General features: G+C 72.8%; 57 protein-coding genes (1 of these 57 running past the window's edge). 18 read left to right on the top strand and 39 right to left on the bottom strand.

Translation table 11 applies throughout. The features are described from left to right. Positions 1–575 (bottom strand): hypothetical protein (locus E4P38_RS19535; protein WP_209309210.1); only part of this gene is annotated, 575 nt, incomplete at its 3' end. Between the two features lie 62 nt (positions 576–637). Between E4P38_RS19535 and E4P38_RS19540 the strand changes: the two genes are divergently transcribed. Next, positions 638–1,912, top strand: a complete 1,275-nt coding sequence (locus E4P38_RS19540) for a polysaccharide biosynthesis protein (RefSeq protein ID WP_135133663.1) — start codon at positions 638–640, stop codon at positions 1,910–1,912. Here the strand turns inward: E4P38_RS19540 and E4P38_RS19545 are convergent. Further along, a complete protein-coding gene (locus tag E4P38_RS19545) occupies positions 1,860–3,185 on the bottom strand; it encodes an MFS transporter (RefSeq protein WP_167760638.1) in 1,326 nt (441 codons plus the stop codon). The genes E4P38_RS19540 and E4P38_RS19545 overlap by 53 nt on opposite strands. A 300-nt stretch (positions 3,186–3,485) precedes the next feature. Here E4P38_RS19545 and E4P38_RS19550 point away from each other — a divergent pair, with 300 nt between their 5' ends. Beyond that, positions 3,486–3,887 (top strand): cupin domain-containing protein, encoded by a 402-nt coding sequence (locus tag E4P38_RS19550; RefSeq protein WP_135133665.1) that lies wholly within the window; start codon positions 3,486–3,488, stop codon positions 3,885–3,887. Between the two features lie 40 nt (positions 3,888–3,927). Here E4P38_RS19550 and E4P38_RS19555 read toward each other — a convergent pair whose 3' ends face one another. Then, complete coding sequence (locus E4P38_RS19555) at positions 3,928–4,569, bottom strand: hypothetical protein (RefSeq protein WP_135133666.1); 642 nt, start codon at positions 4,567–4,569, stop codon at positions 3,928–3,930. After that, positions 4,553–5,470: a universal stress protein gene (locus E4P38_RS19560; protein WP_167760639.1), complete on the bottom strand. Its 918-nt coding sequence runs from the start codon at positions 5,468–5,470 to the stop codon at positions 4,553–4,555. The genes E4P38_RS19555 and E4P38_RS19560 overlap by 17 nt, the downstream gene beginning before the upstream one ends. Positions 5,471–5,602: 132 nt before the next feature. Between E4P38_RS19560 and E4P38_RS19565 the strand changes: the two genes are divergently transcribed. Next, a complete protein-coding gene (locus E4P38_RS19565; RefSeq protein ID WP_135133668.1) occupies positions 5,603–6,148 on the top strand; it encodes a flavodoxin domain-containing protein in 546 nt (181 codons plus the stop codon). On the opposite strand, the gene E4P38_RS19570 is transcribed toward E4P38_RS19565, so the two are convergent. Together E4P38_RS19570 and E4P38_RS19575 are read right to left on the bottom strand one after the other, a co-directional pair. Continuing rightward, positions 6,145–7,239, bottom strand: coding sequence for an acetate/propionate family kinase (locus E4P38_RS19570; RefSeq protein WP_135133669.1), 1,095 nt, complete (start codon positions 7,237–7,239; stop codon positions 6,145–6,147). The genes E4P38_RS19565 and E4P38_RS19570 overlap by 4 nt on opposite strands. Then, on the bottom strand, positions 7,236–9,680 hold the full coding sequence (locus E4P38_RS19575; RefSeq protein WP_135133670.1) for a phosphoketolase family protein: 2,445 nt from the start codon (positions 9,678–9,680) through the stop codon (positions 7,236–7,238). Before E4P38_RS19575 ends, E4P38_RS19570 begins: the two co-directional genes overlap by 4 nt. A gap of 105 nt (positions 9,681–9,785) precedes the next feature. On the opposite strand from E4P38_RS19575, the gene E4P38_RS19580 reads away from it, so the two are divergent. Next, positions 9,786–11,075 carry a hydroxyacid-oxoacid transhydrogenase gene (locus E4P38_RS19580; protein WP_135133671.1) on the top strand — a complete coding sequence of 430 codons (1,290 nt, stop codon included), beginning with the start codon at positions 9,786–9,788 and terminating at the stop codon, positions 11,073–11,075. Continuing rightward, positions 11,072–13,894, top strand: coding sequence for an FAD-binding and (Fe-S)-binding domain-containing protein (locus E4P38_RS19585; protein ID WP_135133672.1), 2,823 nt, complete (start codon positions 11,072–11,074; stop codon positions 13,892–13,894). The genes E4P38_RS19580 and E4P38_RS19585 overlap by 4 nt, the downstream gene beginning before the upstream one ends. A gap of 1 nt (position 13,895) precedes the next feature. Here the strand turns inward: E4P38_RS19585 and E4P38_RS19590 are convergent, their stop codons facing one another. From E4P38_RS19590 to E4P38_RS19645, 11 genes are all read right to left on the bottom strand, one after another. Further along, entirely contained in the window at positions 13,896–14,522 is a 627-nt protein-coding gene (locus E4P38_RS19590) for a GDSL-type esterase/lipase family protein (protein ID WP_135133673.1), read from the bottom strand. Positions 14,523–15,666: 1,144 nt separating this feature from the next. Continuing rightward, positions 15,667–16,431 (bottom strand): 3-oxoacyl-ACP reductase FabG, encoded by a 765-nt coding sequence (gene fabG / locus E4P38_RS19600; RefSeq protein WP_135133674.1) that lies wholly within the window; start codon positions 16,429–16,431, stop codon positions 15,667–15,669. Positions 16,432–16,537: 106 nt separating this feature from the next. Next, positions 16,538–16,957: a DUF350 domain-containing protein gene (locus tag E4P38_RS19605; protein WP_135133675.1), complete on the bottom strand. Its 420-nt coding sequence runs from the start codon at positions 16,955–16,957 to the stop codon at positions 16,538–16,540. 82 nt (positions 16,958–17,039) lie between these two features. After that, a complete protein-coding gene (locus E4P38_RS19610) occupies positions 17,040–18,371 on the bottom strand; it encodes an AI-2E family transporter (protein WP_135133676.1) in 1,332 nt (443 codons plus the stop codon). Positions 18,372–18,432: 61 nt separating this feature from the next. Continuing rightward, on the bottom strand, positions 18,433–18,831 hold the full coding sequence (locus tag E4P38_RS19615) for an ankyrin repeat domain-containing protein (RefSeq protein ID WP_135133677.1): 399 nt from the start codon (positions 18,829–18,831) through the stop codon (positions 18,433–18,435). Positions 18,832–18,840: 9 nt separating this feature from the next. Continuing rightward, entirely contained in the window at positions 18,841–19,341 is a 501-nt protein-coding gene (locus E4P38_RS19620) for a GNAT family N-acetyltransferase (RefSeq protein ID WP_135133678.1), read from the bottom strand. 20 nt (positions 19,342–19,361) lie between these two features. Then, positions 19,362–20,111 (bottom strand): dienelactone hydrolase family protein, encoded by a 750-nt coding sequence (locus tag E4P38_RS19625; protein WP_135133679.1) that lies wholly within the window; start codon positions 20,109–20,111, stop codon positions 19,362–19,364. Positions 20,112–20,160: 49 nt separating this feature from the next. Continuing rightward, on the bottom strand, positions 20,161–20,706 hold the full coding sequence (locus tag E4P38_RS19630) for a hypothetical protein (protein ID WP_135133680.1): 546 nt from the start codon (positions 20,704–20,706) through the stop codon (positions 20,161–20,163). Between the two features lie 65 nt (positions 20,707–20,771). After that, positions 20,772–21,293, bottom strand: coding sequence for a hypothetical protein (locus tag E4P38_RS19635; RefSeq protein ID WP_135133681.1), 522 nt, complete (start codon positions 21,291–21,293; stop codon positions 20,772–20,774). 7 nt (positions 21,294–21,300) lie between these two features. Beyond that, positions 21,301–21,879, bottom strand: a complete 579-nt coding sequence (locus tag E4P38_RS19640) for a SatD family protein (protein ID WP_245161169.1) — start codon at positions 21,877–21,879, stop codon at positions 21,301–21,303. Between the two features lie 47 nt (positions 21,880–21,926). Then, positions 21,927–22,394: a PPOX class F420-dependent oxidoreductase gene (locus E4P38_RS19645; RefSeq protein ID WP_135133683.1), complete on the bottom strand. Its 468-nt coding sequence runs from the start codon at positions 22,392–22,394 to the stop codon at positions 21,927–21,929. A 77-nt stretch (positions 22,395–22,471) separates the two neighbouring features. On the opposite strand from E4P38_RS19645, the gene E4P38_RS19650 reads away from it, so the two are divergent. Further along, the gene (locus E4P38_RS19650; protein ID WP_135133684.1) at positions 22,472–23,746 is read left to right on the top strand and encodes an AI-2E family transporter; all 1,275 of its coding nucleotides are present in this window, start codon (positions 22,472–22,474) and stop codon (positions 23,744–23,746) included. 101 nt (positions 23,747–23,847) lie between these two features. Next, positions 23,848–24,801: a PAC2 family protein gene (locus tag E4P38_RS19655; RefSeq protein WP_209309211.1), complete on the top strand. Its 954-nt coding sequence runs from the start codon at positions 23,848–23,850 to the stop codon at positions 24,799–24,801. A 66-nt stretch (positions 24,802–24,867) separates the two neighbouring features. Here E4P38_RS19655 and E4P38_RS19660 read toward each other — a convergent pair whose 3' ends face one another. The 8 genes from E4P38_RS19660 to E4P38_RS19695 form a co-directional block, all read right to left on the bottom strand. After that, entirely contained in the window at positions 24,868–26,535 is a 1,668-nt protein-coding gene (locus E4P38_RS19660; protein ID WP_135133686.1) for a catalase, read from the bottom strand. Then, complete coding sequence (locus E4P38_RS19665; RefSeq protein WP_135133687.1) at positions 26,532–26,993, bottom strand: Fur family transcriptional regulator; 462 nt, start codon at positions 26,991–26,993, stop codon at positions 26,532–26,534. The genes E4P38_RS19660 and E4P38_RS19665 overlap by 4 nt, the downstream gene beginning before the upstream one ends. Before the next feature lie 176 nt (positions 26,994–27,169). Then, entirely contained in the window at positions 27,170–28,045 is an 876-nt protein-coding gene (purU, locus tag E4P38_RS19670) for a formyltetrahydrofolate deformylase (RefSeq protein ID WP_135133688.1), read from the bottom strand. A gap of 36 nt (positions 28,046–28,081) precedes the next feature. Next, positions 28,082–28,465, bottom strand: a complete 384-nt coding sequence (locus E4P38_RS19675; protein ID WP_245161170.1) for a VOC family protein — start codon at positions 28,463–28,465, stop codon at positions 28,082–28,084. A 12-nt stretch (positions 28,466–28,477) separates the two neighbouring features. Next, the gene (gene ligD, locus E4P38_RS19680; protein ID WP_135133689.1) at positions 28,478–29,404 is read right to left on the bottom strand and encodes a non-homologous end-joining DNA ligase; all 927 of its coding nucleotides are present in this window, start codon (positions 29,402–29,404) and stop codon (positions 28,478–28,480) included. Continuing rightward, positions 29,401–30,873 (bottom strand): non-homologous end-joining DNA ligase, encoded by a 1,473-nt coding sequence (ligD, locus tag E4P38_RS19685; RefSeq protein ID WP_135133690.1) that lies wholly within the window; start codon positions 30,871–30,873, stop codon positions 29,401–29,403. Before ligD (E4P38_RS19685) ends, ligD (E4P38_RS19680) begins: the two co-directional genes overlap by 4 nt. Before the next feature lies 1 nt (position 30,874). After that, positions 30,875–31,897 (bottom strand): Ku protein, encoded by a 1,023-nt coding sequence (locus tag E4P38_RS19690; protein ID WP_135133691.1) that lies wholly within the window; start codon positions 31,895–31,897, stop codon positions 30,875–30,877. Between the two features lie 185 nt (positions 31,898–32,082). Then, a complete protein-coding gene (locus E4P38_RS19695) occupies positions 32,083–32,658 on the bottom strand; it encodes a DUF1360 domain-containing protein (protein WP_135133692.1) in 576 nt (191 codons plus the stop codon). Between the two features lie 185 nt (positions 32,659–32,843). Between E4P38_RS19695 and E4P38_RS19700 the strand changes: the two genes are divergently transcribed. Both E4P38_RS19700 and E4P38_RS19705 read left to right on the top strand, forming a co-directional pair. After that, positions 32,844–33,257, top strand: a complete 414-nt coding sequence (locus tag E4P38_RS19700; RefSeq protein ID WP_135133693.1) for a hypothetical protein — start codon at positions 32,844–32,846, stop codon at positions 33,255–33,257. Between the two features lie 240 nt (positions 33,258–33,497). After that, positions 33,498–33,896 carry an STAS domain-containing protein gene (locus E4P38_RS19705; RefSeq protein ID WP_135133694.1) on the top strand — a complete coding sequence of 133 codons (399 nt, stop codon included), beginning with the start codon at positions 33,498–33,500 and terminating at the stop codon, positions 33,894–33,896. Between the two features lie 77 nt (positions 33,897–33,973). On the opposite strand, the gene E4P38_RS19710 is transcribed toward E4P38_RS19705, so the two are convergent. Further along, positions 33,974–34,996: a DNA topoisomerase IB gene (locus E4P38_RS19710; protein WP_245161171.1), complete on the bottom strand. Its 1,023-nt coding sequence runs from the start codon at positions 34,994–34,996 to the stop codon at positions 33,974–33,976. Between the two features lie 69 nt (positions 34,997–35,065). Continuing rightward, entirely contained in the window at positions 35,066–36,922 is a 1,857-nt protein-coding gene (locus E4P38_RS19715; protein ID WP_135133695.1) for a SpoIIE family protein phosphatase, read from the bottom strand. A gap of 231 nt (positions 36,923–37,153) precedes the next feature. Between E4P38_RS19715 and E4P38_RS19720 the strand changes: the two genes are divergently transcribed. Next, positions 37,154–37,651: an ATP-binding protein gene (locus tag E4P38_RS19720; RefSeq protein ID WP_135133696.1), complete on the top strand. Its 498-nt coding sequence runs from the start codon at positions 37,154–37,156 to the stop codon at positions 37,649–37,651. 44 nt (positions 37,652–37,695) lie between these two features. Next, positions 37,696–38,739 carry an RNA polymerase sigma factor SigF gene (locus E4P38_RS19725; protein WP_245161172.1) on the top strand — a complete coding sequence of 348 codons (1,044 nt, stop codon included), beginning with the start codon at positions 37,696–37,698 and terminating at the stop codon, positions 38,737–38,739. A gap of 111 nt (positions 38,740–38,850) precedes the next feature. On the opposite strand, the gene E4P38_RS19730 is transcribed toward E4P38_RS19725, so the two are convergent. Continuing rightward, positions 38,851–40,020 (bottom strand): SPFH domain-containing protein, encoded by a 1,170-nt coding sequence (locus E4P38_RS19730; protein WP_135133697.1) that lies wholly within the window; start codon positions 40,018–40,020, stop codon positions 38,851–38,853. Between the two features lie 76 nt (positions 40,021–40,096). Further along, positions 40,097–40,534, bottom strand: coding sequence for an NfeD family protein (locus tag E4P38_RS19735; RefSeq protein ID WP_135133698.1), 438 nt, complete (start codon positions 40,532–40,534; stop codon positions 40,097–40,099). Positions 40,535–40,631: 97 nt separating this feature from the next. On the opposite strand from E4P38_RS19735, the gene E4P38_RS19740 reads away from it, so the two are divergent. Together E4P38_RS19740 and E4P38_RS19745 are read left to right on the top strand one after the other, a co-directional pair. Continuing rightward, on the top strand, positions 40,632–41,384 hold the full coding sequence (locus tag E4P38_RS19740; RefSeq protein ID WP_135133699.1) for a hypothetical protein: 753 nt from the start codon (positions 40,632–40,634) through the stop codon (positions 41,382–41,384). A gap of 11 nt (positions 41,385–41,395) precedes the next feature. After that, positions 41,396–42,034: a hemerythrin domain-containing protein gene (locus tag E4P38_RS19745; RefSeq protein ID WP_135133700.1), complete on the top strand. Its 639-nt coding sequence runs from the start codon at positions 41,396–41,398 to the stop codon at positions 42,032–42,034. Here E4P38_RS19745 and E4P38_RS19750 read toward each other — a convergent pair. The 3 genes from E4P38_RS19750 to fabG (E4P38_RS19760) all read right to left on the bottom strand — a co-directional run bounded on the left by E4P38_RS19750 (position 42,031) and on the right by fabG (E4P38_RS19760) (position 44,745). Next, entirely contained in the window at positions 42,031–43,149 is a 1,119-nt protein-coding gene (locus tag E4P38_RS19750) for a ferrochelatase (protein ID WP_135133701.1), read from the bottom strand. The two genes, E4P38_RS19745 and E4P38_RS19750, sit on opposite strands and share 4 nt — an antisense overlap. A 124-nt stretch (positions 43,150–43,273) precedes the next feature. Further along, positions 43,274–44,041 (bottom strand): enoyl-ACP reductase FabI, encoded by a 768-nt coding sequence (gene fabI / locus E4P38_RS19755; RefSeq protein WP_245161173.1) that lies wholly within the window; start codon positions 44,039–44,041, stop codon positions 43,274–43,276. After that, positions 44,041–44,745, bottom strand: a complete 705-nt coding sequence (fabG, locus tag E4P38_RS19760) for a 3-oxoacyl-[acyl-carrier-protein] reductase (RefSeq protein ID WP_135133702.1) — start codon at positions 44,743–44,745, stop codon at positions 44,041–44,043. Before fabG (E4P38_RS19760) ends, fabI begins: the two co-directional genes overlap by 1 nt. A 196-nt stretch (positions 44,746–44,941) precedes the next feature. Here fabG (E4P38_RS19760) and E4P38_RS19765 point away from each other — a divergent pair, with 196 nt between their 5' ends. The 3 genes from E4P38_RS19765 (at position 44,942) to E4P38_RS23925 (ending at position 47,269) form a co-directional block, all read left to right on the top strand. Beyond that, positions 44,942–45,145 (top strand): zinc-ribbon domain-containing protein, encoded by a 204-nt coding sequence (locus E4P38_RS19765; protein WP_135133703.1) that lies wholly within the window; start codon positions 44,942–44,944, stop codon positions 45,143–45,145. Between the two features lie 188 nt (positions 45,146–45,333). Continuing rightward, positions 45,334–47,007: a SpoIIE family protein phosphatase gene (locus E4P38_RS19770; RefSeq protein WP_135133704.1), complete on the top strand. Its 1,674-nt coding sequence runs from the start codon at positions 45,334–45,336 to the stop codon at positions 47,005–47,007. 139 nt (positions 47,008–47,146) lie between these two features. Next, positions 47,147–47,269: a hypothetical protein gene (locus E4P38_RS23925; RefSeq protein WP_280791097.1), complete on the top strand. Its 123-nt coding sequence runs from the start codon at positions 47,147–47,149 to the stop codon at positions 47,267–47,269. A gap of 56 nt (positions 47,270–47,325) precedes the next feature. On the opposite strand, the gene E4P38_RS19780 is transcribed toward E4P38_RS23925, so the two are convergent. After that, entirely contained in the window at positions 47,326–47,907 is a 582-nt protein-coding gene (locus E4P38_RS19780; RefSeq protein WP_135133706.1) for a TetR/AcrR family transcriptional regulator, read from the bottom strand. 252 nt (positions 47,908–48,159) lie between these two features. Then, positions 48,160–49,122 carry an alpha/beta hydrolase gene (locus E4P38_RS19785; RefSeq protein WP_135133707.1) on the bottom strand — a complete coding sequence of 321 codons (963 nt, stop codon included), beginning with the start codon at positions 49,120–49,122 and terminating at the stop codon, positions 48,160–48,162. Between the two features lie 207 nt (positions 49,123–49,329). Between E4P38_RS19785 and E4P38_RS23620 the strand changes: the two genes are divergently transcribed. Continuing rightward, positions 49,330–49,758: a GyrI-like domain-containing protein gene (locus E4P38_RS23620; RefSeq protein ID WP_245161174.1), complete on the top strand. Its 429-nt coding sequence runs from the start codon at positions 49,330–49,332 to the stop codon at positions 49,756–49,758. Positions 49,759–49,917: 159 nt separating this feature from the next. Continuing rightward, positions 49,918–50,889: an NADPH:quinone oxidoreductase family protein gene (locus tag E4P38_RS19800; protein WP_135133708.1), complete on the top strand. Its 972-nt coding sequence runs from the start codon at positions 49,918–49,920 to the stop codon at positions 50,887–50,889. Here E4P38_RS19800 and E4P38_RS19805 read toward each other — a convergent pair whose 3' ends face one another. From E4P38_RS19805 to E4P38_RS19825, 5 genes are all read right to left on the bottom strand, one after another. Next, a complete protein-coding gene (locus E4P38_RS19805; RefSeq protein ID WP_135133709.1) occupies positions 50,890–51,846 on the bottom strand; it encodes a VWA domain-containing protein in 957 nt (318 codons plus the stop codon). Next, positions 51,843–52,832, bottom strand: coding sequence for a DUF58 domain-containing protein (locus E4P38_RS19810; protein ID WP_209309212.1), 990 nt, complete (start codon positions 52,830–52,832; stop codon positions 51,843–51,845). Before E4P38_RS19810 ends, E4P38_RS19805 begins: the two co-directional genes overlap by 4 nt. A 50-nt stretch (positions 52,833–52,882) precedes the next feature. Next, on the bottom strand, positions 52,883–53,971 hold the full coding sequence (locus E4P38_RS19815) for a MoxR family ATPase (RefSeq protein ID WP_348633799.1): 1,089 nt from the start codon (positions 53,969–53,971) through the stop codon (positions 52,883–52,885). A 399-nt stretch (positions 53,972–54,370) separates the two neighbouring features. Next, positions 54,371–55,666 carry an NlpC/P60 family protein gene (locus E4P38_RS19820; protein ID WP_245161175.1) on the bottom strand — a complete coding sequence of 432 codons (1,296 nt, stop codon included), beginning with the start codon at positions 55,664–55,666 and terminating at the stop codon, positions 54,371–54,373. Between the two features lie 120 nt (positions 55,667–55,786). Continuing rightward, positions 55,787–56,567, bottom strand: partial view of an AMP-binding protein gene (locus tag E4P38_RS19825; protein ID WP_135133710.1) — the 3' portion only. 755 nt of this gene lie beyond the right edge of the window; the window shows 781 of its 1,536 coding nt (coding positions 756–1,536); the start codon falls outside the window, past its right edge — the gene reads right to left on this strand; the stop codon is at positions 55,787–55,789.

A 56,567-nucleotide genomic window follows, 5' to 3' on the forward strand; every position in this document is an offset into this window, starting at 1 on the left:
CCGGCGACCGCCAGCACGACCCCCGCGGCGAGCAGCGCGCCCGTCGGGGTCAGCGCCGCCGGCGCGCAGGTCAGGACCAGAGCCGGCACGGCACGTGGCGCACCCTCGCGCACCCGCGACGCCGCACGGGCGATCCAGGGCAGCGCCGCCCAGGCGAGGAGCAGCGTCCACTGACCGATGAGCAGGCGTTCGGCGAGGTAGGGGCTCCAGCCGTAGACCAGCCCGGCGACCGCTGCGGCGAGCCCCCGGCGACCGTCGGCGTCGGGGGGCACCAGCCGCGCCGCTCCCAGCACGGCCGCGTAGACCAGCCCGAGCAGGACCGCCTTCTGCACGAGGTCACCCGGGACGACCGCGGTCAGCAGGCCCATCACCGCGTCGACGGGCACGGCCCGGGGCAGCCCGCCGCTGAGGCCGAGGGCATCGAGGTCGAGGTCCTGCCGGGGCACGAACACCATGTCGCGCAGCAGCACGAAGCCGGGGGCGAGGGCCGGTGCGGTCACGAGCAGCGCGACGCCGAGGGCCAGCAGCCGGGCCGGCCACGGCGAGCGGTCGCGGTGTGCCCACTGCGCGTCCACGACGTCCTCTCCCCGGTCGGAGCGGTCACCGTACCGGCCGGTAACTCCGCGGGAGGGCCGACATGGCGGAACTGACGACCCTGGGGCCGCCGGTCCCGACCAGTGCCACCCCGGCGGTCCGGGCGGTCCCCGCCGCGCTGGTGTCCGCCGCGCTGATGGGCGTGAGCGCGCTCGCCTACGTCTTCACCGTGCTCGCCGCCCGCGCGCTTGTCCCGCACGCCTACGGCGAGCTGGCCGCGCTCCTGGGCGTGGCGCTGGTCGGCATCGTGCCGGCGACCGGGCTGCAGACGGCCGCGGCCCTCTACCTCGGCGGGCACCGCGGCGACGCGGCGCCGGTCGTGCGACGGCTGCACGCGACCGCGCTGGTCGCGGCCGTCTGCGTGGCGATCGTCGGCGCCGCCGCCACCGCACCGATCGTCGCGCTGCTGCACCTGCCCGACCCGGCCGCGGTCGGCTGGTTGCTGCTGCTGCTCGTCGCGCACACCGTGGTCGGCGGCTACGAGGGCATGCTGCAGGGCACCCGGCGCTACGCGCGGATGGCCGTCGTGACGACGTGCTTCGGGGTGGCGAAGCTCGTCGGCGGCACCGCCGGGCTCCTGCTCGGCGGCACGCCCACCACCGCGCTCGCGGGGATGGCACTGGGGGCGTTCCTCGGCGCCCTCGCCGGCTGGCTGGGCGCGGGGCGCCCCGGCCTCGCGCGCGGCATCGGCGCACCGGGCCGGGCAGCCCTCCGGGCCTCCGGTGCGCTGCTGGGGTTCGTGCTGCTGCTCAACCTCGACGTCCTCCTGGCCCGGCACCACCTCCCCGGTCGGCAGGCCGGCGAGTACGCCGTGGCGGCGGTGTTCGCCAAGGTGGCCTTCTGGTTGCCGCAGGGGGTCGGCGTGGTGCTCCTCCCCCGCCTGGCCGACGCCGGCTCGCGCACGCGCGCCGTCGCTCGCGCCATCGCCGTCGTCACCGTGCTCGGCGCCGGGCTCACGGCGGTCGCGGCGCTCCTCGGCGGGCGCGCGGTGTCCCTGGTCGGCGGATCCGCGTACGGCCCGGGCCTGGGCGGCGTCGTCTGGCTGTTCGCCCTGCTCGGCACCTTGCTGGCCGTCGCCCAGTTGCTCCTCTACTCCGGGATCGCCGCTGCCGACCGCCGTTCGGTCGTGGCCGTCTGGACGGCGGCCGTCGCCGAGTGCGTCGTCGTGGAGGCGCTGGCCGCCACCGGCCGGCTCTCCGGGCTGTCGATCGCGGGGACGGCGACGCTCGCGGCCGCCGTGCTCGTCACGACCGGCCTGGTCCGGCTCAGCCGCGGCGGGGGCGGATCAGCAGGACGCCGGCCGCGCCCGCCACGCTGAGCAGCGCACCGGCGAGCGCGGCGGCGTTCCACCCGCTCGTCAGCCCGGCAGCGGTCCCGGCCGGCGCGCCGGACACGGTGATCAGCACGACGAGGGTCACGCCCACCGCGGCGCCGACGTAGCGGGCGGTGTTGTTGGCCCCGCTGCCCATCGCCGCGCGTTCGGCGGGGACGTGCGCCACCGCCTCGCGGCCGAGGGCCGCGTTGGCCGCCCCGTAGCCCACGCCGAGCACCACGAGGCCGGGCAGCACCCGCAGCGCGGACCCGTCCGGGGACAGGACGGCGAGCGACGCGAGGCCGGCCGCCGACACCGCCAGCCCGAGGGCGAGCAGCGTCCGGCCGCCGAGGGCAGGCACCCAGCGGACGGCGAGCGCGGTGACGGTGGAGACGGCCGACCACACGAGCACGAGCAGGGTCACCGACAGCAGGCTCTCCCCCAGGGCACGCTGCAGCACCGTGGGCAGGAAGGACATCAGCCCGACGACGGCGGCCCCGGTCACGAGCGCACCGATGGACGCCCCCACGAAGCCCGGGACCCGGAAGAGCGCCAGGTCGACCAGCGGCTCGGCGAGCCTGGTCTCGACGAGGACGAAGGCGACGAGGAGCACGCCGCCGAGGACCAGGAACGAGACGACACCGCCGGTGCCGAGCCCCGAGCGGGTGCCCACGAGCCCGACCAGCACGCAGCTCAGGGCGGCGACCAGCAGCAGCGGCCCGACGACGTCGAGGCGGCGCGGCGTCCTGGTCCCGAGATCCGGCAGCAGCAGTCGCGTCGACCCCGCGAGGACGAGGGCCAGGACCGCGGTCACTGCGTAGGTGGCCCGCCAGCCGGTGCCCGTGTCGAGCGCGACGGTGAGGATGCTGCCCAGCCCGGTGCCTGCGCCGACGCTGGCACCCCAGGCGGCGGTCGCGCGGGCGCGGGCGGGCCCGACCGGGAAGGCCGCCGAGAGGAGTCCCAGCGAGCAGGCCAGCACCCCGGCACCGCCGACCCCCTCCAGCAGCCGCCCGGCGAGGAAGACCCCCGTCGACCCGGCGACCGCGCTGAGCACGGCCCCGAGCCCCAGCAGCACGAGCCCGCCGATGAACACCGGGCGGCGGCCCAACTGGTCGGCAGCCTCACCGGCGACGAGCAGTGCGGCCGCGAGGCCGACGCTCATCGCGCTGAGCAGCCAGGCCTGCCCGCCGGCGCCGGTACCCAGGGTGGCGGCCGTCCGCACCCCGGTGGCCAGCGGCGTCACGAAGGTGGCCAGCACGAGGAGGGTGCTCGCGGACACCGTCAGCAGGGTGCGGCGCTGCAGGCCGGGAGCTACGGACTCGGCAAGGACGACCACGGAGGCCCCGTCTCATTGGTTTGATTGTCGTACCGACGACTGGACCGTAGCAGCAGCGGTTCGGTAAACGAACTCCCTCCCGACCGCCCGGTCCGCTCCGGCGGGAACACGTCCGGGTGACCGGGACGAGTACCGGCCCGGATCACGGGGCAGGAAGATCGTCGTCCCCCCGTGCGGGCGCGCCGCTCCGCCGAAGGAGCAGGAGCGCCGGACGGCAGCCGTACCGACGAGAGGAGCGCCGTCATGGCGTCCGTCATCCACCACACGATCGCCACCGAAGCCGAGAAGAGCCCCGACTTCCGTCGCGTGCTGTGGACCGGCGAGCACACCCAGCTCGTGATCATGACCATTCCGCCGGGCGGCGAGATCGGCCTGGAGACGCACGACGACACCGACCAGATCCTGACCTTCGTCAGCGGCACGGGGAAGGCGACCGTCTCGGGGGCGGAGAAGAACGTGGCCCAGGGCGACCTGGTCGTCGTCCCCGCCGGCCACAAGCACAACTTCGTGAACACCGGCCCGCTCCCGCTGGTCCTCTACACCGTCTACGGGCCGCCCGAGCACGCCGACGGCGCGGTGCACAAGACCAAGGAGGAGGCCGACCGGCTGGAGGAAGAGGGCAAGGACGAGCCGCCGACCAGCTGAGCGGCACCACTGCTCCGCACCCGTGTCCCCGGGGCCGCCGTCACCGGACGGCGGCCCCGGCGGGTTCTCGGCTCACCAGGCGGACCAGCCCGAGGCCGGTGACCGCGCCGACCGTCACGGCCATCAGCGCCCCGCCGACCGCGCCGATCAGGGCCGTCGCCACCCCGTTCTGCCCCGGATGCCAGAGCGGTGTGGTCACGAGGGTGAACAGCCCCAGGCCGGCCACCCAGGCGAGGGCGTTCCACCCCACCCACTGGGCGCTCCCCCGGACGTGGTGCCGCAGCACGGACCACTGCGCGACGCCGATCGATGCCAGCAGCAGGACCCCGCCGACCACGGCCAGCGCCCCGGAGACGGCGATGGGCAGTCGGCTCAGCGAATCCCAGAACACGCTCGGCGCCATGCCGATCGTCCAGGCCGCGGCGGCGGCCGCGGCGGTGCGCGCGATCCAGGCACCGCCGACCGGCCAGCCGAGCGCGGAGCGCAGGACCCGGCTCTGCGCATAGCCGAGGATCGCGCCTTCCACGCCGCCCGCGGCGACGAACACGACCAGCCGGATGCCGTCACCGGCGCCGCCGGGGAGCAGCACCGCCACGGTCGCAGGCACGAGGAAGCCCGCGGTCTCCCCTGCCGCCGTGGCAACTGTCCAGCGGCGCCAGAGGCCGTCAGTCGGGCTGCTCACCGGTCCGGTCCGGAGGGACGACCATCACCGGGCAGCGGGCATGGACGACGCAGTGCAGGGCGATCGACCCGAGCAGCATCCCCCGGATCGCCCCGAGTCCGCGGCTGCCCACGACCAGGAGGCCCGCGCCTTCGGACTCGCCGACGAGCACGTCACCCGCCGGGCCCTCGACGGCCGTCGTCCGGACCGCGACGGTCGAGCGCGCCGGCACGACGTCGGCCACCATCGCTTCGGCCGCGCGCCGGGTGTCCTCCTGCATCTGCGCCGGCGGCGGGATGACCACGACGTAGGAGTCGCTCCAGTAGCTGGTGGCCGAGAACGCGGCGACCGCGGCCACCTCCGCGCCCAGGCCGCCGGCCTCGGTGAGGGCCCGCGCCAGCGCCTCCCGGGAACCCTCGGAACCGTCCAGTCCGACCACCACCCGCGGCCGCGCCGACGCGGCCGCGGCACGTGGATGGACGACGACCACCGGGCAGCGCGCATGGGTCACGGTGTGCAGCGCCACGGACCCGAGCACCGTGCTCCTCACCGGCCCCCGCCCCCGGCTGCCCACGACGAGCAGGTCGGCGCCCTCCGCCGCGGCCAGCAGCTGGCGGGCCGCCGCCCCTGGTAGCACCACGACGTCGACCTGGGCCGGCCCGTCGCCGGACTCGGACCGAACCTCCTCGATGAGCGCCCGCACGCGGACCTCGGTGTCGGCCCGGACCGCATCGACCCGTCGCTCGTCGATCAGGTTGGGGTCGGCCCAGTACGCCTCCACCGGAAAGGTCGACACGACCTGCAGCCGGGCTCCCCTCCGCGCCGCGTCGGTCATCGCCCACACGAGTGCGACCCGGGCGCCCGTGGACCCATCGACCCCGACCACGACCCGGGTGCCCGATTGCTCCGCGGCGCCACCCACGTGTCCTCCTCCGGGTCCGATCCCCGTGACCCCCGCAGGCTGCTCCCGCCGACGACCTCGCACAACACCCTCCCGCACCTTGCGTCCGCGGGCTCCGGTCGGCCACGGTGGGTCCTTCCGAGGAGGTGGCGCATGACGGCGTCCGAGCCGGTCGATGGACCCCGGGTCCTGGTCGTCGTCGCGACCAAGCACGGCTCGACCCGCGGGATCGCCGAGGCGATCGTCCGTGGCCTGGCCGACTGTGCGGCGGGCCGGGAGCTGGGCCTGACCGCCCTGCTCCAGGAGGCCGAGCACGCACCCGGGCCGGCCGGTTTCGCAGCGGTCGTCGTCGGCAGCGCCGTCTACGTCGGTCGGTGGCGGGATCCGGCACGGAACTGGGTGGGCGCGCACGCCGAGGCCCTGCGGGAGCGGCCGGTCTGGCTGTTCTCCAGCGGGCCGATCGGTGCACCGCCCTTCCCGCCGGACGAGCCGCACGACGTCGCTCCGTTGATGCAGTTGACGGGTGCGCGGGGGCATCGGGTCTTTCCCGGGCGACTGGACAAGGACCTGCTGAGCTTCGGCGAGCGCGCGATGGTGACCGCGATGCGGGCGCCGACGGGCGACTTCCGGGATTGGGACGCCGTAGGGGCGTGGGCCGGTGAGGTTGCCGCAGAGCTGCGGGCCCTGCGTCCCGGCTAGCCCAGGACGGCGGACACCTGCCGCCGGATCTCCAGGTCCTCCCGGGCCGTGACGACGACGGTCCGCACCGCCACCCCGGGCGCACTGATGTCGGCATCCGCCGTCGTCGCCCGGTTGAGCTCGGCATCGACCGCCGCGCCGAGGTAGCCCAGCGACTCCGCCAGTGCCGCCCGCACCTCCCAGGAGTGCTCCCCCACGCCGCCGGTGAGCACCAGCAGGTCCAGGCCCCCGATGGCGGCGGTCATCGCGGCGGTCTCCCGCGCCAGCCGGTGCAGGTAGACGTCGAACGCCAGCACGCACGCCTCGTCGCCGGCCGCGCGGCCGGTCAGCACCTCGCGCAGGTCGCCGGACGTCCCGGACAGCCCCTTGAGCCCGGAGCGGTGCTCGAGGACGTCGCCGAGTTCGGCCGGTGGCACCGGGCCGTGCTCGAGCAGCCACAGCAGCAGCCCCGGGTCGAGGGTGCCCGGGCGGGTGTTCATGACCAGGCCGGCCAACGGGGTGAAGCCCATCGTGGTGTCGACCGAGACCCCGCCCCGCACCGCCGCGAGCGAGGCGCCGGCACCCAGGTGGCAGGTCACGATCCGCAGCTCGCCGGCCGGCCGCCCGACGAGCTCGGCTCCGCGCCGGACGGCGTGGGCGTGCGAGAGGCCGTGGAAGCCGTACCGGCGCAGTCCCCACCGCTCGTTCCACTCCCGCGGCACCGCGTACGTGCGGGCGGCCGGCGACAGGGTGGCGTGGAAGGTGGTGTCGAAGCAGGCCACGGCCGGCACGTCCGGCAGCAGCTCGCGCACCGAGCGGAGCCCGGCCACTGCGCGCGGGTTGTGCAGCGGCGCGAGCGAGCTGATCGAGGACAGGTAGGCCACCAGTGGCTCGTCGACCCGCGCCGGACCGGTGTACCGGGGGCCGCCGTGCACCACCCGGTGCCCCACGGCGTCGACCTGGCCGCAGCCGGCGAGAAAGGCGGTGAGCGGCTCCAGGTGCCCCTCGCCCTGCCACGCCTCCACGGTGGTGGCCGAGGTGACGGCGCCCTCGGCGTCCAGCCGGGCCAGCTTCAGGCTGCTGGACCCGGCGTTGACGACGAGGAGATTCACGCCTCGGGCTCGTGCAGCGGCTCGTTCTCCCCGGTGAGCTGCGGTCCCGGGTCGGCTCCCCACTGCCAGTTCCGGATCTCGGGCAGGTCCTCGCCGTGGCTGCGCACGTACTGCCGGTGCTCGATCAGCTTGTTCCGCAGCTCGTCGCGGGCATGTGCGGCGACGGGCCCCAGTCGCCGGACCCGGTCGATCACGTCGATCGCCAGGTCGAAGCGGTCCAGCCGGTTCAGCACGCACATGTCGAAGGGCGTCGTCGTCGTCCCCTCCTCGACGTACCCGCGGACGTGGAAGTTCTCGTGGTTGGTCCGGCGGTAGGTCAGCCGGTGGATCAGCCACGGATAGCCGTGGTAGGCGAAGATCACCGGCCGGTCGGCGGTGAAGTAGGAGTCGAACGCCGCGTCGTCGAGGCCGTGCGGGTGCTCGCGGTCGTCCTGCAGCCGCATCAGGTCGACGACGTTGACCACCCGGATTCGCAGGTCGGGGAAGTAGCCCCGCAGGATCTCCACCGCGGCCAGGGTCTCCATCGTCGGCACGTCACCCGCGCAGGCCATGACGACGTCGGGTGCGACCCCGTCGTCGCTGCTGGCCCAGTTCCAGATGCCGATGCCCTTCGTGCAGTGCTCCACGGCGTCCGGCATGTCCAGGTACTGCAGCTGCGGCTGCTTCCCGGCGACGATCACGTTGATGTACTGCCGGCTGCGCAGGCAGTGGTCGGCCACCGACAGCAGCGTGTTCGCGTCCGGGGGCAGGTAGACGCGGACGACCTCCGCCTTCTTGTTGACGACGTGGTCGATGAAGCCGGGGTCCTGGTGGGAGAACCCGTTGTTGTCCTGCCGCCAGACGTGCGAGGTGAGCAGGTAGTTCAGCGAGGCGATCGGGCGGCGCCACGGGATGCCGTTGGTGACCTTGAGCCACTTGGCGTGCTGGTTGACCATGGAGTCGACGATGTGGACGAACGCCTCGTAGCAGGAGAAGAACCCGTGCCGGCCGGTCAGCAGGTACCCCTCCAGCCACCCCTGGCAGGTGTGCTCGGAGAGGATCTCCATGACCCGGCCGTCGGGTGCGAGATGGTCGTCGCCGGGCAGCAGCTCGGCGTCCCATGTCCGGTCGGTCGCCTCGAGGATCGCGCCGAGCCGGTTGGAGTTGTTCTCGTCGGGTGAGAAGACCCGGAAGTTCGACAGATTGTCCCGCATGACGTCGCGGAGGAACGTGCCGAGCACCCGGGTCGACTCGACGTCGCCGGTCCCCGGGTGCGGGACGGGGACGGCGTAGTCGCGGAAGTCCGGCATCCGCAGGGGCCGCAACAGCAGACCCCCGTTGGCGTGCGGGGTGGCGCTCATCCGCCGCTCCCCCACCGGGTGCAGGTCGCGGATCGCGGGGACCGGCGCACCGTTGGAGTCGAAGAGCTCCTCGGGCCGGTAGCTGCGCATCCACTCCTCGAGAACGGCGCGGTGGCCGTCGTCGGCGCGGGCATTGGTAAACGGCACCTGGTGGCTCCGCCAGCTGCCCTCGACCTGCACCCCGTCGACCGTTTTCGGCCCCGTCCAGCCCTTCGGGGAGCGCAGCACGATCATCGGCCAGCGCGGGCGCGCGGTGTCGCCGTCCTCGCGAGCCCGTCGCTGGATCGCGGCGATCTCGTCCAGGCACCGGTCGAGCGTGGCGGCGAACTGCTGGTGCATCAGTTCCGGATCGTCACCCTCCACCACGTGCGGCGCGTAGCCGTATCCGGAGAGCAGGTCGTGCAGCTCCGCGGCGGGGATCCGGGCCAGGACGGTCGGATTGGCGATCTTGTAGCCGTTAAGGTGCAGGATCGGGAGGACGGCGCCGTCGCGGCCCGCGTCGAGGAACTTGTTGGCGTGCCAGCTGGCCGCGAGTGGCCCGGTCTCGGCCTCCCCGTCGCCGACGACCGCGGCCACGATCAGGTCGGGATTGTCGAAGGCCGCCCCGTAGGCGTGCGAGAGCGCGTACCCCAGCTCACCGCCCTCGTGGATCGACCCCGGCGTCTCCGGCGCGACGTGGCTCGGGATGCCACCGGGGAAGGAGAACTGGGTGAACAGGCGGTCCATCCCCGCGGCGTCCTGGGTGACCTCGGGATAGACCTCGGTGTAGGTGCCCTCGAGCCAGGCGGCCGCGACCGGTCCGGGCCCGCCGTGCCCGGGTCCCATCACGTACATGAGCTGGAGGTCCCGGGCGCGGATGACCCGGTTGAGGTGGGCGTAGACGAAGTTCAGCCCAGGCGTCGTCCCCCAGTGCCCGAGCAACCGGGGCTTGACGTGTTCGGGGCGCAGCGGTTCGCGCAGCAGCGGGTTGTCCATCAGGTAGATCTGCCCGACGGCGAGATAGTTGGCCGCGCGCCACCAGGCGTGGATCGCGGCCAGTTCTCCCTCGCCGAGCGGTCCGGCGGTCGAGATGTCCGGTTCGACTGCTGTCGGAGTCGCCATCCGGCGGAGGCTAGCGGCGCCCGGTGAACTCCAGTAGTCCCCGTTGGCCCCCGACGAGTCGGAGCAGCAGACTCGGGACACCCGTCGACCGGAAGGACCGCCACCGTGTCCGTGTACTCGCCCGCGAACCCCGAGAGCGTCTTCACCTACGGAGCCCCGCAACTGAAGTTCGGGCACGGCTCCGCCGACGAGATCGGCTACGACCTCAGCCAGACCGGGGCGAAGCGGGCCCTGGTGGTCACCGACCCGGGGCTGGCGGCGACGGGCATCCCGCAGCGGGTGGCCGACCAGATGGCCCAGTTCGGGATCGAGGCGGTCGTCTTCGACGGCTCGCACGTCGAGCCGACCGACGAGAGCCTGGAGCACGCCGTCGGATGGGCCCGCGAGCACGGCCCGTGGGACGCGATCGTCGCCGTCGGGGGTGGCTCCAGCATCGACACCGCCAAGGCGATCAACCTGATGACCACCAACCCCGGCGTGCTGATGGACTACATCAACAAGCCGGTGGGCGGGGGCAAGGCGCCGGTCAACCCGCTGAACCCGCTGATCGCCGTCCCGACCACGACGGGCACCGGCTCGGAGAGCACGACGATCTGCGTCCTCGACGTCCTGTCGCTGAAGGTCAAGACCGGGATCAGCCACGCGCGGCTGCGGCCGACACTCGCCGTGATCGACCCCGCGCTCACCCTCACCCAGCCGGCCGGCGTCACCGCGGCGTCCGGCATGGACATCCTCTGCCACGCCCTGGAGAGCTACACCGCCCGCTGGTACACCACCTACGACCACAAGACGCCCGAGCAGCGGGTGCCCTACTGCGGGTCGAACCCGATCTCGGACATGTGGTCGGAGAAGGCGCTGACCCTGCTGGCCGGCTCGTTCCGGCGGGCGGTCCGGCACGGTGACGACGAGAAGGCGCGCGGGGACATGGCGATGGCCGCGACGTTCGCGGGCATGGGCTTCGGCAACGCCGGCGTGCACATCCCGCACGCCAACGCCTATCCGATCGCGGGCCAGGTGAAGGACTTTCGCCCGTTGGACTACCCGGCCGACGAGCCGATGGTGCCGCACGGGATGTCGGTCTCCCTGACCGCCCCGGAAGCCTTCCGCTTCACCTTCGAGGCATCGCCCGACCGGCACGTCCGGGCCGCGCAGCTGCTCGCCCCGAACGCGGGCGTGCCGACGGACGCCACGGAGTTCCTGCCGACCGTGCTGGTGGACCTGATGCGCGACATCGACATCCCCAACGGGATCGCCGCCGTGGGCTTCGACGAGGGCGACATCCCCAGCCTGGTGGACGGGACGATGAAGCAGCAGCGGCTGCTGGCCACGTGTCCGCGCGAGGTCACCGAGGACGACATCGCCGGCATCTTCCAACGCTCGCTGAACCTGTGGTGAGTCGCTCTACTCCCCTGGACGACGGACTGCTCCCCGCACTGCGCGGGGCCGGGCTCGCCGAGGTCGACGACTCGGGGCTCGCCCGGGCGCTGTACTCCTCGGACGCCTCGCTCTACCGGGTGCTGCCGCGGGCGGTGGTCCGACCGCGGCATCCCGACGAGATCGTCGCCGCGCTGGAGGTCTGCCGGTCCCTCGGCGTCCCGCTGACGGTGCGCGGTGCGGGCACGTCGATCGCCGGCAACGCCGTGGGGCCCGGCGTCGTCCTCGACACCAGCCGGCACCTGTCGGGGGTGCTCGACGTCGACGTCGAGGCCCGGACGGCGACCGTCCAGCCCGGCGTCGTGCAGGCGTCGCTGCAGCAGGCGGTGCAGCCGCGGGGCCTCCGGTTCGGTCCCGATCCGAGCACGCACAACCGCTGCACCGTCGGCGGGATGATCGGCAACAACGCCTGCGGCTCCCGCGCCCTGGGCTACGGCCGGACCTCGGACAACGTGGTGGGGCTGGATGTCGTCACCGGGTCCGGGGAACGGCTGCGGCTGGGCCCTTCGACCACCCCCGTGGACGGCGCCCTCGCCGACCTGCACCGCGTGGTCGCCGGGCAGCTCGCGACGATCCGCACCGAGCTGGGCCGCTTCGGCCGGCAGGTCTCCGGCTACTCGCTGGAGCACCTGCTCCCGGAGCGCGGCTTCGACGTGGCCCGCGCACTCGTGGGCAGCGAGGGGACGCTCGCGCTCGTGCTCGGGGCGACCGTCCGCCTGGTCGCCGACGCCCCGTACCGGGGGCTGGTCGTGCTCGGCTACCCCTCGATGGCCGACGCCGCCGACGCGACCCCGGGCCTCCTGCCGCACTCCCCCACGGCCGTCGAGGGGCTGGACGCCCGCATCGTGCAGCGGCTGCGCGACGTCCCCGCCGCGGTGGTGCCGGAACTGCCTCGCGGGGACGGCTGGCTGATCGTCGAGCTGACCGGCGACACCCCCGGTGAGGTCGCGGACGGGGCGCTGCGGGTGGTCGCCGACTCCGGTGCGGTGGACTCCCTCGTCGTGACCGAACCGGCCGAGGCGGCGGCGATCTGGCGGATCCGCGAGGACGGTGCCGGGCTGGCCGCCCGCACCAGCGAGGGCCGTCCGGCGCACGCCGGCTGGGAGGACGCCGCCGTCCCGCCGGAGCGGCTGGGCGAGTACCTGCGCGAGTTCGACGCGCTGCTGGACCAGCACCGACTGCAGGGCGTCCCGTACGGACACTTCGGCGACGGCTGCGTGCACGTCCGGATCGACTTCCCGTTCGGCCGCGGCGCCGACCAGGGCCGCCGGGCGTACCGCTCGTTCGTCGAGGACGCGGCCCGGCTCGTGGCCGGCTACGGCGGCTCGCTGTCGGGTGAGCACGGGGACGGCCGGGCACGGAGCGAGCTGCTTCCGCTCATGTACTCCCCCGCAGCCATCGACCTGTTCGCGCAGGTCAAAGGGGTGCTCGATCCGGACGACGTCCTGAACCCCGGCGTCCTGGTGCGGCCGGCCAAGCTCGACGCCGACGTCCGGGTGGCCGCCGCACCGCACCGCCGCGAGGGCCTCGCCCTGGCCTACCGGCACGACGGCGGCGACTTCTCCGCCGCGGTGCACCGCTGCACCGGGGTCGGCAAGTGCCGCGCCGACCTGCCCGCGGCCGTCATGTGCCCCTCCTGGCCGGCCACCCGGGAGGAGAAGGACACCACCCGCGGCCGGGCGCGCGTGCTGCAGGAGATGCTCGCGCCGGGCGGACCGGTGAACGGCTGGCGCGCTCCCGAGGTGCACGACGCCCTCGACCTCTGCCTGTCGTGCAAGGGCTGCTCGCGCGACTGCCCGACCGGTGTCGACATGGCGACCTACAAGGCCGAGGTGCTGCACCAGTCCTACCGCCGGCGGCTGCGGCCACGGCCGCACTACACGCTCGGCCGACTGCCGCGGTGGGCTGATCTCGCCGCCCGCGCCCCGCGGGCGGTCAACGCGGTGCTCGCCTCCCGGCTCGGCGGGCGGCTGGCCAAGTGGTCGGCCGGGATGGACCAGCGGCGGGAGGTGCCGCCGTTCGCCCGGCAGACGTTCCGCCGGCAGTGGTCGGAGCGTCCGGCACCGGCCGGGGACGGCGCCCCGGTGGCGTTGTGGGTGGACTCCTTCACCGACCACTTCACCCCGGAGGTGGCGTTCGCCGCCGCCCGGGTGCTGGAGGCGGCCGGTTACCGGGTGCAGGTGCCCGGCGCCGACACCTGCTGCGGGCTCACCTGGATCACCACCGGGCAGCTCGACGCGGCCCGCACGATCCTCGGCGCGACGATCGCGACCCTCGCGCCGCTGGTCGACGCGGGGATCCTGGTGGTCGGCGTCGAGCCGTCCTGCACCGCGGTGCTGCGTGGGGATGCGCTGGAGCTGGTCGGCGGGCCGGAGGCGCAGCGGGTGGCCGCGGGCACCCGCACCCTCGCCGAGCTGCTGACCGGGACGCCGGGGTGGCAGCCGCCGTCACTGGCGGGACTCGAGGTCGTGGCCCAGCCGCACTGCCACCACGCCTCGGTGCTCGGCTGGTCGGCCGACGCCGCGCTGCTGCAGAGGGCCGGCGCCCGGGTGAACCGGCTCGGCGGCTGCTGCGGGCTCGCCGGCAACTGGGGCGTGGAGCGGGGGCACCACGACGTGTCGGTGACGATCGCCGAGCAGCAGCTGCTGCCGGCCGTGCGGGACCTCGACGCCGACGCCGTGGTGCTCGCCGACGGCTTCTCCTGCCGGACGCAGCTCGATCAGCTGGCCGGCCGCCGGGGCCAGCACCTGGCCGAGCTGCTGGCCGAGCGGCTCCCCTGACTCAGGCGGCCGCGTCGCCGTCCCGACGGGCCCGGGCGGCCGCGAGCACCGTCGGGGCCAGCGCCGCGGCGATCTGGCGGTAGCCGGCCGAGGACGGGTGGAACCGGTCGGCGGAGAACAGCGTCGGGTCGGCCGCGAAGGCGGTGCCGATCTCCGCCGCGATGTGGGCGACGACGGCTCCCGCGGCCTCGGCCACCGCCCCCTGGCGCTGCTGCAGCTGCGCGCAGGCGGCCCGCACGGCCGCCCGGAACGCCGGCGGCACGAAGGGAACCGAGGACATGTCGGGCGCCGGCACCACGACGACGTCCGTGCCGGCGGCCTGGAGGGCGGTGACCGCCGCGGCGAGCGCGGCGGTGGCCCCGTCGACCGGCACGAACCGGGCGAGGTCGTTCGCGCCGATCACGACGACGGCGAGGTCGGCCTGCAGCGGTGTTGCGCGGCGGACCTGGTCGGCGAGCTGGGCGGAGACGGCGCCGGGTACGGCGAGGACGTGCAGGTCGACGTCGAAACCGTCGTCGGCGAGAACCGCGGACAGCCGGGGGCCGAGCGCGTCGTCGGGACTCCGGGCGCCCGTGCCGTAGGCGATGGAGTCACCGAGGACGACGAGCCGGAGCGGGGTGGGTGCCACGCAGTGTCCAACGTCGGCCGGCCCGCCGATCGTCCCCGGAACGACGCCTGGAGTGATGTCCCTCCACCGGCCAGAACGGTGGGACAAGTGGCCGATCACGGGACAACGCTGATGCGCGTCCGGTAGGCCGCACGGATGTCCGCCCGGCAGGCTTCCGGCTCGCGCATGAGCCCGCGATAGCTGAACCGCAGCACCACCCACCCGAGAGCGGCGAGAGCAGCGTCCCGGCGCAGGTCCCGCTCCCGCGCCTCCGGGCTGCTGTGGAAGGCCGCACCGTCCAGTTCGACGGCGATCTTCGCCTCCGGCCACGCGGCATCGAGCCGAACGGGTCCCCGGGGCAGGAGCGGGCGGTACTGCTGCTCGCACGGTGGCGTGCCGGGGATCGCCAGGACATTCCGGACGGCGAAAATCTCGAGCGGCTCTCGCAGCCGCCTGCGATGAAGCCCAGCAACTCGGTCAGGGCCGAGCGTCCCGGTAGTTCTGGGCGCATGTCCACCTGGACCAGGAGCTCGTCGACGGCGACCCGCCGTTCCCTCGTGGCTCGGAGAACCGCGTCACGCACCACCCCGTCGAACCCGCGCATGGCGCGGGCGCGGTGGGCCTCGCCCCACGTGTCGAGCAGGGATCGGGGAACCGAGGTGACCGGCAACCCGCGCGCCTGCACGACCGCCCCCACGTCGTGGCTGCGGTGCACCCGCAGCCAACGCGAGCTGCGCACCCGCCGCTCGCTCGGCACGGTCACGTGCAGCTTCGTGACCTCGTTGTCCACGATGCCGTGCAGCGCGAGTGCACTGATGTGGCTCAGCGGCCCGCCCGCATAGCCCGCAGCCGCATGGCACCGGACGGTCCAGTCGTCCACGAGGTCGGGCACCGTGACCCAGCCCGGATGCAGCCGCACGAGCCGTCCGGAGGCGATCCAGCGACCGATGCTGCGGGTTCCGACCGTGGTCGCCAGCGCCGCCGTCGACGTGGTTCGAGCCGGGCCCAGGAGTGACAGGAGGTCGTGCACCGGCACAGCCTGCGAGGCCGCGGCGGGTCTCAGCAGCGGCTCTCTGGCATCTGTGGATGGAGCGCGCACAGCGTCGTCCCTCAGTCGGCCATTACCGCCCTCGGAATGGCCGACTGAGGGACATCGCCCGGGCCGTCAGGCGCGCGGGCCACCGGCGGCGTAGACGACCTGGCCGGAGACGAAGCCGGCACCCTCGCTGACGAAGAAGGACACGAGGTGAGCGATGTCCTCGGGCTGGCCGACGCGGGCCACCGGGATCTGCGAGGCGGCGCCCTTGATGAAGTCCTCGAACGCGATGCCCATGCGCTCGGCGGTCGCCTTGGTCATCTCGGTCTCGATGAAGCCGGGGGCGATCGCGTTGGCGGTGACGCCGAACTTGCCCAGTTCGATCGCCAGGGTCTTGGTGAAGCCCTGGAGGCCGGCCTTGGCCGTGGAGTAGTTGGCCTGCCCGCGGTTGCCCAGCGCCGAGACGCTGGACAGGCTGACGATCCGGCCCCACGTGGCGTCGATCATGTGCTTCTGCACGGCGCGGCTCATCAGGAAGGCGCCCCGCAGGTGCACGTTCATGACCAGGTCCCAGTCGGTCTCGGTCATCTTGAACAGCATGTTGTCGCGGGTGACGCCGGCGTTGTTGATCAGCACCGTCGGACCGCCGAGCTCGGCGGCGACGCGCGCGACGGCGGCCTCGACCTGCTCGGAGTCGCTGACGTCGGCACCGACGGCGAGCGCCGTCCCGCCGGCGGCCTCGATGGCCTCGACGGTGCCCTTCGCGGAGGCTTCGTCCAGGTCGAGGACGGCGACGGCGAACCCGTCCTGGGCCAGCCGGAGGGCGGTCGCGGCACCGATGCCGCGGGCGGCGCCGGTCACGATGGCCACGCGGGGGGTGGTTGCCTCGCTCATGGAAGTTCCCTTCGTACGTCGTGTGCGGCTGCCGTCGCGGACGGCGGGCCGAGAGCTGCCCCGGACACGTTACGGGCGAGTAGCAACGCGGCTGTCACACGGTCGGTCAGGGCCAGATCGACGCGACGACGATCGCGGCGACGGCTAGCTGCACCGCGGCGCTGACCAGGCTGGCCGGATGGAAGGTCGGCTCCATCAGGTGCTGCCCCAGCCGCCCGGGGATGAGCACGTCCAGCGCGACGAAGGCCACGGACTGGAGCACGACACCGAGGACGCCGAAGACGACGGTGTAGAGCAGCGCCTGCCCGAATCCGCTGGTGGCGTTGGTCCAGATGCTGGCGAAGATGATCGCCCCCTGACCGAGGAAGCCGCCGGTGAGGGTGATCGCGGCGTTGAGCGACCGGTTCTCCGCGATGTGCTTTCCCAGGTTGCCGGGGGTGAGCAGGTCGAGGACGTAGAAGCCCAGGACCAGCAGGGCGATGCCGACCCCGGTGTAGGCGGCGGCGAAGCCGATGCTCTGCAGCACGGGGGTGGACCTCCGGGTGGGGATCGGGGAAAAGGCGTGCCAGGTCTACCGCACGGACGACGGGGCGCCCGGAGCGGGGAGGTCAGCCGGGGCGGGCCTCGTCGTCGCCGGCATGACCTCGACGTGGGTGGTGCAGCCGGCGGACCGATGCGAGCGCGGCCCGGCGGGCGTGCATCCGCCGCTTGGCCCGCATGGTCCGCGGCGCGCGCGGTTCCTCGCGCAGGACGGCGTCCAGCCAGTGCCCGCGCGGGTCGAGATCGACCAGCAGCACCTTCACCAGCAGCGTCAGCGGGATGGCGAGCAGCGCACCGAGAGCGCCCATGACCCAGCCCCAGAACAGCAGCGCGCAGAACGTGACCGTCATCGACAGGCCCACGGAGTCACCGACGAACCGCGGCTGGATCAGCGTCTGCACCACGAAGTTCAGCAGCGCGTAGACGACCACCACGGCGATCAGCTCGCCCCAGCCGCCGGCCAGTAGGCCCAGCAGCGCCGGCGGCACGACGCCCAGGACGAACCCGATGTTGGGCACGTAGTTGGTGACGAACGCGAGGAGGCCCCAGATGCCGGCGGCCGGGATGCCGATGATCGACAGCGCGACCCAGTCCCCCACCGCCACGATGCCGCCGAACACCGTGCTGACCAGGAGATAGCTGCGGGTGCCCTGGGTGAACAGGCTCAGGGCGACCGGCAGGTGCGGCCGCTCGGCGGCCACCAGCGCCATCCGCCGGCCGAAGCCGCTGGACTCGATCGCCACGAACACCAGGGCTGTCAGCAGCAGCACGAGGGTGCTCGCGGCGTCCGTCAGCCCGGACAGCAGCCCGGTGGCGACCCCGACCAGCTGGCTGTAGTCGATCTGCGCCACCAGGTCCGACAGCTGGCCGGAGACGATGCCGGCGTCGTTGAGGTCGTTCACCACCCCGTTGATCAGGACCTGGGCCCGATCGGCGTAGTCGGGCAGCAGGGCGGCCAGCTGCGCGATCGAGAGCACCAGCAGCGCCACGAAGGACAGCAGGATCGACCACACGAGGATCAGCAGGACGGCGGTGGCCAGCCAGCTGGGCGCCCCGATCCGGCGCAGCCACCGCTGCACCGGGGTCAGGGCGATGACCACTACCAGCGCGAGGAAGACCGGGGCCACCAGCCAGGCGATCGCCCGCAGTCCCCCCACCGCCACCGTCGCGGCCGCTGCGCCGAGCAGGAGCAGCAGCCAGCGGGGCAGGGCGCCGGAGGCGGGGTCGGCCGCCGGTGACGACGGCGCCGCAGCCGCCGTGGCGTCGACCGATGTCGCACCGGACGGCGGTGGCGCCGGCGCGTTCTCGGCCTGGGCGCCGTCGGCGGTCGTCGGCTCGGGACGGCGCAGCGGACGGCGACCGGTCTGCCCGGTGCCTGCTACGTCCGGTCGTACCGCCATCGCCGCCCCCTCCCTGTCCTCGGTCCTACGGGCACACGATCACCGCTTCCGGCCCGCTCGGCTACCGGGGAGCGTCGAGAAGTGCGCTCATCTCCGGGAGCTCGAAGAACGTGGCGGTCGCCCGGGCGCTCGGCCCGCCGGCGTCGGGGTCGGCGCCGGCGGCCAGCAGCCGGGAGACGGTGTCGGCCGACTGCCGGAAGACCGCGGCGGCGAGGGCCGTCTGACCACGGTCGTTGACCCGGGAATGGTCGGCGCCGCAGTCGAGGAGCGCACCCACCGTTTCGGGGTGGCTGTGGTACGCGGCCAGGACCAGGAGAGTGTCGCCCTTGTCGTTGGTCAGGTTCACCGGCACCCCGGCGTCCACGTAGGCCGCGAGGTCCTCGGTGGCGCCGCTCCGGGCCAGGTCGAAGACCTGCCCGGCCAGCTCGATGACGCCGGGATCGATCGGCTCTCCGCTCACGTGGCCAGCCTAGGAGGGGTCCGCCGCGGCCGGGCGGAGCGGGAGCTTCAGACCCGTGTGGGTCGCCTCGAAACCGAGCCGCTCGTAGAAGCGGCGGGCGTCGTCCCGCGACGTGTCCGTGGTGAGCTGGATCAGCGCGCAGCCGCGCCGGCGGGCCTCCGCGATCGCCCAGCCGAGGATCGCCGTCCCGAGCCCCCGACCGCGGTGATCGACCCGCACGCGGACGGCCTCCACCTGGGCTCGGAGGGCGCCCCGGCGGGACAGGCCGGGGAGGAACGACAGCTGCAGCGTCGCCACCACCCCAGGCCCGTCGACGGCGACGACGAGCAGATGGGCGGGATCGGCGTCGATCATCGCGAAGGCCCGCCGATAGGGCGCCAGGGCGGCGTCGGCGTCGGTGGCCACCTCGCGGCCGGCGCCGAGCGGGTCGTCGGCCAGCAGCCTCACCAGGGCCGGCAGATCCGCGCCCGCCGCCCGCCGGAGGCCGACCTGGGCGCCGCCGACGGTCAACGACGCCAGCTGCTCCGTCGTCAGCGGAGCGCCACCCGGTCGGTGAGCGCCAGGAGGTGCTCCCAGGCCTCGCGGCAGGCGTCCTCCCACTCGCCGTACGAGCGGTCGAAGAACGAGTGCGGCGCACCGTCGAAGACGACGGCGTCCACCTCGGCCCCGGCGGCGCGCATCGTGTCGGCCAGCTTCAGCTGGTCGGCCACCGGGGTGCTGTCGGCGCCGGCGATCATCATCACCGTGGGCAGGTGGGCCTGCTCCGCCGCCGACCCGACCATCGAGGGCCGGCCGTAGAAGCCGGCGCAGCCGGCGAGGTCGAGGTCGCCGCCGGACTGCCGCCACGAGTTGCTGCCGCCGAAGCAGAAGCCGACGGTGATCACCGGCAGGTCGTTCCGCGTCCGGGACCGCAGGTACTCGATGGCCGCGGTGATGTCGGCGTCGATGCTCGCCTGAGCCGTCTGCGGGATGTGCGTCTGCCAGTCGAAGTCGCCGGGTCGGAGCTCGTCGTCGCACAGGCCCGCCGTCCGGCCGAAGTAGTCGATGGCCACCGATGCGGCCCCCGTCTCGGCGAACCGCTCGGCCAGCGCCACGTAGTAGGGGTGCAACCCGCGGACGTCGGGCAGGACGACGACGCCGACGCGTGGCTCGGCCGCGGGCGCGGCGTAGGCGGCGCTGAACTCCGTGCCGTCCGCGGAGGTCAGGGTGAGGACGCCGCGCTCGGTGACGTCACCGGTGCGCGGCGGGGCGGGCGGACGGCTGTCGTGGTCGTGGCACATGTGCTGGTTCTACCCGGACCCGTGCACGGGCGACCGGCTGGGGGTTCGGTCAGCTGTCGGCGGCGGCCGCGGCCGGGCCGGGGTCTCCGCCGAAGACGCGGGCGGCCACCTCCCGGCGGGCGTCGGCCAGCCAGTCGTGCTGCTTGTCGGCCTGCGCGATGAGCCGCTCGAGCAGCGCGACGTCCAGGCGCTCGTCGGCGGCCGCCACCACGCGCAGCGTCTCGAAGCCGCACCGCTTGGCCAGCACGGCCGTGGCGATGAACTCGAACTCGACGAGGTCGCTGAGCGGGGACCGCGACAGCACGTGGCCGTTGAGCTTCAGCCGCGAGACTTTCTCACCGACCCAGGACGCGACCTGCTTGTACTGGCGCACCGGGATCCCGAGCGCGGCCATGGACGAGCGCAGCGCGGCCCGTTCCTCCCGGAGCTCGTCGAGCAGGCCCTCCAGGTTCGGCTCGTGCGCGGTGCCGCGGTGCCGGCCCAGCATGCGGCCCACCAGTTCGATCCCACCGGTGGCGGCGGCCAGGTGGTCGTTGCAGTAGATGCCGAGCAGGTCGAGGTTGCGCACGGCACCAGCTGCGGACGACTCGGACACAGGGCCTCCAGGAAGGGACGACGGACTGCGCACCATTCTCCCTGCGCAGCGAGCAGCCCGCTGGGTCAGCTGCGGAGCAGGACCGCCACGCCGACGCACGCTGCCGCCCAGAGCGCACTGGCGAGCGTGCCGAGGATGAACCGCTCAGCTGCTGCGGGCGCCCGCAGTTCCGCGTAGCGGCCCAGGCCCTTGACCGCGAGGACGACGACCAGCCCCTCGCCCGACCCGGCCAGCAGGGTCGCCGCGACGGCGGCGCGCTCGAGGGCGCCGATCCATGCCCCGCCGCGGAGGATCGCCGGGTCCTGCGGTCCCCCGGTCACGCCCACGGCGGCGGGGTCGGCGGCCCGCAGGACAGCCGTCGCGACGGGTCCTCCGCCGGCCACGGCGGCGAGCACCGCGCCCAGCGCGGCCGCCTCGACGATCTCGGTCGGCGCGTTCCCCCCGGCCCAGGCCAGCGCGCCGGCGAGGGCCAGGAGCCCGGCGAGGAACAGCGCGGCCCACGGTGGGCGCACCCGCTCCCCCTGGGCGGTGAGCAGGAGCCCCAGGACGACGGTCAGCCCCAGCAGGACGAGGACGGCGGTGTTCATGGCTCGCTCATCCTTCCGCGCGGGTCAACAGTCGGGCCGCGGTGGGACGCAGGTCGCGCTCGAGGTCCCACAGACCGGCAGCGAGCCGCTGACCCACGGCCTGCCGGGAGATGCCGAGCTCCACGGCCGCGTCGGCCTGCGTCCGCCCGGAGCCGACGAGGGTGATCGCCTCCCAGGCCTGGTCGCTCCTGCGCTCCACGATGACGGCGACGGCGGTGAGGACCGCCTGGGCGTCGGCGGCGTCGGCGGGCACCACGCCCCGGACCGCCAGCCTGGCGGGCCGCTGTTTCGCGGCGTCCACGGCACGGCGGGCGCACAGGAAGGCCGGGCCCGCGCCGGCGCGGGTGCTGGGCGGGAGGGGCGTCTGCACCGGCCCGGCGCCCACGCCGATGCTCCATTCCCCGGCCCGGACGAGCTGCGCGACCACCTCGACGACGTCGTCCGGGTCGGCGAGCACCCCCTGGAACTCGTCACCGGCCGTCCGCTCGAAGCCGAGCACGGTCGCGACGGTGCTGTTGAGCCGGCGCAGCACCTCGGGAACCCGGTCGGGGCTGCTCCGGCTGGCACGCTGGTCCACAGTCAGCACGTACGGCACCCGGCAAGGCTGACAGCTTTCATGGCCAGATGCAAGCCTCAGAGCTTGTCGACTACCTCGGCCGGGAAACCGCCGGTCGCGATCGGGCCCCAGCCGGTGATCGTGATCCGCAGCAGCGACTTCCCCTGGCGGGTCATCGCCGCCCGGTAGTCGTCCCAGTCGGGGTGCTCGCCGCTAATGGAGCGGAAGTACTCGACCAACGGTTCGAGAGCCTCGGGCAGGTCGAGGACCTCCGCCGCGCCGTCCACCTGGACCCAGGGTCCGGTGAAGTCCGACGAGAGGACGCACATCGACACCGCCGGGTCGCGGCGGGCATTGGCGACCTTCGCGCGCTGCGGATACGTGGAGACGACGATGCGCCCCTCGCCGTCGACACCGCAGGTCACCGGGGAGAGCTGGGCACCGCCCTCCCGCCGGCGGGTCAGCAGCACGGCCTGGTGCCGGGGGCGGAGGAACTCGAGCAGGGCGTCGCGGTCGACCCGGTCGGCGGTCGCGGTCTTCGGCATGACGAGGACGCTACGACTTGATCGCGATGATCGTTTCCGTCCGGTCCGGCCCGCGCATCTGTGTTGAGATCGACGTCATGAGGCTCCGCCCACCCGGCCGTTCCACCGACGACAAGGCTGCCGCCTCCTCCCCCGACGCCCCCCACCCGGAGAAGGCCGCGGTCACGACCGCGCCGGCGCCCTCGGCCGAGCGCGGCCCGAAGCTGCGCGCGGGGAGCCGGAAACTGGCGATCGCCTCAGCCCAGTTCCTGCTCATCGTCGCCGCCGTCGTCGTCCTCGGGTACGTCCTGGGCAGGCTCTGGTCGATCCTGCTCCCGGTCGTCCTCGGCCTGCTGATCGCCACGGTGCTGTGGCCGGCGACCCGCTTCCTCCGCAAGCACGGCTGGCCGCCGGCTCTGGCGGCGACCACGGTGCTGCTCGCGTTCATCGTCGCCTTCGTCGGGATCATCGCCGCGATCGCGCCCTCGGTCGCCGACCAGGTCACCGAGCTCGCCGATGCCGCGACCGCCGCCCTGCAGGACGTGCAGGAGTGGCTGCAGGGCCCGCCCTTCAACCTGGGCGAGGACCAGATCGGTGAGGCCGTCGACTCGGTCATCAACTCCATCCAGGGCAACGCGCAGAACATCGCCGGGTACGCCCTCACCGGCGTCTCCGCGGTCGGCAACAGCCTGATCAACCTGGTGCTGGCCCTCGTGCTGGTCTTCTTCTTCCTCAAGGACGGCCCGCGCTTCGTCCCGTGGCTGGCCGCCCAGACCGGCCCCAAGGCCGGCCGGCACGCGGCGGCCCTGTCCTACAAGACCTGGGCGACGCTCTCGGAGTTCATCCGCCAGCAGGCGCTCGTGGGGTTCATCGACGCGTTCTTCATCGGCCTGGGGCTGTGGATCCTCGGCGTTCCGCTGGTCCTGCCGCTGGCGGTGCTGACCTTCTTCGGTGGGTTCATCCCGATCATCGGTGCGTTCGTCGCCGGCGCGTTCGCCGTCCTCGTCGCGCTGGTCAGCAACGGCGTCACGACCGCGCTGATCGTGCTGGGCATCGTCATCCTGGTGCAGCAGATCGAGGGCAACGTCCTCCAGCCCATCATCCAGGGCCGCGGCTTCAACCTGCACGCGGCGGTGGTCATCCTGGCCGTCACCGCGGGCAGCAGCCTGGCGGGCATCACCGGGGCGTTCCTCAGCGTCCCGGTCGCGGCGTTGATCGCCGTCATCTACCGCTATGTGCGCGACGAACTCGACGAACGCAACCCCGAGGTGGCCGACGACGGCACGCGTGCCCGGATCACCGGTGACGACTCCGGGGCCGAGATCGTGCACGAGCAGGTCGCCCCGCCCGCCGAGGGCGGGCGCGAGCACTGACCTCCCCCGCCGGGGGAGCATGGGGAATGCCGGGGCACCCGCCGCGGCTGCACCCCTCGTCGGCCGGATCGGTCGGCAGCGAACGTCAGGGAGGACCCACCGTGGCCCAGCGACCGGAGGAGCTCGTCGAGCTGCTCCCCGAGGCCGAGCGCTTCCTCGCCCGCGAGGCAGCGGTCAGCGAGCCGGCCGAGCGCGCCGGGCTGGTGCTGGTGCACGACCTCGCCGGCGACTTCGACGCCGCCCACGCCGGAGCGCTGGCGGGCGCGCACCTGCTGGCCGCGCTGCCGCACGAGGTGATCGCCCGCTTCGACGCCGACAGCCTCGTCGACTACCGCGCGCACCGTCCGCGGATGACGTTCAGCGGCGACCGCTACGAGGACTTCGCGGCGCCGGAGATCGCGCTGTACGCCCTGGAGGACGACGCCGGCGTGCCGTTCCTCCTGCTGCACGGCACCGAGCCCGACTACGCCTGGGAGCGGTTCGTCGCCGCCGTCGCCCAGCTGGTCGAGCGCTTCGGCGTCACCTCGGTGGTCGCCATGCAGGCCATCCCGATGCCGGTCCCCCACACCCGGCCGGTCACCGTCACCGCGCACGCCACGCGGCGGCAGCTGATCGAGCCCTATCCGGTGTACTGGGGCGAGATGCGGATCCCCGGCAGCGTCTCCTCGCTGCTGGAGCTCCGGCTCGGCGAGGCCGGCGTCGACGCCCTCGGCGTGGCCGCCCACGTGCCGCACTACCTCGCCCAGGCGACCTACCCGGCCGCCTCGCTGACCCTCCTCGAGCACATCGAGAAGCTGACCGGCCTGCACCTGCCGACGGAGACGCTGGCCGAGGCCGCCCAGGCCAACCGCACCGAGATCGACGAGCAGATCGCCCGGTCCACCGAGAACACCGCCGTCGTCGCCGCCCTCGAGCAGCAGTACGACAACTTCACCGCCGCCCGCGAGGGCACCGACCTGCTCGGTAGTTCGGGTGAGGTGCCCAGCGCCGAGGAGATCGGCGCGGAGTTCGAGCGGTTCCTCGCCGACCAGGACCGCAAGCGCCCGCGCGACTGACACCGGTACGACCAAGGGCCCCTCAGGCGAACCTGAGGGGCCCTTCGTCGTCGGCGCGCCGGGTCGTCAGTCCGCGAGGACGACGCGCTCGTTCGGCACGCAGTGCGTCATGGTCAGACCGCTGACGTCGCGCGGACCGTTCTTGCCGAGGTTGGCCGCACGCTGGAGCTCGGCCTCGGTCAGCGTCTGGGTCTGCAGCGGCGCCAGGCCTCGGATGTCGTCCGCGCTGATGCCGATCCCCTCGCCGACCCGCTGACCCAACTCGTCCTCGGCCATGAACAGGTGCCAGACCATCCGCTCCTGGATCGGGCGGTCACACTGGGACAGCCCACCGATCAGCTGGGCGACCAGCTCGTCCTTCTCCCAGTCCTCCGACAGCAGGTACCGCTGCCCGGCCTGCGTGTAGTCGTCGGTGCGGGGGATCCGCTTGCGGGTGAGCCGGCCGGTGATCTCCGGGCCCTGCTCGTCGTGCGTGGGGTACTCGGCCTCGCGCAGGCCGCCGAGGATCGACGGCTCGTAGTTCACGTGCGGGTTCTGCCCGGCGCCCAGGTCCACCCCGTAGGCCATCTGGCCGTCGCGCTGGTTGGTCGCGACGCGGGCGGCCTTGGCCTGGTTCACCGGCAGCTGCAGGTAGTTCGGGCCCACCCGGTAGCGCTGGGTGTCGGAGTAGGAGAACGTCCGGCCTACCAGCATCTTGTCGTCGGAGAAGTCGAGGCCGTCGACGAGCACACCGGTACCGAAGGCGATCTGCTCGCTCTCGGCGAAGAAGTTCTCCGGCGCCCGGTTGAGCGTCATGGTGCCGACCTTGCGCAGCGGGAAGTCGTTCTCCGGCCAGGTCTTGGTGTCGTCCAGCGGGTCGAAGTCCAGCTCGGGGTGGTCGTGGTCGTCCATCAGCTGGACGTAGAGGTCCCACGAGGGGTACTCGCCGCGCTCGATGGCCTCGTAGAGGTCCTTGGTGTGGACGCCGAGCTCCTTGCCCTGCGCCACCTCCGCGTCGGCCGACGTCCAGGACTTGACGCCCTGCTTGGGGAGCCAGTGGTACTTGACCAGCCGGGTCTCACCGGCGGCGTTGACCCACTTGTAGGTGTTCACCCCGAAGCCCTGCATGTGCCGGTAGGACGCCGGGATGCCACGGGGGCTCAGCACCAGGGTGATCATGTGCATCGCCTCGGGCGACTGCGACCAGAAGTCGAACACCCGGTTGGGCACCTGGCGGTCGAAGTTCACCGGGTCGGGCTTCTGCGAGTGGATGAAGTCGGGGAACTTGACGGCGTCCCTGATGAAGAAGACGCCGAGGTTGTTGCCGACGAGGTCCCAGTTGCCGTCCTCGGTGTAGAACTTCACCGCGAATCCGCGGGGGTCGCGGGTGGCCTCGGAGGAGTCGCGGCCACCGGCCACCGTCGAGAACCGAAGGGCGACCTCGGTCTCCTTGCCCTTCTCCTGGAAGAGCTTGGCGCGGGTGTACTTCGAGATCGGCTCGTCGCCGACGGTGCCGTCGGCGACGAAGACACCGAACGCGGTGGCGCCGCGGGCGTGCACGACGCGCTCCGGGATCCGCTCGCGGTCGAAGTGGCTGATCTTCTCGAGGAACTGGTAGTTCTCCAGGGTCGCGGGCCCACGGGCGCCCACCGTCCGCTGGTTCTGGTTGTCGTAGACCGGGTGGCCCTGACGGTTGGTCAGGACGGCGCGGTCGGCCTCACTGGCGGGCGGACCCTGCGATGCGACGTCGGTCATGCGGTAGCTCCTCCTCGGATGTCCAACTGGTGGTTCTGGCGGTTCGGGCCATGGCAGACCGAACACAGCCCCCAGAACACGACCTCGGCCTCGTCGACGACGAAGCCGGCCGCATCCGAGGGACTCAGACAGGGGGCCGCCCCGACGGCGCAGTCGACATCGGCGACCACGCCGCACGAGCGGCAGACCAGGTGGTGGTGGTTGTCCCCGACCCGGAGCTCGAACAGCGCGGGTGCGCCGGCCGGCTCGATGCGGCGGGCGATCCCTCCGGCGACGAGCGCCTTCAGTACGCCGTAGACCGCCTGCGGGGACAGGGACGGGTGCAGGTCGCGCGCGCCGGTGACGATGGTGTCGGCGTCGGCGTGCGGGTGCTCGGCGAGCACGCTGAGGACCGCCAGCCGCGGCCGCGTCACCCGCAGACCCGCACCGCGCAGCTCGTGCGCCCAGGCCGTCTCCATCGCGACCCACTGAACGCCCTTGTTTTGAATCAGTCAAATCAAGCGCGGACGGTCCCAGTCCCTGAGACGACGCACCGTGACGTGTTGATCAGGTCTCCTGATCACGATGGGTCCTGGCTCACGGTCGACGGTGAGCTAGGACCCAGAACGATCAGGTCACCTGATCAACACGGAGCTCAGGCGAAGACGATGGTGCGCGGGCCCTCGACGATGATGCGGTCCTCCACGTGCCAGGTCACCGCCTGCGCCAGCACCTGCCGCTCGACGTAACGGCCCACCCGGCGCATGTCCTCGACCGTCGCCCGGTGGTCGATGCGCGCGACCTCCTGCTCGATGATCGGGCCGGCGTCGAGGTCCGGGGTCACGTAGTGCGCGGTCGCCCCGATCAGCTTCACCCCGCGGTCGTGCGCGGCCTGGTACGGGTTCGCACCGACGAACGCCGGCAGGAAGCTGTGGTGGATGTTGATCAGCCGCTCCGGGAACCGGCTGCAGAAGTCGGCCGACACGATCTGCATGTAGCGGGCCAGGACCACCAGGTCGACGCCGCCGACCAGTTCCAGCGCGGCCGCCTCCGCCTCGGCCTTCGTCTCCGGGGTGACCGGCACGTGGTGGAACGCGATCCCGGCTGCCCGAGCGACCGGCTCCAGGTCGCGGTGGTTGGAGACGACGCAGGCGATCTCGGCCCGGAGGTCGCCGGCCCGAACCCGGTAGATGAGCTCCTGGAGCACGTGGTCGGTCCGGCTCACGAACACCGCGAGGGTGGGCCGGCGAGCGGCCTCGGTCAGGCGCCACGTCATGCGCCACTCCCGGGCCAGGAGGGCCAGTGCGCCCTCGAGCTGGTGCCGGCGTGCGGCCAGGTCCTCGAGGACGAACTCCAGCCGCAGCGTGAACGTGCCGCCGGTGGGGTCGGACGAGTGCTGCTGCGAGTCGATGATGTTCGCACCGGCATCGGCCATGAGCCGGGACAGGACGGCGACGATCCCGGGCCGGTCGGGGCAGCGGACGACGAGCCGCCCCACGTCGGTGAACCGGGGGTCGCGCGCGTCAGTCACGACAAGATCGTCGCAGATGCCGCGACCGGTCTCCGGTCAGTCCGTGTCGAGGCAGAGGCAGAAGGGGTGGCCGGCCGGATCCAGGAGCACCCGGACGTTCTCCTGCGGCTGGTGGGCAGCGACTGTCGCTCCCAGCGAGACCGCCTCGTCCACCGCCGAATCCAGGTCACCGACCTGGAAGTCGAAGTGCATCATCGTCCGCTGCCTGCCCTCGACCGGGGGCCAGACGGGCGGCGTGTACCCGGTCGCCTGCTGGAAGACGACGTAGACCGACCCCTCCGGAGCCGCGAGGATGGCCGTTCCCGGTTCCTCGTGCCCGATGGGCCAGCTGAGCAGCTCCGAGTAGAACCGGGCCAGGGCACCGGGATCGGGCGCCTCGATGGCCGTTCCCCACCACATGCCGTTCGTCCGCGATCGCACGGGTGCAGCGTCCTAGACCTCGGGCAGCTCCGCGCGGCGGGCGTTGGCGACGTCGAAGAGGTCGCCGTACTCCTCGACCCGGGCCAGGACCTCGTCGGTGGTGAAGCGCAGGGTGGCCGGGTCGGCGCCCTCGCGCACCGCGTCGACCTCGTCCCAGCCGATCGGCGTGGACACCGTCGCGCCCGCCCGGGCCCGCAGCGAGTACGGCGCCACCGTCGTCTTCGCCGGGTTGTTCTGGCTCCAGTCGATGAGCACCTTGCCGGGACGCAGCACCTTCTCCATGCGCCAGACGACGTCGTCGGGGGTCTCCGCCGAGAGTTCCTCGGCCAGCCTCTTGGCGTACCGGCTGGGGTGCTCGCGATCGGCCGCCACGATCGGTGCGTAGACCTGCATGCCCTTCGACCCCGAGGTCTTGACCACCGGGTCCAGCCCGTCGGCCTCCAGTCGCTCCCCGAGGCGTTCGGCGACCGCGCAGCACTCGGTCAGCCCGGTCTCCGGGCCCGGGTCGAGATCGAGCACCAGCAGGTCGGGGAGCTGCGGCACGCCGTCGTCGTCGACCTGCCACTGGGGCACGTGCAGTTCCAGCGCCGCGAGGTTGGCCGCCCAGGCCAGGTCGGCCACCGACTCCAGGACGACCATGTCCAGCGTCTCCCGCCCCGTCGAGCTGCCCGGGCTCGGGATCGTCACGCGGCGGACCCACTCGGGGGCGTGCCGCGCGCTGTTCTTCTCGAAGAACGTCTGCCCCTCGACGCCGTCGGGCCAGCGGGTGAACGTCACCGGGCGGCCGGCCAGGTGCGGCAGGAGCACCGGCCCGACCCGTACGTAGTAGTCGATCACCTGGGCCTTGGTGACCTCGACCTCCGGGAACAGCACCTTCTCCAGGTTGGAGACGCTCAGCGTCCGCCCGTCGATCTCCACCCGCTGCTTGGCCGGGCTCATGGCTCGACCACGACGTCGTCCGGTTCGAGGTCGTCGCGGACGCCGCGCCACGAGGGATGGCGGAGCCGCCCGTCGGTCGTCCAGACCGCGTACGCCACCTCGCCCACCAGGTCCGGCTCCACCCAGTGCGCGTCCCGCGTGACCTCGCGGGGCAGGGTGCCGGAGAACGGGGACGTCGTCCGCGAGGTGAGCATCCGCTTCAGGTCCGTGAGGTCCTGGTCGGTGAAGCCGGTGCCGACGTGCCCCGCGAAGACCAGCCGCCCCTCGTCGTCCGGGACGCCGAACAGCAGCGACCCGATCCCCCCGGCCCGCCGTCCCTGGCCGGGCCGCCAGCCGCCGACGACCACCGCCTGGGACCGGAAGTTCTTCACCTTGCGCCAGTCGGGGCCCCGCAGCCCCGGGCGGTAGACCGAGTTCAGCCGCTTCGCGACGACCCCCTCGAGCCCGTTCTCCTGACTGGCGGCCAGCACCTGCGCCCCTCCCCCGGGGAACCACGGCGTCGCCACCCAGCGGTGCCCCGCGAGGCCCAGGGCGTCCAGCCGCTCCCGGCGCTGCGCGTAGGGCACCCCGAGCAGGTCCTCGCCGTCCCAGGACAGCAGATCGAAGACGAGATAGGTGACCGGCTTCTCGGCGGCCATGCGGGGCACCTCGGGGCCCGTGCGGTGCATCCGGTTCTGCAGCGCCCCGAAGTCCGGGCGGCCGGCGGCGTCCATGGCCACGATCTCGCCGTCCACCACCGCGTCGTGCCCGGTGAGCGCGGCCGGGAGCCGCGCCACCTCGGGATAGCGCACGGTGATCTCGGTGCCCTTGCGCGAGGTCAGCACCAGGACCCCCCTGTGCACCGAGGCGACCGCGCGCACGCCGTCCCACTTGAACTCGTAGCCCCACCGGTCGTCCTCGTCCGGCGGGGGCAGCTCCCCTGCGGTGGCGAGCATCGGCCGCGGTGCGTCGGGCCGGACCGGCGGCGGGGTGGCGTCGAGCTTGCGGATGTTCCAGGCGCCGTCGTCCAGCGGGAACAGCGCGTAGCGGCCGGCCAGCCGGCGGCCGTCGAAGGTCACGATGATGTGCCGCTCGTCCCACTTCTCGGTGGCGTAGCGGCCGGCGTCCCAGATGGTGACGGCGCCGCCGCCGTACTCGCCGGCAGCGATGTCACCGGCGAACGAGGCGTACTCGAGCGGATGGTCCTCGGTCGGGACGGCGAGCCGGTTCGTGCCGGCCTCGGTCGGCGGGCCCTTGGGCACCGCCCAGCTCTTCAGGACGCCGTCGCGCTCGAGCCGGAGGTCCCAGTGCACGCGCTCACCGGTCCGGCCGCGAGGGGTGTGGTGCTCCTGGACGACGAAGGTGTCGTCGTTGCCGGTCGGCAGTGGACTGCCAGCGGCGGGAACGGGCTCGGCCGTGCGCGCCGGGTCCCGCTTGGCGCGGTACGCGGCGAGCGGATCCTCCCGCCCACCGCGCGGACGCGGCGGCACGTCAGGCGCTGCGGCGGGCGCGCTTGGCAGGTGGCCTGTCCGCGGTCGTCTTCTTCGCCGCGGTGCTCTTGCTAGCGGTGCTCTTGCTGGCGGTGGTCTTCTTCGCCGCGGTCGTCTTCTCCGCCGCTGCCGCCTTCTTGGCCGGCGCCTTCTTGGCGGGGGCGGCCTTCTTGGCCGGCGCCCGCTTGGCGGGAGCCTTCGCGGCCGGCGCATCCTCCGCGGAGTCGCCGTCGTCCGCGTCGTCGGCGGACCCGCCGCGGGCCCGCTCGACACTGCGGCGCAGCGCGCTCATGAGGTCGACGACGGCGGCTCCGGAGTCGGGCACCTCCGGCACCTGCTGGACCTCGCCACCGCTCTGCTTGGCCTCGAGCAGCTCGGTCAGCGCCGCGCGGTAGTCGTCGGTGAACTCGGTGGCATCGAACTCGCCGGTCATCGAGCTGATCAGCGCCTCGGCCATCTTCAGCTCCTGGGGCCGGACGCTGATGTCCTCGTCGAGGAACGCGAAGTCGGGACGGCGGATCTCGTCGGGCCACCGCATCGTGTGGAGGACGAGCACGCCCTCCTTCACGCGCAGGGCGGCGAGGGACTCGCGCTGCCGGATGGCGATCTTGGTGATCGCGACCTGCCCGGCGTTCTCGAGGGCGTCGCGCAGCAGCACGTAGGGGCGCGCGGCCGGGCCGTCGGGCTCGAGGTAGTAGGTCTTCTCGAACATGATCGGGTCGATCTCGTCCTGGTCCACGAACTCGAGGACCTCGATCTCGCGCCGGGTGCTCAGCGGGAGGTCGTCGAAGTCCTCGTCGGTCAGGATGACGACCTGGCCGTCGGGCAGTTCGTAGCCCTTGGCGATGTCGCTGTACTCGACCTCTTCGCCGTCGATCGAGCAGACCCGCTTGTACTTGACCCGTCCCCCGTCGGTGGCGTGCACCTGGTGGAAGCGGATGTCCTTGTCCTCGGTGGCGGAGTACAGCTTCACGCCGATGCTGACGAGGCCGAACGACACAGCCCCGCGCCAGATCGATCGCATGCTGCCCCTTCCCGAACCGGGCCCAAGCCCCTGACGGACCCGGAACCGGGTCAAGATCACAGGATAGGTCCGGCCGGGCCCCCGCGGCAGGTCGACCGACGTGCGACGTCCCCCGGATGGAGTAAGGACCCCCCTCGCCCTCCACCGCTCGCAAGCTCTTGTCGGGCCCCTGCGAGCGGGCCTGATCAGTCCTCCTCGTCGACGCCTTCGGACTGGGGTGCGAGTCCGCCGTTCTGGATGCCGTCGTAGACGAACTGGAGGACGTCGGAGCCGGCCACCATCGTCATCGTGAGAGCGGCCAGGCGGGTGGCCTTGGGAGCGGTCACGTAGCCGAACACGAAGCCGGTGCCGACCCACTGGGCCAGGCAGAACGGGCAGGTGAGCAGTTCCCCCACCGCGTGCTTGGCACCCCCGTGCTCGCGGACCTCCTCGGCGACCTCCGCGTGCCCGGAGGGTCCCTCGAACCGCACGAACGGCGCCCGGATCGGGGCGGTCACCGGGTCCTTCGCGATGCGCCGGGCGAGGCGGAAGGTGGCCACGGTCAGCAGGAAGGCGTCCCCGACCGGGATCCGCTCCGGCAGCTCGCGCCCCGACGCGCGCACCGCCGCCGCTGCGGCCGACACCAGCCCGACGTAGACGCCCATCGCGCCGAGGTCGCCGGCGAGTGGGCGCGGCTCGCCGTTGGTGTACTCCCGCTTCTGGGTGCGGGCCCACCGGCGGACCGGTGCGCCGATCCGCAGGACCTCGTCTGCAAGCGACATGGCAGCGCGCTACCCCTGCCCCGGTCTCCGCAACCGGCCCACCCGACGGCGTGCGCCAACCCACACCGGCGCATGGCCGCCGGGGGGACGGGTAGGGCGGGAGTCAGACACGGGTCGGAGGACCGGTTCCCCGCCCCGCCGCGCTCCCGCGGTCCGGCGCGGACCCGTGCAGAAGGAGGCACCGAATGACGCAGCCCGAGGGCCAGACCGCCCGCGACATCTTCCCCGAGGACGAGGGCCTCCCGGAGGTCGCGAACGACGACTCCCCCACCAGCGAGATGGCCGAGGACCCGGAGTTCGCCCCATTGCCCGGTGAGCGTCCCGGCGCCAGCGTCGACTTCGGCACCACCTCGGAGGAGCAGGCCGAGGGCGAGTCGCTCGACGGCCGGCTGGCCCGCGAGATCCCGGACGGCGCCCCGGACGTCCGGCCGGCCGAGGACCCCCAGCGCGCGCACGCCCAGTTCGAGCAGGACCTGGACACGACCCAGCCCACCGACTCGGGCACCGAGCGGACCGCCGACGACCTCGAGGCCACCGCAGATACCGCCGTCGGCGGGGAGGGACCCGAGGAGAGCGCCGTCCACATCATCGACGGCTGACCCCGTTGAAGCCCCACCCCTGACGCGCCTCGCCGGGGGTGGGTTGGCACGTGCTCGTACGGTTGTCTACGTTTGTGATCGCGGTTCAGCAGGAAGCCGCGAAACGGTTCCGGGGCAATCCCCCGGCGCCGACACCCGTTCGACCACCTGCGGAACCGGGGACGTCCAGTTCCCGGATCGCACAGCGGTAGATTGTCGGGGCGGTCCGCCGTCCCGGTACCGCCGAGAGGAGCACTGTCCGTGACCACTTCCGACCTTCCCGCCGAGGGGCAGCCCGACGTGTCGACCGAAGGCACCGAGGCACCCTTCGACGACGTGATCACGCTTTCCACCTCCACCGGTGACGACGGCGTGGTGACGGTGACGGTCGTCGGCGAGGTGGACACGTTCACCGCTCCCGTGCTGCGCTCGACGCTGGACAGCCAGCTCGAGCAGCAGCCGAAGGAACTCGTCATCGACCTGTCCGGCGTCCAGTTCCTCGGCTCCGCCGGACTGGCCGTGCTGGTGGAGACGCAGAAGTCCTCCCGCGCCCGCGAGGTCGCGCTGAGCCTGATCGCCACCACTCGCGCCGTCACCCGCCCGCTCGAGGTGACCGGCCTGATCGACCTGTTCACGATCGCCGACAGCAGCGCTCGCTGAACGACCGCCGGGACCACCCGGCGCGCACGAACGAACGAAGGCCCCGCCGAACGGCGGGGCCTTCGTCGTCTCCTGGCCTACGCCGACAGCATCTGGCAGACCGCGGCCTCGAGCACCTTCTGGGTGTCTCGGTCGGCCATGCCCCCCGACGACAGGGCCTCCTCGGCCTCCCGCAGCACGTGGGCGACGGTCTCCCCGTGCTCGAACCGGTCGACGACCCGGGGGTCGACGTAGCTCGCCTTGCACACCGCCGGGGTGTTCCCGAGCTGCTCGCTGACCTGCTTGTACGCGGCGCTGACGACCTTCTTGCGGGCCGTCCGGCTGGCCGGCGGCGGCACCTCCGCGAGCGCCGCCGCCATGAGCACGGTCGCGGTCCAGGTGCGGAAGTCCTTCGCGGTGATCTCCGCCCCGCTGATCTCCTTGAGGTAGGCGTTGATCTCGGCGCTGGTCACGTCGCGCCACTCGCCGTCCCCGGTCTGGTAGGCCAGCAGGTCCTCCCCCGCGTCGGCCGGGCGTTCCAGCAGCTGCCGGACGACCGTGGCCGTCGGCCGGTCGGTGATCTCCACCTCGCGGTCGATCCCGCCCTTGGCCGTGTAGGAGTAGAAGGTCCGCTCACCGCGGACCGACACGTGCGAGCGCTTGAGCGTGGCCAGCCCGTAGGTGCCGTTCTCCACCTCGTACTGCTCGCTGCCGACACGGAAGGCCCCGAGGTCGAGCAGACGGATCGCGGTGGCCAGCACGCGGTCCCGGTTCAGGCCCCGGGTGCGCAGACCGGCCTTGACGGCGTCCCGCACGTCCGGGAGCTGGTGGGCGATCTCCAGGACCCGCTCGTGCTTCTCGGCGTCGCGCCGGGTCCGCCACTCGTCGTGGTACCGGTACTGCCGCCGGCCGGCCGCGTCGACGCCGGTGGCCTGGATGTGCCCGTTCGGCCAGGGGCAGATCCAGACGTCCTTCCAGGCCGGCGGGATGGCCAAGCCACGGATCCGGTCGAGCCGGTCGTCCTTGATCAAGGTGCCGTCGACGTCGGAGTAGGCGAAGCCCCGCCCGGCCCTGCGACGCCGGTACCCGGGTCCGTTCACGTCGCTGCGCCGAAGTCTCACGTCCGGAGGATGTGCACCGGACCGGTTCCCCAAACCGTCCGCGGGTGCGCGGTCGCTCCGCCGGGGGGATCAGCGCAGATCGACCAGCCCACCGAGTCCACTGATCTGCAGGATGTGCCGGGTGACGCCGCCCTCGGGCGCGTGGACGACGAGCCGCCAGCCCTCGTCGCGGCCGATGCGGGCGATCGCGAGGACCACCCGGACGGCCGCACTGCTGAACAGGGTGACCGCGCCGAGGTCGAGCTCGACCCGGCCGGTGCCTCCGTGGCTGGCCTCCAGCAGCCGGATGCGCATCTGCTCGGCGCTGATCTCGTCGACCGCGCCGGCGACCGAGACGACCGGCCGCGGGCCGTCGCGGTCGACGCTCACGGTCGCGCTCGCGTGGTTCGCCGAGTGGTCGGGGTCGACGTCGGGCGTGCGGCGGAGGCGGACGCTGAGCGTGACCGTCGTCCCGCGTTCCTCCTCCTCGAACACCACGGTGTCGACGAGCTGCCGCATGATCAGCAGCCCACGTCCCCGGTCGCCCGGGTCGCGGTCCGGCGGGCGCCAGGTGCCCTCGTCCCGGACCGTGACGGTCAGGACGCCGTCCACGTCCACGGAGGCCGTGACCCACATCGGGCCGGGCTCCGAGCCCTGGTAGGCGTGCTCGGCGGCGTTGGCACAGGCCTCGCCGACCGCCACCATGACGCCGACCCGGTCCTGCTCCCCCATCCCGAGGGCGGCCAGCCAGCCGCCGAGGCGGCGGCGCACCCCCGGCAGGGCCGAGGGGACGGCGGTCAGTTCCAGCTGCAGCGGCTCCAGCGCGGTCTCGCGGCGGTGCGCCACGAGGACGGCGACGTCGTCCGGCCAGCCCTGCGGCCGCCGGACCCCCTCGGCCACGGAGGAGGCCAACCCGGCCGAGGCGTCCGCCTCGAGCGCACCGGGCGCCCGGAGCACCGAGCGCGAGACGTCCGCCAGGCGGCTCAGCGCCTCGTCGGGGACGGCGGCGCCGCCGGCGATGGCCCCGTTGGAGAAGAGCACGAGCGTGGCGCCCTGCTCGAGCACGTGCTCGGAGATCTCGGTCTTCACGCCCGGCAGGCTGCCGAGCGGAGGCCGCGGGGTGCCCGGGAGGAACGACGTCCGGCCGTCGGCGTGGACGACGAGCGGCGGTGGATGCCCGGCCGCGCCGTAGGTCAGCGTGCCGGTGCCCGCGTCCAGGACGCCGTAGAACACCGAGGCGCCCTCGACGTCGTCCATCTGGGCGGCGAAGTCGTCCAGGGCGGCGAGCACCACCCGCGGCGAGGGATCCCGCAGCGCGGTCGAGCGCATGGCTCCCCGGAGGCGGCTCATCGCGCCCGCCGCGGGCACGCCGTGGCCCACGGCGTCACCGACGACGAGGGCAACCCGGCCGGCGCCCAGCGGGACCGCGTCGTACCAGTCGCCGCCGGCCGCACGGGCCGACGACGCCCGGTGGTAACTGCCGGAGAGGCGCAGGTCGGGCAGCATCGGCAGCGACGGGGGCAGCAGCGAGAGCTGCGCCTGCTCCACGAGGTCGACCGGCTGCTTGGGCCACAGCGACATGTCGGTCGCAGTGTCGTCGGGCTCGAGCACGAGCAGCACGCCGGGGCCACCGGCCACGCGCATGGGCCGCGCGATCACCGTGGCTGACGTGCCGGGCTCGCCGAGCGGGCCGCAGAGGGTCTCGGGACGTCCCGTGCGGAGGACGTCGTCGACGACCTCGGCGACCGAGCGGCCGTCGACGAAGGGGAACCCGCTGCGGTCGGTACCGAGTTGCCGCGCACGAGCGTTCGCCCAGACGGGCTCGGCAGCGGAGGTGAGGCAGTAGATGGCGGCCGGAGCCGACTCCATGGCCGTCACCAGGGCAGCAGCGGCCGCGTCCCCGGCGGGACCGGGGAGGGACGGCTCGGAGCCGGGGGTGGTGCTCATCTCGGGCCAGCCAATACCAGCGTTCGTGGCGTGGCAACCGCACCTCGCCGAGACGTGGGACCGTGGGGCGAGCCACGTTTCGGTCCGGCTTCGTCCGGGGTAATCGGCCGGGGTTGGGCGGTGATCGGGTGACGAACCCGGGCCGCCACCCGTGCCCCGCGTGGGACACGACAGGATGGACCGCCGCGACTCGAAGGCCGAGCGCGCCGGGAACGAAGGAGCGGACGACGGATGGTCGACTCGAGGGGTGCCCTCGCTCAGGACGGGCGACGCGCGGAGCGGTTGGAGCTGCGCGTGCCCACCACCGCCACGCAGCTGCCCGCGGTACGGGCCATGGCCGCTGACCTGGCGATCCGGATGGACTACGACCTCGACGCGGTCGAGGACCTCCGCTTGGCCGTGGACGAGGCCTGCGCGACGCTCGCCCAGATCGCCACCGGCGACGCGCCGCTCACCGTCATCTTCGAGACGACCCGCGCCGGGCTGCACATCGAGGCCTGGGTCCCCACCCCCGAGGGGGCCGAGGTGCCGCGCGACGGCTTCGGCTGGGCGATCCTGGCCACCCTGGTCGACGCCGTGGACGCCCGCCGGTCGACCCAGGCCGACGTGCCTGCGGGCGACGGTTCCGACACCCCCGTGGGCCTCATCGCCATGGACAAGTACCTGCCCGGTCAGCGCCCCGCCCCCGTCGGCAGCGATGCAGGCCAGAACCTCTCGGTGGCCCGGTGAGCCGGTCGCCGGCCACCGACGAGACACCCGTCGTGGGGACTCCTGTGCCTGACCAGAGGTCCGCAGCGACGCACGGAGCAGCGGAGGACGACATCGCAGCGCAGAACAGTCCGGCCGAGGAGGTTCCCGGCCCCCGGGCCGAGGACGGCGACGTTGCCCCCACGACCGACCCGGACGCGGACGCCGTCGACGTGGTCGCCGATGCCGTCGTCGAACCCGATGCTGTCGTCGAACCCGATGCCGTTGTCGAGCCCGATGCCGTTGTCGAACCCGATGCCGTCGTCGAGCCCGATGCCGTCGCCGAACCCGATGCGCCGCCCATCTCGGACAACCGCCGCCGGGCCCAACGGACCGCCCCGCTCTTCGCCGAGCTCGCCACGCTGGAGAAGGACGACCCGCGCCGCGAGCGGCTGCGGGAGATCCTCGTCGAGGAGCACCTCCCCCTGGTCCGGCACTTCGCGCGGCGGTTCAGCAACCGCGGGGAGCCCTTCGACGACCTGTTGCAGGTCGGCACGCTCGGCCTGATCGCGGCGATCGACCGGTTCGACCCGACGCGCGGTGTCGAGTTCCTCTCCTTCGCCGTCCCGACGATCACCGGCGAGATCAAGCGGCACTTCCGCGACCAGGGCTGGTCGGTCCGCGTACCGCGTCGGCTGCAGGAGCTGCACCTGTCGCTGAACGCCGCGGTCGGTGAGCTCGCGCAGAAGAACGGCCGGGCGCCGACCCCGTCGGAGCTGGCCGCCCACCTGGGAATCCCCCGCGCGGAGGTGCTCGAGGGGCTGGCCGTCGCCAACGCCTACCGCAGCAGCTCGCTCGACGAGCGGCTCTCGGGTGAGGACGACTCCCCCACCCTCGCCGCGACCCTCGGCGAGGAGGACGCCGCGCTCGAGGGCGTCGAGTACCGGGAGTCGCTGCAGCCGCTGCTGGCGACCATCCCCGCCCGCGAGCGACGGATCCTGATCCTGCGGTTCTTCGGCAACATGACGCAGTCGCAGATCGCTGCGGACATCGGCATCTCGCAGATGCACGTGTCCCGGCTGCTCAGCCAGACCCTGGCCAAGCTCCGCGAGGGCCTGCTCAAGGACTGAACGGTGTGTTCCGCGGCGCGGGGGCCGGAGGCCTCCCGGCGCGGCACACGGACCGGCTCCGCGTGACAGGGGACGGCACGTGGCCGCGGTGCGATCCGGAGGATCGCAGTGTCATTGCGCCGGCGGCAGCTCGGCGCTCCCGATGCCGCGGACCTCGTCCTTGGCCTGGGCGAGCGAGGGCGTCGTCGGCGGGGGCGCGTCGGCGATGCTGGAGAGCTCGATCTTCGCCTCCGGCTGGGCGGCTGCCGGCGGGAGCTGTGACTCGAACCAGCCGCTGGTGTCCATCTCCGAGGTGGGCGTCGCGGTGCCGTTGGGCGACGCGCCGACGTCCAGCCAGGACTTGCCCTCTTCGGCGCCGCCCAGCCGGGACAGGCCCTCCAGCGCCTTGCTGAACTCGCTGGGGACGATCCACATCTTGTTGGCGTCGCCCTGCGCGATCTTCGGCAGCGTCTGCAGGTACTGGTAGGCGAGCAGGCCCTGGTCGGGCTTCCCGTCGTGGATGGCCTGGAAGACCGTCTCGATCGACTTGGCCTGGCCCTGGGCCTGCAGGAACAGCGCCGCCCGCTCACCCTCGGCGCGCAGGATGCGGCTCTGCCGCTCCGCCTCCGCCTCGAGGATCGCCGCCTGCTTCTTGCCCTCGGCCGACAGGATCGCCGCCGCCTTCTGGCCCTCGGCGGTCGTGATCGCCGACTGCCGCGCACCCTCGGCGGTGAGGATGATCGCGCGCTTGTCGCGGTCGGCGCGCATCTGCTTCTCCATCGAGTCGCGGATGGACGCCGGCGGGTCGATCGCCTTGATCTCGACCCGGGCCACCCGGAGACCCCACGGGCCGGTCGTGCCGTCGAGCACCTCGCGGAGCTGGCTGTTGATGCCGTCCCGCCCGGTCAGGGCTCCCTCGAGGTTGAGCCCGCCGACGACGTTACGCAGCGTCGTCGTGGTCAGCTGCTCCATGCCGGTGATGTAGTTGGCGATCCCGTACACCGCCAGGCGCGGGTCGGTGACCTGGAAGTACAGGACCGTGTCGATGCCGACCTGCAGGTTGTCCGAGGTGATCACCGGCTGCGGCGGGAAGGAGATGACCTGCTCGCGCAGGTCGATGGTCGCCCGCACCCGGTCAACGAAAGGCACGAGCAGGCTCAGGCCGGGCTGGAGGGTGCGGCTGTAGCGGCCGAGCCGCTCGATCACCTTCGCCTGGGCCTGGGGAACGATGGTCACGCTCTTGGCCAGCACGATGATCACGAACAGCGCCACCACGATCAGCGCGATGAGTGCGGGTGTCACGGGAGGCTCCCTTCCTCGGAGTCACCTGCGATCTTCCCCCTCGGAGGCGACCCGGGTCACGCTCCCGCTGTGCGGTTCACTCCAGGGCGTCCCCGACGACCGCGGTGGCGCCGTCCACCTGCAGAATGCGGACGGTCTCCCCGACGGCGTAGGTCTCGCCGCTGTGCTGGGTGCGAGCGCTCCACTCGTCGGCCCCCATCCGGATGCGACCGCTCGAGGAGTCGATCTCGCGGGTCACCTTGGCGGTGCGGCCGATGAGGTTGTCGACGCCGTCGAGCTGGAGCGGGGTCCGCTGCGTGAGGTGCTTGGTCGCGATCGGGCGGACCAGCACCAACAGCACTCCCGAGATCGCGATGAATGCGATCATCTGCAGCACCGTGGCGCCGCCGAGCAGGGCCACGGTCATGCCGCCGAGCGCGCCACCGGCGAACATCAGCAGGACCAGGTCCAGGCTGACGACCTCCCCGGCGGCGAAGAGGCCCGCGGCGATCAGCCAGAGCAACCACGCAGCCATATCCGGAGTGTCCCAGACCACGGCGTTCCTGGTGGGCCTCGTCTCACCCTGCGCTGCCGAACTGATACCCAGCAGTCCCCCGTCGTAGCGTGGCTGCGTGCACGACTTCCCCGCCGGCCGGTTCGCGGTCTGGGCGACGGCCTGGCTCAGCGGCCGCACGTCCTACGACCACGCGCTCGACGCGCTGTCCGGCGACACCGCGCACCGGGTGTCCGGGCTGCCGGGCTCGGACGAGACGGTCCCCCTGGGCTCGGCGCTGAGCGCGCTGCGGGGGCTGGGCGAGCAACGCTTCCGGCTCGTGCTGCCCGTGCCCGGCGACGTCCGCGGCCTGCCCGCCGTCCCGAGCCTGGCCGCGGTCGCCCTGGAGTCGGGTCAGGCCGCCGTCGGTACGCGGCTGGTGCTCGTGCCCGAGCCCCTCGGCCCCGAGGTCATCGTCTGGACGGCGTTCCCGCTGGACGGCGCCCCGCCGGTCGCGCCGCCGGTGGAGGGCACGCTGCGTGCGGTCTCCGGACACCTCGACCTGGCCGTCGCCGACACCGCGCGGACCCTCGCGGGCCTGGACCTCGCCCGCTGGAATCCCGAGGTGCCGGCGCTGCTCGCCGGGCTGGGGAGGACGACGTCGGCGCCCGCGCTCCCGGACGACCACGACCCGCTGGCGGTCTCCGTGCTCGGCAAGGCCCAGCGGCTGGCCGCCGTCCTGGACCTGGCCATGGCCGACGCCCCGGGTGCCGCGGTCAACCACGCGCAGGCCGCCGCCCGCGACACCGCGCTGCGTCCGCTGGCGGACGCCGTCCGCGAGGCGACCACCGCCGCGTTCAACTGGATCCCACGGGAGCCTTCGCCTCGCTAGCGTCCTGCGGCATGACCGCGCCGATGACGATGAACCGGCTCATCCACGCTGCCGTGCGACGGGACCTCGACCGACTGTCCACCGCTCTGGAGCGCCTGACCGTCGGAGACCGGGCCCGCGCCCAGGAGCTCGAGCGTGCCTTCGCGAACCTCCGGCTGGAGCTGACCCACCATCACGAGGGCGAGGACGCCCACATCTGGCCGATGCTCGCCTCGGCCGGGGTCGACCCGGAGCTGCTCTCCGCGATGGAGACCGAGCACCACGCGATGGCGGAGGCGCTGGCGGAGACCGATGCCGCGATGTCGACGCTGGCGCGGAGCGCCTCGGCCGACGATGCCGCGGCGGCCCGCGCGAGCGTGCTGCGGACGCAGGTCGTCGTGGAACACCACCTCACGCACGAGGAGACGGGCCTGGAGCCGGTCCTCGTCCCGCGCCTCGAGTCGCCGGAGTGGAAAGCGGTCGAGAAGAAGCTCAGCCGGCAGTCACCCGGCGTGGCCGGACGGTTCTTCGCCTGGCTGACCGACGGGATGTCCGACGAGCACCGGGCGTTCCTCAAGCAGACGGTTCCCACGCCGGTCGTGGTCGTCCTCGGGAAGGTGTTCGGACGCCGGTACAACCGCGAGGTCGCACCGGTCTGGAAGACCCGCTAGGCGACCGGTCGCCGGACAAAACAACAGGCCGCCGGGCAGTTGGTGCCCAGGCGCGGGAGTCCCCCGGCGCGGCGCTCCCCGACCAGTTCGCGGATCGACGCGACGAACGCGGGATGGGTGCCCGCCGTCCCCGCCCGGGCGAAGGCCAGCCCGAGCTCCGTGGCGGTCTCCCTGGCCTCGTTGTCGAGGTCCCAGATCACCTCGAGGTGGTCGCTGATGAAACCGACCGGGAACACCACGACGGCGGTCTCGCCGGCGGCGGCCAGCGCGCGCAAGTGGTCGTTGATGTCGGGCTCCAGCCACGGCACCGACGGCGGCCCGCTGCGGCTCTGCCACACGAGGTCGAACGTGCGCCCGGGTGCCGCCTCGGCCACGACCCGCTCCGCGGCGGCCATCAGCTCCGCCTCGTAGGCGTGACCGTCGGGGCCGGCGGCGACGGCCATCGCGTCGGGGATGCTGTGCGCGGTCGCGACGAGCCGGGCCGTGGCGCGCAACTGCGCCGGCAGCGACTCCAGCGCCGCGGCGAGGGCATCGGCGTTGGCCTGCACGAACCCCGGGGCATCGAAGTAGTGCGGCAGCTTCTCCGCGGTCGGTCCCCCGCCGAAGGAGACCCGGGCCCGGGCGATGTCCTCGTGGTACTGCCTGCACCCGGAGAACGAGGCGTAGGCCGACGTCGCGAAGACGTAGACGTGCTCGACCCCGTCCTCGGCGAGCTGCCTCCAGGTTTCCTCCACATAGGGCGCCCAGTTGCGGTTGCCCCAGTACACCGGCAGGCCGACGCCGCCGGCCGCGAGTTCCTTCTCGACGGCGGCGATCAGCGCCTTGTTCTGGTCGTTGATCGGGCTGACCCCACCGAAGTGGTGGTAGTGCTCGGCGACGGCCTCGAGCCGCTCCCGCGGGATGCCGCGCCCCCGGGTGACGTTCTCGAGGAAGGGCATCACGTCGTCATGGCCCTCGGGCCCGCCGAAGGAGAGCACCAGGAGCGCCTCCCGGCGCCCGGACGGGGCCGGGTCGGGAGACGGCTCGATGCCCCCGTTGTTCCGGACGGCGAGCGAGGGATCCTCGTCGGGTCGCTGACCTGCGGGCGTGATGTCGACGGCGGACTCGAGTGGCACTGCTGTTCTTCTTCTCTCCGGACGTCGACGGATGCACTCACACGCCTACGGCGTGGCTCTGTGACCTCACACGCCTACGGCGTGGCTCTGTGACCTCACACGCCTACGGCGTGGCTCTGTGACCTCACACGCCTACGGCGTGGAAGCCTCCGTCGACGTGCACGATCTCGCCGGTGGTGGCGGGGAACCAGTCCGAGAGCAGGGCGCACACGGCCTTGCCCGAGGGCTCGGTGTCGGTGACCGACCAGCCGAGCGGCGCCTGCGCCTCCCAGGCCTCCTCGAACTGCGAGCTGCCCGGGATGGACTTCATCGCCATGGTGCGCAGCGGGCCGGCGGCCACGAGGTTGACCCGGACGCCGTCGGGTCCGAGCTCGCGGGCGAGGTAGCGACTCGTGGACTCCAGTGCCGCCTTGGCCGCACCCATCCAGCCGTAGACGGGCCACGCCACGGTGGCGTCGAAGGTCAGCCCGACGACGGAGGCCTTGTCGCCGAACAGCGGCCGGCACGCGTGGGTGAGCGAGGCCAGCGACCACGACGACACCTGGAAGGCGGTCGCGGCGTGCTCCCACGCGACCTCGGAGAAGCCGTCGCCCATCGCCTCCTGCGGCGCGAAGCCGATCGAGTGGACGACGCCGTCCAGGACGTCGACGTGCTCGCGCAACCGATCGGCCAGCGTCGACAGATGCTCGGTGTTCGTCACGTCGAGCTCGATCACCGGCGCCTCCTGCGGCAGGCGCTTGGCGATCCGCTGGCACAGCGACAGCGCCCGACCGAAGTTCGACAGGACGACGGTGGCGCCCTGCTCCTGCGCGATCTTGGCCGCCGAGAACGCGATGGACGCCTCGGTCAGGACCCCCGCGACGAGGATCTTCTTGCCCTCCAGGATGCCCATCAGTGCCCCATCCCCAGTCCGCCGTCGACCGGGACGACCGCCCCGGTGATGTAGCCCGCCGCGTCGCTCGCCAGAAAGCGGACGACGCCGGCGATCTCGTCCGTCGAGGCGTATCGGCCGAGCGGCACCTGCCCCAGGATCTCCTGCTGCCGCTTCTCGGGCAGCTCGGCCGTCATGTCGGTCTCGACGAAGCCCGGCGCCACGACGTTCGCGGTGATGTTGCGGCTGCCCAGCTCGCGGGCGATCGAGCGGGCCAAGCCCACGAGGCCCGCTTTCGACGCCGCGTAGTTGGTCTGACCCGCCGAGCCGAGGAGGCCGACGACGGACGAGACGAAGATCATCCGGCCGGAACGGGCACGGACCATCTTGGCGCTGGCCCGTTTGGCCACCCGGTAGGCGGCGGTGAGGTTGGCGTCGAGGACGTCGGTGAAGTCCTCCTCCTTCATGCGCATGAGCAGCCCGTCGCGGGTGATCCCGGCGTTGCTGACCAGCACCTCGACCGGGCCCTGGTGCTCCTCGACGTGGCTGAACGCGCGGTCGACGGCGTCGGCATCGGTGACGTCGCACTGCACGCCGAAGAGTCCGTCGGGAGCGCCGCTGCCGCGGTGGGTGACCGCGACCGAGTCGCCCTGCTCGGCGAACGAGCGGGCGATCGCGAGCCCGATCCCCCGGTTGCCGCCGGTCACCAGCACCGATCTGCCCACGTGCACTCCCTGACGCCGACGCTGTCCTGCCCGAGAACCTAGTGCGTGGACCTCGTGGCCACCCGGCCGCGGTGCCGGGCCGCCGTCAGTGCGGGACCGGGAGCCACTCGCCGATGACGGCCATCACGTCGGAAGGACCCACTGTCGACCCTTAGCACCGCCGGACGGCGGGAAGGCTGCTCCCTAAGCTGGCTCGATGTTCTTCCTCTTCGGCTTCGGCACCAAGCAACAGCACCTCGGCCCCGGGGAGACCCGAACCTGCCCTCGCTGCAACAACACGTCTCAGTGGAGTCGGATCCGGCAATTCAGTCAGTTCTCGTTGTTCTTCATCCCGGTGGCGCGCTGGAAGCGCCGTCAGCTCGAGGTCTGCGGCATCTGCGGCGCCGCCGTCGAGGTCTGAGACCGCTCACGGCCGCGCCACTGGCCGGCCCGACGGGCCGGGCTCCGAACGGTTCGGCGGCGGTTGCTCCGTCCATCGGGTGCCGCTTCCGTGTGGGTCGGCCGGTCGACGTTTACGGTGTCAACGCGCGCGTGCCGTCGGGCTCGAGATGCGGCGGTGACACAACACCCACTCGGAGGGGCGACCTGGTGAGCGAAGCGCCCCGCGATGCCGACCGTCATGACCGGTTCCGATCGGACGACGAGATCACCCGGCTGATGGAGACCCTTCCGGCCGCGCTGGTGCGTCTGGACCGGGACTGGACGATCGCCTACGTGAACGCCAACGCCGAGACCATCTACGGCCGCACGCGGGAACAGCTCGTCGGCCTGGACGTGTGGGACGCGTTTCCCGAAGCCCGCGGCACCGTGATCGAGCAGAGCTACCGCAAGGCCATGGAGACCGGTGAGCCCGGCACCCTCGAGGTGTACTTCGAACCGCTGGACGTGCACTTCGACGTCAGGATCTGGCCGGACGCCGAGGGGCTGACGCTCTTCTTCCACGACGTCAACGACCGCGTCCGCGCCCAGCAGGCAATCGACGCAGCACTCCGGGAGAAGGAGGCCGCGGCGCGACGGCTCGCCGATCTGAACGCGATCGCCCTGGAGCTGACCGCGGCCGAGACGGTGGCCGACCTCGAGGGCATCGTGGTCGGCCGCGGGCTCGACGTGCTCGGCAGCGACGGGGGCGCCGTCGTCACGCGAGACGAGAGCGGCGGGTGGCGCATGACGATCAGCGCGGCCATGGGAGCAGTCACCCAGGCCGAGTACGGCGTCGTCCCGTACGACACTCCCCTTCCCGGGCCGTGGGCCGCGCGCAACGATCGCGCCGTCCTCCTCCCGACCCGGGAGTCGGGGCTGGCATTCGACCCGGCCATGGCCCGCGCGTACGAGAACACCGGGCGATCCGGCTGGGCCTTCCTCCCGCTGACCGTGCGCGATCGGCGGCTGGGCTGCCTGGCGGTCTCCTGGACCGACGAGCACGTCGTCGGCGCCGAGGAGATGGAACTGCTGGAGGGATTTGCGGCGCAGTGCGCGCAGACCCTTGATCGCATCCGCGGACGTGAAGCCCAGCAGGCCATGGCCGCCCGAGCCGTCGCGATGTCGGAGACCCTCCAGCGCAGCCTGCTCAGCGCCCCCACCCAGCCCGACGACCTCGCCGTCGCCGTCCGCTACCGACCCGCGATCCGGGAGGCCCAGGTCGGCGGTGACTGGTACGACAGCTTCCTCACGTCCGCGGGGGTGCTCTCCCTGGTCGTCGGTGACATCACCGGTCACGACCAGCAGGCCGCCGCGGTCATGGGCCAGGTACGCAACCTGCTGCGCGGCGTCGCCTACACCCTCGGCGAGCCTCCGGCAGCCGTGCTGGGCACGCTCGACCGGGCACTGCGCGACCTCGAGGTGCGCACCTACGCGACCGTGCTGCTGGCCAACGTCGAGCAGACGCCGGAGCAGGCGGCCGAGGGTCTGCGGACGCTCCGGTGGTCCAATGCAGGGCACCCGCCGCCGGTTGTGCTGCGGGCCGACGGCACGACCACCCTGCTCGACACTCCCCCGAACCGGCTGCTCGGAGTCGATCCGGACACGCGACGCGACGATCACGTCGTCCTCCTCCGGCCGGGCGATCTGGTGCTGCTCTACACCGACGGGCTCGTCGAACGCCGCGGGATTGATCTCGGCCTCGGCATGCACTGGCTCACGACGACCGTCGCCGACCTGGCCGGCCTGGATCACGAGCAGCTGTGCGACGCCCTCCTCGACCACGTCGACGGACGGACGGAGGACGACGTCGCGCTGCTCGCGCTCATGATCGGGCGCAGCTAGGCGTGCCACCCCCGACCCGCAGCCGAGCGGCGCGGTGCTCGAGATAGCGACGTTCCGGGAGGTTGAGGGTGCGGCGGGCTGCCTTCTCGTACTCGCTCCGCGCGGACTCCAGGTCTCCGGCACGTTCCAGCAGGTGGGCGTGGACGGAGATGGTCCGGACGTCGCGCCGGGGGTGCCGCTGGCACAGCTGCCAACGGTCCACGCTCAGGCCGCCACGGGCGGGCTGTCCGGCAAGGTCATCGTCGTCCCGACCGGCGTCTGACGGTCTCCTGGTCGCGGTTGTCCTGCCGAGCTCACCTGGGCCTGCGACAGCAGGACCTATCGGCGCAATCCTTCGAGCAACAACGCGACCAGCTTGCGGGGCTCGTAACCCGGGTCGTCCTGGTGACCGATGCACAGATTGCCGATACCGCGCATCAGTTCGTAGGCATCTACTCCACCGCGCACCTCGCCGGCCTCGCGAGCCGCCTTCAGCACTCGCGCGCACGCAGGCACCAGCCGGTCGAGAAAGTCTGCATGCAGCGCTCCGAAGGTGACGCTGTCCGACCGCAGCAAGTCGGCAAGCCCGTGCTTGGTCACCAGGAAGTCCACGAAGAGGTCGAGCCAGTCCCGCAGCGCATCGATCGGGGCGGCAGCGGCCGTGAGCAATGCCGGGGCGGCGGCGGCGCACGCGTCGACCTGGTGACGGTAGACGGCCACGACCAGCTCAGAGCGAGTAGGAAAGTGTCGGTAGATGGTGCCGACGCCCACGCCCGCCGCGGCGGCGATCTGGCGGATGGGTGCGTCGACGCCGGAGGTGACGAAGACGTCAGCTGCGGCAGCCAGGAGTGCCTGCTCATTGCGGAGCGCGTCGGATCGTCGGTTTCGTGCAGCGGAGTCTCTTGCGTCGACCGAACTCATCGGGCTCCTTCACTCCTCCGCTGAGCGTGCTCGGTCGCCCCGGCGTTCCGGAACCAGGCTCCGATTGAGGCTAGCCGCTTCGAGCGCTGCGAGAGGGAGGGCCTAAGAAGCGCTCGATGCGGCCCGACGAGGTCACGGCTCTTGTCCGGCCGCGCCGCCTGGGCACCCGACGTGTGGCGTGAACGGGTTGGGCGGGCAGGGGTCATCACCTGCCCGCCCAACCCGACGAGGCGACTGTCCACGCGCGGTCTGCTACTTGGATTCCACCCGTCCGAGAGCGTTTTCCTCGCCCGCCAAAGAGGCCTTCGCCTCCTCCCAGACCGCGTCGTCCTGGTCCATCTGGCTGCGGAGGAAGGCCCAGGTGATCCGCTGCACCATCGCGACGGCAAAGGGGTTCTCATCGGTCGTCTCCTTCAGGTCGTAGCCGGCGACGCCACCGAGTCCGTGCTCGGCGCCGACGACCGTGAGCAGCGACTTCGGCGAGGGGGACAGGTGGTAGGGGTCGGTGAACCAGCTCGGCCCGGCCGTGCTCAGGTACTGCACGTCGTCGTTCTCCCCCGCGACGACCAGGGTGGGGGTCGACATCTTCGAGAAATCGGGGTTCGCGAAGAACTGGTAGTGCTCCGCCGCGTAGTCGCTGAGGGCGTCACCGCCTCGGCCCGGCGCCGAGAGCATCACGCCAGCCCTGATGCGGGGCTCCGACACGTCGACTTCGAGGCCAGTGTCCGGATCGGTGAGACGGGCACCGAGCAGCAAGCCCGCAGTGTGACCACCCATCGAGTGTCCGACGACTGCGATCTTCTTCCGGTCCAGCCTCCCCCGGACGTGCGGAACGGCCGCCTCGACGGCCTCGAGCTGGTCGAGGATCAGCGTCATGTCCAGGGCGCGCTGCCGCCAGTACAGCGGTGCATCCGCGTGGTCGGCCTCACGGAGGCCGAGGGTCGCCGAGTCCAGGTGGGTGGGCTGGATGACCACGAAGCCGCGAGACGCGTAGTAGTCGACTAGCGGTCCGTAGCCGTAGAAGGAGGAGACGTAGTTCGACGGCCCGTGCCCGTGGGAGATCAGGATGATCGGCAGGTTCTCGCCCGAGACCGGCGCCGAGACCCGCAGAGCCAGGTCAACGGTGCGATCAGGGCTCGGGAGCACCACAGGCGTGGTCGTGACGACCGGCGTCGTCGCGCCTCCGACGTGGGCGGTGGGAAGGGGTGTGCTCATGGCGGTTCCTCGCACTGCATCGCGCCCGGGCAGAAACCGGAGCGCTGTTCCGGTTGGTAGTCCCGTCAACATACGGAACAGCGCTCCGGTTCGCAACGGCGTCGCGCATCCAGATCACCCACGTCGCTCGGGGAAGCTGCTCTCCCGGAGCCTGCGACGGGGGTGCGCGACCGGCTGCTCGGCGGTTACTGCCCGTCATTGCAGGGCATGAGCCAGCTGGGTGACGGCCATCAGCGCGGCGACGTCCGCCGGCACGTCCGCGGCGAAGATCGGCTGGAACTTCTCCTCCTCGATGTAGAGGTCGTCGACGGTCTGCCCCTACTGGCCGCGCACGGGCACCGGGCGCAGCGCCGCTCCGAGCTCGTTGCCCGGGGACTGTCCGGCCGAGGCGGACCTGGCCGCCATGCAGGACCAGTGACCCTGCCGAGCGTGGAGCTGGCCGTCACCACCCACGTCGGCGAGCACCACGACATCGACGTCACCTACGGCGAGCTCGGCACCTGGGTGGTGGGTAACGCGCTGGCCGTCGTTGGCCCGGTACGGGAGACCTACCTGGTCGGCCCACGCGACACAGCCGACCCGGCTGCCCGGCGCACCGAGATCGGCTGGCCCGTCTTCCGGATGGCCCCGCGATGAGCAGTCAGCCCGTCCGGCCCTCGTGGCTACCAGGTCACCGACCACTACGCGTGGACGCGTCACGGCTACGGCTCCGCCGAGAAGACCCCAGGAGCGTCACGGCGCCGACGCTGACGGCGCTCGGGTGCAGCTGGCGGGCGAAGCCCTAGCCTCACGTGCATGCGTGCCGTGCAGATCACCCGCTTCGGCGGTCCCGAGGTCCTGGACATCGTCGACGTCCCCGAACCCACACCGGGCGACGGGCAGAAGCTCTACGACGTCTCGACCGCCGGCGTGAACTTCGCCGACACCCACCAGATCGAGAACTCCTACCTCGCGCAGCAGGAGCTCCCGCTGATCCCGGGCGCGGAGTTCGTCGGGACGCCGGCAGGCGGCGGCCAGCGCGTCGTCGGCCTCCTGGACGGCGGCGGGTACGCCGAGAAGGTCGTCGCGCACGACTTCCTCACCTGGCCCGTTCCCGACGGCGTCAGCGACGAGCAGGCGCTGGCCGTCGTCCTGCAGGGCGCGACGGCCTGGCACCTGCTGCGGACGAGCACCCACATGGCCGAGGGCGAGTCGGTCGTCGTCATCGCCGGCGCCGGTGGTGTCGGCTCCCTCGGCGTCCAGCTGGCCAAGCGCTGGGGCGCCGGACGGGTCATCGCCACCGCGTCGAGTGCGGACAAGCGCGCACTCTGCGAGGAGCTCGGTGCCGACGCCACCGTTGACCCGGCCCTCGCCGAGGAGGACCCGAAGAACTTCACCGCCGCCCTGCGGGAGGCCAACGGCGGGAAGAAGGTCGACATCGTCCTGGAGATGACCGGCGGCAACGTGTTCGACGGCGCCCTGTCGGCGCTGGCGCCCTTCGGCCGGCTGGCCGCCTACGGCATGGCCGGTCGGGTGCCGCCGAAGCCGGTCCAGGCCCCGTCGCTGATGGGCACGAGCCGGGCGGTCATCGGCTTCTGGCTGGCCCACTGCATGGCCCGTCCGGAGATGATGGACGCCGCCATGAACGAGCTGCTTCCGCTGGTGGCCGAGGGCGCGCTGAAGCCGGTCGTCGGCGGTCGCTACCCACTGTCCGACGTCCGCAAGGCACACGAGGACCTGCTGGCCCGCCGCTCCACCGGCAAGCTGGTCGTCGACCCGAGCCGCTGACTACACGAGGCGGTTGGTCCAGAGCAGGCTGAGGACGGCGCCGACGAGCGCGAGCAGCAGTCCTCCGCGCACGAACCAGTAGCTGACGTCCTGCGGCTCGGTCGTGTAGCCGATCTGGCTGCCCAGGTCGGCGTAGACCTGCTCGAGCTCCGCCGCGCTGGCGGCCTCGCTGTAGCTGCCGCCGGTCTGGTCGGCGATGTTCTCGAGCGTGGACCGGTCGACGGGCACCGGCACGGTCTCGCCGTCCAGGTCGAGCGTGCCGTAGTCGGTGCCGAACGCGATCGTCGAGACCGGGACGCCCGCGGCCCGGGCGGCGTCGATTGCCTGGGTGTCCGCGCGCCCGACGGTGTTGTAGCCGTCGGAGAGCAGCACGATCCGGGCGGGCGGCAGTTCCTCGGTCGCGGTGTCGATCGTCGACTGGAAGTTCTCGATCGCGGTGAGCGAGCTGAAGATCGCCTCGCCGATGGCCGTGGCCTCCGCGAGATCGAGGTTGTCGATCGCGTTGGCCACCTGCGCGCGGTCGGTGGTCGGCGGCACGAGGTTCGTCGCGGTCCCGGCGAAGGACACGAGGCCGAGGTTGATCCGCTCGGGCAGGACGTCGACGAATTCCTTCGCCGCCTTCTGCATCGCGCGGAAGCGGTCGGGATCGATGTCGGTGGCCTGCATCGACAGCGACACGTCGACCGCCATCACCACCGTCGCCCTCTCCCGTGGCACCCGCACCTCGGTCCTCGGCACCGCCAGGGACACCACCAGCGTGGCCAGCCCGAGCGCGACGATGCCGAACGCGAGATGCCGCCGCCAGCCCGGCCGCTTGGGCACGATGGTGCCGAGCAGCGCGACGTTGGTGAACCGCGCGGCGTAGGCCTTGCGGCGTAGCTGCAGCACCACGTAGACGGCGATCAGGGCGACCACCACGAGCAGCGCCAGCAGCCACAGCGGTGACTGGAACGTCATCGGGAAGCTCCTCCACTGCCGGCGCGCCGGCGATCGGCCACGAACCGGACCACGTCCATCAGCCAGTCCCGGTCCGTCCGCAGTTGCAGGTGGCCCGCCCCGGCGCGGCGCAGGGCCGTGGCGATCTCCGCGCGCTGGGCGGCCGCACCCGCCGCGAACTTCGCCCGGAACTCGGCGTTGCCGGTCGGCACCTCCAGCGTCTGACCGCTCTCCGGATCGACGACGGTCAGCAGTCCGACGTCCGGGAGTTCCAGCTCGCGCGGGTCGACCACCTCGATGGCGAGCAGTTCGTGCCGGGCGGACAACCGCCGCAGCGGCCGGTCCCAGTCGCTGTCGCCCAGGAAGTCCGAGATGACCACGACGAGACCCCGCCGGCGCGGGGGCCGCATCAGCGTCTCCATGGCGGCGGCCAGATCTCCCCGCCGACCGCCCGCTGCCCGCGGGGTCGCCACCACCGAACGCAGCAGCCTCTCGGCGGCGAGCCGGCCCGGCATCGCCGGATGCCGGTCCACGCGCTCCCCCGTCGTGACGACGGCGCCGAGCCGGTTGCCGCCGTGCACGGTCAGGTGGCCGACCGCGGCCAGACCGGCGATGGCCAGGTCGCGCTTCTGACAGTTGGCGGTGCCGAAGTCCAGGCTCGCCGAGAGGTCCACGACCGCCCAGGTCTCCAGCTCACGGTCGGCGATCGTCTCGCGGACGTGCGCGACCTGGGTGCGAGCCGTGACCGGCCAGTCCATCCGCCGGACGTCGTCCCCCGGGTGGTACGTGCGCGAGTCGCCGGCCTCCGACCCGGACCCGGGCACGAGACCCAGGTGGTCGCCCTGCAGCAGCCCGTCGAGGCGCCGCCGGACCGTCAGCTCCAGGCGGCGCAGCAGGATGTCCGACGGCCCGTCGGCGAAGCGCGGTGGCGAGCCGTCACCGTTCCCCGGCTCGATGCCGGAGCCCGGGGTGGCCGGGTGCAGCAGCAGGCCGGGATGCTCAGGCATGGGGTGCTCGGGCCCGGACGGCGGCGGAGGAGCCGCGCGGCGACGCCGGATCACGCCGGGTGCGGTCCGTTCGCGTGGCCGTTGGACGCCGGCGGACCGTACGGGCCGGCCGGCTGGCCGCCCGGCTGAGGCGGACCGAACTGGGGCACGTGCGGACCGCCCGGGGTGGCCGGACCGAAGCCGCCGGCGTTCTGCCGCGGGGCGACCTGCGGCAACGGCACGGTCTGCACGATCCGCTTGACGATGTGGTCGGCCGGGACGCCGTCGGCCAGCGCGTCGTAGGAGAGCACCAGCCGGTGCCGAAGCACGTCGGCGGTGACGTCGAGGACGTCCTGCGGCAGCACGTAGTCGCGGCCGCGGACCAGGGCGAGCGCGCGGGCCGCGGCGATCAGCCCCAGCGATGCGCGGGGGCTCGCGCCGTAGGAGACCCACGTGGCGACGTCCTCCATGCCGTGCTCCCGCGGTGTGCGCGTCGCGACGACGAGCCGGACGACGTAGTCGACGAGGGCGTGGTGGACGAAGACCTGCGACGCCGTCCTCTGCAGCCGGCGGAGGTCGTCGGGGCCCAGGACGGTCTCGGCCACCGGCGGCTCCGAGCCCATCCGGTAGACGATCTCCCGCTCCTCCTCCGGCGTCGGGTAGTCGACGAGCACCTTCATGAGGAATCGGTCGCGCTGGGCCTCGGGGAGCGGGTAGACGCCCTCGGACTCGATCGGGTTCTGGGTGGCCAGGACGAGGAACGGGTCGGGCAGCGGGTGCGTGACCCCACCGATCGAGACCTGCCGCTCGGCCATGACCTCCAGCAGCGCGGACTGCACCTTCGCCGGCGCCCGGTTGATCTCGTCGGTGAGCACGAAGTTGGCGAACACGGGGCCGAGCTCGACGTCGAACGCGTCCTGGCCGGCCTTGTAGATCCGGGTGCCGATGATGTCGGCCGGCACCAGGTCGGGCGTGAACTGCAGACGGGCGAACTTGCCGCCGACCGCTCGCGCCAGGGTCTCGACCGCCAACGTCTTCGCGACGCCCGGCACGCCCTCGAGCAGGACGTGGCCGCGGGCCAGGAGCGCCACGAGCATGCGTTCGACCAGCCGGTCCTGACCGACGATGACCCGCTTGATCTCGAACAGCACGCGTTCCAGCTGCGCGGCGTCGACCGACGGCGGGACCGGCGCGCCGGGGCTCACGGGCGATTCGATCGGAGTGCTGGCAGCGCTGCTCACGTGGCTCCCTGGTCGTGCCGGTCCACGGCTCCCGGGCGGAAGGGTCCGTCGACGGGGCGGCAGTCCCACCCCCGTAGGCCAGTGTCCTACACCTTCCTGTGGAGGTGCTGACGCGCCGTGGACGAGGGCTCGCGTGGCGCAGCGCCGGGCCATGAGCAGGGGCTCTGCCGAAGATCCGTGGACGCGAGTCGACAACCCCTGCCCGAGGCGCCGAGTGGCTGCTAGCCTGGTTGGCGCGTCGGGCAGCTCCCCCCGTGGCTGCCCGACGCCCTTATGCCGCGCTCCCGCTGACGTGCTCCGGACGTGCCCGGATGAGCCTCAGGCGCTGGGGCGGACCGCACCCACGTAGTTCCGCCACCACATGGTGGACACCTTGACGACATCCCCGCTCTGCGGCGCCTGGACGACCTGGCTGCCGCCCAGGTAGATCGCGACGTGCGTGATGCTGTCGGGGTCGGACGCGTCGGTCCCCCAGAACACGAGGTCGCCGGCCTGCAGGTCGTTGCTCGACACCTTGGGCAGCGCCGAGTACTGCGACCGGCTGTTGCGCGGGATCGAGATGCCCGCCTGCCCGTAGGCGTACTGGGTCAGCCCACTGCAATCGAAGCCGATGATGCCCTCGTCGGGATCCATGCCGGGGCCGGGGCCCCGGGTGCCGCCGCCGCCCCAGGCGTAGGGCAGGCCGAGGTATCCCATGGCCGCGTCGATCGCGGTCTGGGCCGCCGACGCCGAGCCTGATCCGGCGCGGGTCGTGTTCCCCGACGGCGCCGGGGGCGTCGCCGGCTTCGGGGTCGGCGCCACCTGGGCGGTGCGCGCCGCGGCGGCGCGCTCGCCGATCAGACCGGTCAGCTGCTGCTGGGCCGCGGCCAGCTCCGTCTGCAGCTGGGCCTGCTGGGTGCCCAGCGCCGCCGCCTGGCCGCGGGCGGAGATCTCTGCGGTCTGCGCGACCGCCAGCGCCGCCGTCGCCTGCTCCTGCAGGGTGGCGGCCTCGGACAGGGTGGTGCGCGCGACGGCCTCGGTGGCGGTCGCCTGCTCCTGGAGGACCGTGACCTGGTCCAGGACGTCGGAGCGGTGGCTGCCGGCCGCCTCGAGCAGCGCGGCCCGCTGGATCAGCTCCGCGGGACTTGCGGCGGTGATGAGGGCCGCGGCACCGGTGTAGGTGCTGCCCTCCATGTAGCTGCGACGGGCGAAGGAGACGATCTGGCCCCGCGCGACACCGAGGTCGGCGGTTGCCTTGGCGGCAGCTGCCGCCGCGGCGTCGGCGCGCTGCTGGGCGTCCTCGTAGGCCGCCTGGCGCGCCTGGAACTCGTCGAGCTTGAGAGCCGACTCCGCGTGCGCGGCGTCGACGGCGGCCTGGGCCGCGCTCAGCTGACCGGAGAGGGCACCGATGCGGGACGCGACGGCGTCGGCGGCCGCCTGGGCAGCGGCGATCTGGCTGTCGCTGGGCCCGCGCGGGGCAGCTGTGGCGACGGCGGGAGCGAACCCGACCGCCAGGGCGACGGCGACGGCCGTGCCGGTCATCCGCAGCGCCGTCCGGACACCGTTGCGCTTGGCACCGCCGGCCACGACCCGGAGGCCGGCCTGCACGGTCGTGCTCCGCGTACCGCTGTCCACGTTCGAGACCTCTTCCACAGACGGCACCCGGGAGGGCGCCACTGCGGAGAAGATCGGTCGTCAGCGGACCGCCGTTGAGCGCGTCTCACCCCTCAGGGTGAGACGACACGCGAGGGCGACCTAGTTGATCTGGCGCTCGGAATCGGCCCAGAAGGACTCGCGCAGCTTGAACTTCTGGATCTTGCCGGTGGCGGTCCGGGCCAGCTGGTCGCGGAACTCCACCCGCTTGGGTGCCTTGTAGCTCGCGATGCGGGCCTTGCAGTGGGCGATGATCTCGTCCTCGGTGACCTGCTCGCCCTCGGCGACGACGACGATCGCGGTGACCATCTCGCCCCACTTGTCGTCCGGGACGCCGATGACGGCCACCTCGGCGACGGCGGGGTGGCTGAAGACGACGTCCTCCACCTCGATCGAGGAGACGTTCTCACCGCCGGTGATGATCACGTCCTTCTTGCGGTCGGAGATCGTGAGGTAGCCGGCGTCGTCGATGGTGCCGCCGTCCCCGGTGTGGAACCAGCCGCCGTCGAGGGCCTCGGCGGAGGCGTCGGGGTTGTCCCAGTAGCCGGCCAGGACCGTGTTGCTGCGGGCGAGCACCTCGCCGGACTCGCTGACCTCGAGCCGGGTGCCGAGGGACGGGACGCCGGCGCGGGACAGGTTCTTCGCCCGCTCCTCCGGGTCCAGCTCGTCGTACTCGGCGCGCGGCCGGTTGATCGTCAGCAGCGGCGCGGTCTCGGTCAGGCCGTAGATCTGGTTGAACTCCCAGCCGAGCTCGGCCTCGACCCGCGCGATGGTCCGCGACGGCGGGGGCGCACCGGCGACGACGATGCGCACCTTGTCGCGACCAGGGATCTCGCCGTCCCAGTCAGCGGCCGCCTCCAGGACGGCGTTCCACACCGCGGGG

This window comes from Blastococcus sp. CT_GayMR16 (assembly GCF_004570875.1).
GTDB lineage: Bacteria > Actinomycetota > Actinomycetes > Mycobacteriales > Geodermatophilaceae > Blastococcus_B.

Excerpts from the sequence above, each read along its gene's own strand:
- E4P38_RS19745 (WP_135133700.1), top strand. The coding sequence starts at position 41,396 with ATGACCGCGCCGATGACGATGAACCGGCTCATCCACGCTGCCGTGCGA.
- E4P38_RS19805 (WP_135133709.1), bottom strand. The coding sequence starts at position 51,846 with ATGACGTTCCAGTCACCGCTGTGGCTGCTGGCGCTGCTCGTGGTGGTC.
- fabG (WP_135133674.1), bottom strand. The coding sequence starts at position 16,431 with ATGAGCGAGGCAACCACCCCCCGCGTGGCCATCGTGACCGGCGCCGCC.
- E4P38_RS19735 (WP_135133698.1), bottom strand. The coding sequence starts at position 40,534 with ATGGCTGCGTGGTTGCTCTGGCTGATCGCCGCGGGCCTCTTCGCCGCC.
- E4P38_RS19575 (WP_135133670.1), bottom strand. The coding sequence starts at position 9,680 with ATGGCGACTCCGACAGCAGTCGAACCGGACATCTCGACCGCCGGACCG.
- E4P38_RS19785 (WP_135133707.1), bottom strand. The coding sequence starts at position 49,122 with ATGAGCACACCCCTTCCCACCGCCCACGTCGGAGGCGCGACGACGCCG.
- E4P38_RS19565 (WP_135133668.1), top strand. The coding sequence starts at position 5,603 with ATGACGGCGTCCGAGCCGGTCGATGGACCCCGGGTCCTGGTCGTCGTC.
- E4P38_RS19810 (WP_209309212.1), bottom strand. The coding sequence starts at position 52,832 with ATGCCTGAGCATCCCGGCCTGCTGCTGCACCCGGCCACCCCGGGCTCC.
- fabI (WP_245161173.1), bottom strand. The coding sequence starts at position 44,041 with ATGGGCATCCTGGAGGGCAAGAAGATCCTCGTCGCGGGGGTCCTGACC.
- E4P38_RS23620 (WP_245161174.1), top strand. The coding sequence starts at position 49,330 with ATGAGCCAGCTGGGTGACGGCCATCAGCGCGGCGACGTCCGCCGGCAC.
- E4P38_RS19665 (WP_135133687.1), bottom strand. The coding sequence starts at position 26,993 with ATGGAGACGGCCTGGGCGCACGAGCTGCGCGGTGCGGGTCTGCGGGTG.
- E4P38_RS19540 (WP_135133663.1), top strand. The coding sequence starts at position 638 with ATGGCGGAACTGACGACCCTGGGGCCGCCGGTCCCGACCAGTGCCACC.
- E4P38_RS19635 (WP_135133681.1), bottom strand. The coding sequence starts at position 21,293 with ATGAACACCGCCGTCCTCGTCCTGCTGGGGCTGACCGTCGTCCTGGGG.
- E4P38_RS19625 (WP_135133679.1), bottom strand. The coding sequence starts at position 20,111 with ATGTGCCACGACCACGACAGCCGTCCGCCCGCCCCGCCGCGCACCGGT.
- E4P38_RS19720 (WP_135133696.1), top strand. The coding sequence starts at position 37,154 with ATGGTCGACTCGAGGGGTGCCCTCGCTCAGGACGGGCGACGCGCGGAG.
- E4P38_RS19700 (WP_135133693.1), top strand. The coding sequence starts at position 32,844 with ATGACGCAGCCCGAGGGCCAGACCGCCCGCGACATCTTCCCCGAGGAC.
- E4P38_RS19780 (WP_135133706.1), bottom strand. The coding sequence starts at position 47,907 with ATGAGTTCGGTCGACGCAAGAGACTCCGCTGCACGAAACCGACGATCC.
- E4P38_RS19715 (WP_135133695.1), bottom strand. The coding sequence starts at position 36,922 with ATGAGCACCACCCCCGGCTCCGAGCCGTCCCTCCCCGGTCCCGCCGGG.
- E4P38_RS19660 (WP_135133686.1), bottom strand. The coding sequence starts at position 26,535 with ATGACCGACGTCGCATCGCAGGGTCCGCCCGCCAGTGAGGCCGACCGC.
- ligD (WP_135133689.1), bottom strand. The coding sequence starts at position 29,404 with ATGAGCCCGGCCAAGCAGCGGGTGGAGATCGACGGGCGGACGCTGAGC.
- E4P38_RS19610 (WP_135133676.1), bottom strand. The coding sequence starts at position 18,371 with ATGGCGGTACGACCGGACGTAGCAGGCACCGGGCAGACCGGTCGCCGT.
- E4P38_RS19695 (WP_135133692.1), bottom strand. The coding sequence starts at position 32,658 with ATGTCGCTTGCAGACGAGGTCCTGCGGATCGGCGCACCGGTCCGCCGG.
- E4P38_RS19550 (WP_135133665.1), top strand. The coding sequence starts at position 3,486 with ATGGCGTCCGTCATCCACCACACGATCGCCACCGAAGCCGAGAAGAGC.
- E4P38_RS19690 (WP_135133691.1), bottom strand. The coding sequence starts at position 31,897 with ATGCGATCGATCTGGCGCGGGGCTGTGTCGTTCGGCCTCGTCAGCATC.
- E4P38_RS19800 (WP_135133708.1), top strand. The coding sequence starts at position 49,918 with ATGCGTGCCGTGCAGATCACCCGCTTCGGCGGTCCCGAGGTCCTGGAC.
- E4P38_RS19650 (WP_135133684.1), top strand. The coding sequence starts at position 22,472 with ATGAGGCTCCGCCCACCCGGCCGTTCCACCGACGACAAGGCTGCCGCC.
- E4P38_RS19645 (WP_135133683.1), bottom strand. The coding sequence starts at position 22,394 with ATGCCGAAGACCGCGACCGCCGACCGGGTCGACCGCGACGCCCTGCTC.
- E4P38_RS19765 (WP_135133703.1), top strand. The coding sequence starts at position 44,942 with ATGTTCTTCCTCTTCGGCTTCGGCACCAAGCAACAGCACCTCGGCCCC.